Origin of the sequence: Methylobacterium goesingense (genome assembly GCF_022179225.1) — a bacterium.
GTDB classification, from domain to species: Bacteria; Pseudomonadota; Alphaproteobacteria; order Rhizobiales; family Beijerinckiaceae; genus Methylobacterium; species Methylobacterium goesingense.
Genome location: NZ_BPQL01000080.1, coordinates 1 through 53,858 on the forward strand (window position 1 = coordinate 1; position 53,858 = coordinate 53,858).

The window sequence follows — 53,858 nt, forward strand, 5'->3', positions numbered from 1 at the left end:
CGGGCAGCGGGCTCTCGGGCGCGGCGACCGCACCCGAGAGCCCGCTGCCCGCCGAGATCAAGACCAGCATCGCCGAACTCTCCACCTTCATCTTCAAGCGGATGATCGACACGCTGATCGAGCCGAGCGCCGAGAAGCTCACGGCCCTCATCAGCATCAACCAGAACATCGCCGCCGGCCTGCGCCAGTAGGCCGGGCGCGGCGCCGTTCCGGCTCGCCGAACGAGCCCCCCCGGGATAAGCCCGCCGCTCTCGCGCGTGGCGGGTGTCTCCGTGATTGCTCAGGGCATTGAAGCCGCGGGCGCGCTCAGCCGCTCGGTCAGGCTCTGCTCGTACTGGATGAGGTCCCGGCAGCACTTGAGCGCCCGGTAGCGCTCCCCGTCCGCGAGCAGGTCGTGGATGTCGCGCAGGTAGGGTGCCATGCTGGGCGCGGCTTCCATCAGGGCGTTGGCCTGACGCACGAACAGGTCCTCCGCCTCCACGGTCGGCTCCGCGAGGTAGAGCACCGTCAGGGTGAGGTAGAGCCGCTTGCAGGCCGTATCGGCTTCACTCTCAGAGATGATGTCGCTGCCGCGCAGGAAGTTCGTCATCGTCTCGATGACGAAGCTCGACCGGCGCGGCCCGTTGCGGATCGCGGCGCCTCCGATGAGCAGGCGTTCCCCCGGCTTGAGTTCGATCTTCAGGGGCATTGCGGATCTCGAAACGCGGTACGGCACTCCGTCTTCGCCGAACAGAGTTAACGGATCGTGAAGCACCCCGGCCGCAGGCGGCTAAGGCCTTGATACCATTCACGGGGCAGCGGGATCTCGCGGCGTCACGGCCCAGCCACGGCGGTCGCGTTGGCCGCAGCCCGCTCGCGGGGCAGGACCGGGACCTGTCCCCGGGGTCGGTGCCGTCCCGCGCGTCAGGCGGTGCGGTCGACGGGATGGGCTGACGGCCGGGCGCGGGCCTCGGCAGCCTCCGCGTAGGCGCGGGTCTTGAGTACGACCGGATCGGGCAGCTGCATCACGACATCGCCCGACCCGGGATCTACCTCCTGGTAGACGACCGCTTCGGTGTCGCGATCGATCCGGATGCGGGGCTCGAGCGCGACGACGACGGGGCTGCGGGAATCATCGGCGCGTTCGGATGTCGGTGCGGTCCCAGTGCGGGGATCGTTCGCCCTCTCACGATCCCGGATATCGACCTGCACGGCCGGCGTCAGGGGTGCGGGTGCCGAGACGGGCCGTACCGGCGGGATGGGGGCGGGCGTCGCGCCGGTGGCGCGGACGGGCGGCGCAGGGCCTAGGCTGGGAATGTACATCGCACGCTCGCGTGGTCGACGGTTGAATTTGTGACCAGACAAGACATGGGACGTGAATCGGATCTTAAGGTTTGGGGCAGGCGCGGCCCATTCTGCGCAACGTTCGGAACGAACCATCAAAAGAAAGGATCGTTTTTTAACGATTGCGCTTCGTCGAAATCTCCACCCCCTGGGAAAGACCGGCGATGCACGTCAGATGTCGATGGCCGGCGCGCCGCGTCCGACCCCGTGAGGATCGAAGGCCACGCTCTTGATGACGGCAAAGACCGGCGTGCCGGGCACGAGGCCGAGTTCCTCGGCGGCGGCGCGGGTCAGGCGGGCGGCCAGCACCGCGCCGTTGCAGTCGACCTCCACCAGCATCGTACCTTCGGCGAGGGGAGCGAGGCCGCGCACCCGCCCGGCGAGGCGGTTGCGGGCGCTCAGGCCCACCGGCGCTTCGAGGGCGAGGAGCACGTCCCGCGCCGGCACGTGGACCCGCACGGCAGTGCCGGGGGCCAGCGCGATGCGGGGCACCAGGAGTTGCCCGGCTCGGCCGGAAAGCCGGGTCAGGTCCGCGGACGGGGCTTCGGCCTCCACCACCATGTCGAGGAGCGCGCCGGCCTCCGCTGCATGGAACGCTCCGAGATCGCCCCGGCGCAGGATCGCCTCGGCGGGTCCGGCGGCGGCGACCCGGCCCTCCTCCAGCACCACGATGGTGTCGGCGAGGCGCGCCACCTCGGAGACCGCGTGACTGACATACACGATGGGGATGCCGGCCGCGTCGCGCAGGCGCTCGATCAGAGGCAGGATCTCGGCCTTGCGCTCGGCATCGAGGGCGGCGAGGGGCTCGTCCATGAGAAGCAGGCGGGGTCGCGACAGCAGCGCCCGGCCGATCGCCACCCGCTGACCCTCGCCGCCCGAGAGGCCGGCGGGGCGCCGGTCGAGGAGATGGCCGATGCCCAGGAGCGCGATCACCGCCTCCGGCTCCAGCCCGGCGGCGTCCCCGCGTCCCCGGGCGAACCAGCGCCCATAGGCGAGGTTCTGTCGCACCGAGAGGTGGGGCATCAGCCGCGCTTCCTGGAACACCGTGCCGATGCGGCGGCGATGGGCGGGCACGTGCAGGCCGCGCTCCGTGTCGAGCAGGGTCTCGTCGCCGAGGGCGATCCGCCCCCGGTCCGGCCGCGCGAGCCCCGCCATGCAGGCGATGACCGTGGACTTGCCGGAGCCCGAGCGCCCGAACAGGGCGGTGAGGCCGCCGGGGGCAGCGAAGCGCACGTCGAGATGGAACGCGCCGCGCACAAGGGCGAGGTCGACGGTGATCGCCATGCCTCAGCCCGCGCCGAGCCGGCGCCCGAGGCGCCGGGCGAGGAGTTCCGAGACGAGCAACGCGGCCATCGAGAGCGCCACCGAGACCAGGGTGAGGCGCAGGGCGCCTGCCTCGCCGCCCGGCACCTGGGTCAGGGTGTAGATCGCGGAGGGGAGGGTCTGGGTCTCGCCGGGGATGTTCGACACGAAGGTGATGGTCGCGCCGAACTCACCCATCGCCTTGGCGAAGGCCAGGACGGCGCCCGCGAGCACACCCGGCAACGCCAGCGGCAGGGTCACAGTGAGAAAGACCGCGAGCGGTCCGGCGCCCAGCGTGGCGGCGGCCTGCTCCAGGCGGGCATCCACCGCCTCCAGGGAGAGGCGCATCGCCCGCACCATCAGGGGGAAGCCCATCACCGCACAGGCGAGTGCAGCGCCGGTCCAGCGGAAGGATAACACGATGCCGAGTTCGGCCAGTGCCGCACCGAAGGTTCCGCGCCGGCCGAAGGCGAGGAGCAGAAGGTAACCCGTCACCACCGGCGGAAGGATAAGCGGCAGATGCACGAGCCCGTCCAGGAGCGAGCGGCCGGGAAAGCGCTTTCGCGCCAGGAGCCAGGCGACTGCGAGACCCGGGACGAGGCTCGCCAGCGTCGCCACACCGGCCACGCGCAGGCTGAGGACGATGGCCGTCCACTCGTCCGGGGTCAGGCCGAGGGGGCTCATGCCCGCGAAGGTCAGGTCCGGTTCTCGGCGCCGATCACCGTGAAACCCTGGCGCTCGAAGAACACCCGGGCGGTGGGGCTGCGCAGATAGGCCAGCAGCGCTGCCGCGTCGGGGTTGGTCGAGTCCCGGGTCAGCGCAACCGGGTAGATCACCGGCGGATGGCTGTCGGCCGGGAAGGTGGCGAGCACGCGGACGCTCGGGTCGGAGACCGCGTCGGTGGCGTAGACGATGCCGAGCGGCACCTCGCCCCGCGCCACCAGGAGGAGCGCGGCGCGCACGTTCTCGGCCTGCGCAACCCGGCCCTTCACGCCCTCCCAGGCGCCGAGATGCTCGAGGGCCGCCTTGCCGTACTTGCCGGCCGGCACCGCCTCGACGTTGCCCATGGCGATGCGCCCGTCGCCCAGGGCCTTGGAGAGGTCGAGGCTGGGCTTGAGATCGACGGCCAGGGACGAATCCTTGGGGGCGATCAGCACGAGGGCGTTGCGCAAGAGGTTCGAGCGGGTGCCGGGCTTCAAGCCGTCCTTGCCCGCCACGTAATCCATCCAGGCGAGGTCGGCGGAGACGAACAGGTCGGCCGGCGCACCGGCCTCGATCTGCTTGGCCAGCGCGCTGGAAGCCGCGTAGGAGATCCGGGCGGTCTTGCCCGTCTCCTTCGTCCAAGCGGCGCTCGCCTCGTCGAGGGCGTTCTTCAGGCTGGCGGCCGCGAACACCACCACGGGCGATTCGGCCTGCGCCGGCGCGATGCCCCGGGCGAGCCCGAGGCCGGCCACCACGCCCAGAACCGCGCCGAGCAACATCCGTCTCGTCTGATTCATCGCCCTGCTCTTACATTTTCTGCCGGAGCGCCCGCCATAGCACGGATCGGCGCCGATGCGATCAGGCCCCGCGCTCTTCGTCGTCGAGGGGCGGACGCTCGGAGCGGTGCAGGCGGCTGAGAAGGACGAGCATCGGCCCCGGCATCGGTCCCGTCAGGGTGTCGGCATCCGAAAAGATCCCGCGCTCGCGCGCGAGGCGCCGGCGGGCCTTGGACTTTCCTGCGAGGACGACCGGCGTTCGACCGCCGGTTCTTCTGATTTTCATACGCACAACGCACGCTCCGACATCGAAATGAGGCGGGAGAAGCCACCACAAACGCGGCTCCCGCCATTCCGTTCCGGTCAAGCTAGAGCGCAGCGTGGCGGCGGGAGGTCGCGGATGCGTGGTGGCGGCAGGGTCGCGCGGATGATAGAGCCCCGACCATGCTCGAAGGCCTGCCTCCCCACCGCCCGACCCATGTGCTGCGCCTCCTCACAGACGAGGGCTCGGCACGCGCGATGACCGACCTCCTCGGCGAGATGTTCGACCCGACCCAGACGGCGGTGGCCGCCTTCGAGGCGGAGGACGGCCGGACCTGGCGGCTCGAAGCCTATTTCGCGGACGCGCCCGATGAGGACATGATCCGCGACCTGATCCGCCCCGTGGTCGGCGCGCAGGCGGACGTCGCCACCTTCGAGACCATCGACCAGCAGGATTGGGTGCGCGCCTCGCTGGAGGGATTGAAGCCGGTGCGGGCGGGCCGTTTCCTCGTCCACGGCAGCCACGACCGCGACACGGTCCGGGCCAACGACCTCGCCATCGAGATCGAGGCCGCGCTCGCCTTCGGCACCGGCCATCACGGCACCACGCTCGGCTGCCTCCGGGCCTTCGCGAACATCCTCAAGCAGGGGCGTCCGGCCCACGTGCTCGACGTCGGCACCGGCACCGGCATCCTCGCCTTCGCGGCGGCCAAATACCTGCACACCTCGGTCGTCGCCGGCGACCTCGACCCGGAGGCGGTGACCACCGCCATCGGCAATGCCCGCCTCAACGGCCTCGGCCCGGTGCTCCGGCTCTACCAGGGGCCGGGCGTGCGCCACTCCCTGGCCGACCGGCCGCGCCGCTTCGACGTGGTCTTCGCCAACATTCTGGCGCGGCCCCTGAAGGGGCTGGCCCCGTCGCTGACGGCGGTCGTCGCCGATCACGGCGTGCTGATCCTCTCCGGCCTCATCGAGCGCGACGTTCCGGGCGTGCTCTCCACCTACCGGCATCGCGGCTTCCACCTCGCCCGGCACGGGCTGATCGAGGGCTGGGCCACGCTGGTGCTGAAGCGCGGCGGCGCGGCGGCGCGCCCGCGCCGGGCGCGGTTGCGGCCCTTCTGAGCCCGGCGTAACGCTTGAGCGCCATGACCCGCGCCCGCTTCCAGACCTTCGACGATCCGAGCCACCGCCAGGGGGCCGCCCGCATCCGGGCCCTGCGCGACGCCCTGGCACAGGCCGGGCTCGACGGTTTCGTGGTGCCCCGCGCCGACGAGCACCAGTCCGAGTACGTGCCGCCCCAGGCCGAGCGCCTCGCCTGGCTCACGGGCTTCACCGGCTCGGCCGGCACCGCCGTGATCCTGGCCGAGAAGGCCGCCCTCGTGGTCGACGGGCGCTACACTCTTCAGGCTCCGGCCCAGGTCGACACTGCCGTCATCACCCCGGTGCCGCTCGCCGAGACCAGCGTGGCGGCCTGGATCGGCGCCCACATCAAGCCCGGGCAGGTCCTGGCCTACGATCCCTGGCTGCACACCCCCGACAGCGTGGCGCGCCTGGAGCGCGCGGTGGCCAAGGCCGGCGCGCGCCTGCAGGCGGTGGATCGCAACCCCGTCGACGCGGTCTGGACCGACCGGCCGGAGCCGCCGGCGGGGGCCGTCGTCGCCCATCCGCCGGACCTGGCCGGCGAGTCCACCGGGGACAAGCTCGGCCGCATCCGGGCGGCGTTGGCCGAGGCGGACGATGCAGCCCTGGTGATCTCCGATCCGCACAACCTCGCCTGGGCGTTCAACCTGCGCGGCGGCGACGTGGCCCATACGCCCCTGGCGCTCGGCTACGCGCTGGTGCCGCGCACGGGCCGCACCGCCCTCTACCTGACCTCACCGAACCTGAGCCCGGAGTTGCGCGAAGCCCTGGCGCCCCTGGCCGATCTGCATCCGCGCGCCGCCTTCGCGGACGGCCTCGCGGCCCAGGCGGCGAACGCCGCGCGCCTGCGCCTCGACGCCGCCACGGCCGCCTTCGCCCTCAAGCAGCACGTCGAGGCGGCCGGCGGCGTCGCCGATCTCGGCCCCGATCCGATCACCGCCATGAAGGCGGTCAAGAACCCGGCCGAGATCGCCGGCACCCGTGCCGCCCATTTTCGCGATGGCGTCGCGGTCACTCGCTTCCTCGCCTGGCTCGATGCCCAGGGCGAGACGCTGACCGAGATCGCCGCCGTGGAGGCCCTGGAGGATTTTCGCGCCGAGGGCGGCCTGCTGCGCGACGTCTCCTTCCCGACGATCTCGGGCAGCGGCGCCAACGGCGCCATCGTCCACTACCGGGTCAGCCGGGAGACCGACCGGCAGATCCGGCCCGGCGAGCTGTTCCTCGTGGATTCCGGGGCGCAATACGCCGACGGTACCACCGACATCACCCGCACGGTGGCGATCGGCACGCCCTCCGAGGCGATGCGCGATCATTTCACCCGCGTGCTCCGGGGGCATATCGGCATCGCCCGAGCGGTGTTCCCCAAGGGGACCACGGGGGCTCAGATCGATGCTTTCGCCCGCCTGCCGCTCTGGGAGGCCGGGCTCGACTTCGACCACGGCACCGGCCACGGCGTCGGGTCCTTCCTGTCGGTGCACGAGGGGCCGCAGCGCATCGCCAAGACCGGGACGGTCGCCCTCGAGCCGGGCATGATCCTCTCGAACGAGCCGGGCTACTACAAGCCCGGCGCCTACGGCATCCGGCTGGAGAACCTCGTCGTCGTCGAGCCCCGCGAAGTGCCCGGCGGCGAGCGCCCGATGCTCGGGTTCGAGACCCTGACCCTCGCTCCCTTCGACCGCCGCCTGATCCGGCCCGACCTCCTGAGCCCGGAGGAGATGGCCTGGATCGACGCCTACCATGCCCGCGTCCGGGAGGCCCTGGGGCCGGACCTCGACCCGGCGACGCGGGCCTGGCTCGAAGCGGCGACCCGGCCGATGGTGGCGACGGTCTGACCCGGCCCGGCCGGAGCGCCGGGTGTTCCTCGCGACCATCCTGGGGCATCCGGAGAAGCGCAAAGGCGGGGAGGCGAGATCTCGCGGCTTCGGGGCTTTGCGCTCCCTCGGAACGGACGTAACCTGCGCGCTTCCAGCACCGAACGGGACTCGATGATCCGGCTACTCGCCCTGGCGCTCGCGCTCTTCGGCCTCTCTCTCCCCACAGCCTCCGCGCAGGGCTTCAAGGTGCCGGCCGACCTCGTCAAGGCGAGCCTCGTCGGGGAGCCCTCCGCGATCCGGCCCGGCGAGCCCTTCACGGTCGCCATCCGCATGGTGATGCGACCGCACTGGCACGTCTACTGGCGCAATCCCGGCGATTCCGGCCTCGCCCCGGAGGTCGCCTGGACGCTGCCGGCCGGGTTCTCGGCGGGGGCGATCCAGTGGCCGGTCCCGAGCCGCATCCCCGTCGCGCACCTGATGAATTTCGGCTACGAGGGCGAAGCCGTTCTGCTCGCGGAGATGACCCCGCCGGCCACGCTGGCACCCGGTAAGGCGGTGACGCTCCAGGCCAAGCTGACCTACCTCGTCTGCGAGCGCGAATGCGTGCCGGGCTCGGCCGACCTGCGCTTGACGCTGCCGGTGGCGCAGGGCGGCAGCAGCACGGGGGTCGTACCCGGATCGATGATGCTGTTCGAGGCGGCCCGCGCGGCCCTGCCGGTGCCCGCCCCCTGGCCGGTGCGCTACGGCGCCGAGAACGGGCGCCTGCAGGTGCATCTCGCCGTGCCCCCGGGGCTCGCGGCGTCCTCCGTCGCCTACTTCCCCTATGCGGAGACCGCCATCGAGAACGCCGCGGCCCAGGAGGCGCGCAGCGACGCGGACGGCCTGCACATCGATCTCGCCCGCGGCGACAGCACCGAGGCGGCGCCCGCGACCCTGCCGGGGGTGCTCACCTTCGAGGAGGCGACGCCGGACGGCCCCGTGCGCCGCGCCTACGCCATCGGAGAGGCCCCGGGCGCGGCCGTCGCCGCCACCGCTTCCGCCGCCCCGTCGGCCCCGGTAGTGGTTCAGGCCCCGGACGAGAGCCTGACCCTGTGGAGCGCGGCCGGCCTCGCCTTCCTGGGCGGCCTTCTCCTCAACCTGATGCCCTGCGTTTTCCCGGTCCTGTCGATCAAGGTGCTCAGCCTCGTGTCGCATTCCGGCGAACCGGCGGGGCGCGTCCGGCTGCACGGGCTTGCCTATACGGCCGGCGTGCTCGCGTCCTTCCTGGCGCTCGCGAGCCTGCTCATCGCCCTGAAGGGCGCGGGCGCCGGAATTGGCTGGGGCTTCCAGCTGCAATCGCCCCTGGTGGTGGCGGGCCTCGCCTACCTCCTGTTCGCCATGGGCCTCAGCCTGTCGGGCGTCGTGCATCTCGGCGCCGGTATCGCGGGCCTCGGCGACGGCCTGACCCGGCGGGCGGGCCTGGAGGGCTCGTTCTTCACCGGGGTGCTCGCCACCGTGGTGGCCACCCCCTGCACCGCCCCCTTCATGGGTTCTGCGGTGGGCTTCGCCCTGACGCAGGAGGCCGGCGTGAGCCTCGCCGTCTTCGCGAGCCTCGGCCTCGGCCTCGCCCTGCCCTTCCTCGCGCTGACGATCTGGCCGGCGGCCCTGCGGCGGCTGCCCCGGCCCGGGGCCTGGATGGACACCCTGAAGGGGGCCCTCGCCTTCCCGATCTACGCCACCGTGGCCTGGCTGGTCTGGGTGCTGTCGCAGCAGGTCGGCTCGGCCGGGCTGCTCGCCGCCCTGGTGGGCCTCGTGCTGGTCGGCCTCGCCGCCTGGGCCTGGGAGCGCGGGCACGGCGCCGGCCCGTCCGGCACCTGGATCGCGCGCGGCACCGCCGTGGCGGCGCTGGCCGCCCTCGCGGTCCTCACCCTCGGCCTCGACCGGGACCGGGCCGGGGCCGCGCAGGCCGATGCCGGCGCCTTCACCCAGGCGCGCCTCGACGGGCTCCTGGCGCAGGGCAAGCCGGTCTTCGTGAACATGACCGCGGCGTGGTGCATCACCTGTCAGGTCAACGAGCGCGCGGCCCTGCGCTCCGAGACGGTCCAGGACGGCCTGAAGGCCCGGGGCATCACCTATCTCAAGGGCGACTGGACCAACCAGAACCCCGAGATCACCCGCCTGCTGGAGCGCCATGGCCGCAGCGGCGTGCCGCTCTACCTCCTCTATGCCGGTTCCGGCGAGCCCGCGGTCCTGCCCCAGATCCTGACCCCCAGCCTGGTGATGGAGGCCCTGCAGGCGGTACCCCTGGCGGCCACGGACCGAAGCGCCGCCCTGACCCCGGAGCGATAGCCGATGCCCCAGACCCGCCGCCGCCTCCTCGCTGCGAGCCTCGCGGCGATCCTGGCCTTCCCCGCCCTGGCCGCCGGCCCGCAGGTGGGCAAGCCCGCGCCCGCCTTCAGCGCCCAGGATTCCGACGGCCGCACGGTCCGGCTCTCGGATTATGCCGGCAAGACGGTCGTCCTCGAATGGACCAACCACGACTGCCCCTTCGTGATGAAGCATTACGGCGCCCACGCCATGCAGGCGTTGCAGAAGAAATGGACCGGCCAGGGCGTGGTCTGGCTCAGCGTGATCTCTTCGGCGCCGGGCGAGCAGGGCGCCGTCGACGGAGCGGAGGCCAACCGCCTGACGAAGACCCGGGACGCCGCGCCCAGCGCCGTACTCCTCGATCCCACCGGGACCATCGGCCGGGCCTACGACGCGAAGACGACCCCGCACATGTTTGTCATCACCCCGGACGGCACCCTCGCTTACCAGGGCGGCATCGACGACAAGCCCTCGGCCGATCCCGCCGACCTCAAGACGGCCCGAAACCACGTCGAGGCGGCCCTGACCGAGCTCGCCGCCGGGAAGCCCGTCACGGTGCGGACGGCCAAGCCCTATGGCTGCACGGTCAAGTACGCCTCGTAATCCTTGCGCTTGACGCGGAAATCGCGCTGCCGCAGCACGGCGGGATGAGCACCGATGCCGCGCCGCGCTGGACCGTCTTCCGCAACGGGGACTTCCGCCTCTTCGGATCGGCCCGGTTCCTCACCGGCCTCGCCTTCCAGATGCAGGCGGTGGCGGTGGGGTGGTTCGTCTACGATATCACCCGCTCGGCCCTCGCCCTTGGCCTCGTGGGCCTGGCGAGCTTCCTGCCCGCCATGCTCTCGGCCCTGGTGACGGGCCACGTCGCCGACACCTACGACCGGCGCCTCGTCGCAGCCCTGGCCTACGCGACCCTGGCACTGGCCGATCTCGGCCTGCTGGTGGCCGCCTACCTCGGCACCACGACCCTGTGGCCGATCTATCTGCTCGTGGTCGTGATCGGCACCGGCCGCGCCTTCGCCAACCCGGCCCTGCAGGCCCTGCTGCCGACCCTGGTGCCCCGGACCCTGTTCGGGCCGGCCATCGCCTGGAACGCCTCGCTCTGGCAAAGTGCCTCGATCCTCGGCCCGGCCACCGGTGGCTTCCTCTACGCCCTCGGGCCGGCGGTGGTCTTCGGCGCGGCCGCCGCGAGCTTCGCGCTCGCCAGCGCCCTCATCCTGGCGATCCGCTTTCGCCCCGCCCCCGTCACCGAGCGCCCGCCCGTGACCTGGGAGACCCTCTCGGCCGGGCTGACCTACATCCGCACGCATCCCGTGGTGCTGGGCGCGATCAGCCTCGATCTCGTGGCGGTGCTGCTGGGCGGCGCCACCGCGCTCCTGCCGATCTTCGCGGCCGAGGTGCTGCATGTCGGCCCCCTCGGCCTCGGCGTCCTGCGCAGCATGCCGGCGGCCGGGGCTGTGCTCACCGCGATCGCGCTGGCCTACTGGCCGCTGCAACGCCATGCCGGCCTGCGCATGCTCCAGGCCGTGGGCCTCTTCGGCCTCGCCACGGTGGGCTTCGGTCTCTCGACCTCCCTGCCCCTGTCCATGGCCTGCCTGTTCGTCACGGGTGCGGCCGACATGATCAGCGTGTTCGTGCGCCAGACCTTCGTCCAGGGCGAGACGCCGGATGCGATGCGCGGCCGGGTCTCGGCGGTGAACTCGGTCTTCATCGGCGCTTCGAACGAGCTCGGCGAGTTCGAATCCGGCACCCTCGCGGCCCTGATCGGCGCCGTCCCGGCGGTGGTGGCCGGCGGCCTCGCCACCCTGCTGGTCGCGGCCCTGTGGGGCCGGGTGTTTCCCGCGCTGCGGGCACGGGACCGGCTCGTGCCGGCGGAGTGAGGCGCGGGATAATCCCTCTCGCGGCAGGTGCGTGGTCCGCGAGGGATAAAACGTTCCGCAGCAAGGACTTGGTCAGGTTCGCAACGTCCCGTCTCCGACGCATTGCTCCGACAAGGCCAAGCTTTTGTGCATGACAGCCGCCTGCACGCAGAGGTAGAAATACCGCGGGAGGATGCGATGGCCGACATCAAGGTGGTTGCGGGGAACTGCGGCAAGGGCCGGGGCACGTATCAGGCCGGGGTTCTGACCAGCCCGGACGGTGTCGAGCGCTCGGTCGAGAGCATTCTGACCGTGGAGGCCCACGGAGACGTTGCGGGCGCCCGGAACTGGGGCGGGCAGGTTCTCGAAGGCCTGAAGGGAAGCCTTGCCCTTGCCTCGAACATCGACCTGAGCGGAACGGCGCTGCTCGCCGCGACCGCCCTGACGTCGGTCTCGGCCGAGGAATCGCAACCTCAGACGCTGCTGGAGATCACGTTCCAGGCGGGAGATCTGTTGATCGCCCTGGCCGACCCGCGGCTCCCGGCGCTGATCAGCAACGATCGGGAGGTGCTGCGACGGGGGTTCGCGCGGGCCGCACAACGCGTGTCCCAGCCGGTCGACGGGACGGGACACGCGGATTCGTCCCTGACGACGACAGCGAGCGATGCGGCCCAGGCGGCCGTCGGCGCCGTTCAGGCCGTGACCGGTGCCGCCGGCGCATCGCTGAGTTCGGCTTTCAGCTTCGTTCGCCGAACCACTGGCTACGAGCGCGGCTGAGGCTGCCGCCGCGCTCGGCGGTTTCTACTTCCCCGACAGCAGCGGCGACCAGGTCGGGTCCGAAGCGTAGGACGGGGTCGGCACCGGCTGCTCCACCTTGCCGGTGATGTCGACCATGTAGAGCTTGCCGCCGCCCTGGCCGCCCGGATCGCGGAAGAACAGCACGTACTGGCCGTTCGGCGCGAAGGTCGGCCCCTCGTTGTGGAAGCCTTCCGTGAGGACGCGCTCGCCCGAGCCGTCCGGCTTCATCACGCAGATGGCAAAGCCGCCCTTGCGCTGGCGGGTGAAGGCGATGAGGTCGCCGCGCGGCGACCAGGCCGGCTGCGAGGCCGAGCCCTCGCCGAAGGAGATGCGGGTCGGCGTCGAGCCCGACGCGCTCATGACGTAGATCTGCTGCGAGCCGCCGCGATCCGATTCGAACACGATCTGGCTGCCGTCCGGCGAGAAGGTCGGCGAGGTGTCGATGGCGTTGCCGTTGGTGATCGGCGTCTGCGCCTTCGAGGCCAGATCCATGATGACGATGTCGGCGTTGCCGCCCTGCTGCACGCTCATCACGAGGCGGCGGCCATCGGGCGAGAAGCGCGGGCTGGTGCTCATCGAGTCGGACTTGCCCAGCGCCTGGCGCCCGCCGGTCTCGAGGTTGATGACCTGGATGCGCGGCTGCTGGCCGGTGGTCTGGGTCATGAAGGCGATGTCCTGGGTCGCCGGCGAGTAGCGCGGCGCGACCACGGCGTTCTCGCCGTTCGTGAGCGCACGCACGTTGGCGCCGTCCTGGTCCATCACCATCAGGCGCTTGCGCCGGTTCTCCTTGGAGCCGGACTCGTCCACGAAGGCGATGCGGCTGTCGAACCAGGGGCCGAGGCCGGTGATCTTGGTGTAGACCGCGTCCGAGATGAGGTGGCCGGTGCGGCGCGCATTGGCCGGATCGGTGCCGTATTGCTGGCCCGTCATCTGCTGGCCCGAGGTCACGTCCCAGAGGCGGAACTCGACCTTGAGCTTGCCCGAGGCGTCGCGCGCGACGCGGCCGGTGATCAGGGCCTGCACGCCGGCCGCCTTCCACTTGTCGAAGCCCGGCACCGCATCGAAGCCCGGCGCCTCGGGGAACTTCGCCTTCTCCACGGGGGTGAAGTAGCCCGAGCGGCGCAGGTTGTTCGTGACCACGCTGGAGACGAGGAGCCCGAGGCTCGGATCGCCGGAGAAATCCGTGACCGCGATCGGCATCGGCTGGAACGACCCGCCGCCGATGCGCAGGTTCAGCTGCGCCGTGGCCGGGGTGAGGCCGAGCAGGACGAGGGCCAGGAGCGCGAGGAGCGACGTCAGGCCCTTCGAGGTCCGGCCCTTGGAAGTCAGGCCCTTGGAAGTCCGGCCCTTGGAAAGACTGGGGTGCATGATCGATTCCGTGGTCGTGGGCATGCGGGTCGTGGGCATGCGAGGATCGAGGGTGGATTCGGAAGAAGGGGAGCCCCGCGCCGTGCGCGGTCGACGCCGCGTGGGGATACACGCACCGTCCCGACGGGACCGCAGCCTTCAGACCCGCGAGAACTCGAACTCCGCGTTGATGGCTTTCCAGTCGTTGTAGTACGGCGCGTACTGGGCCGGGATCTTGTAGGGCGCGCAGCGGCGCACCGCGCGCTGGGCCGCCTCGGCGATGGAACGGTCGACCGCGTTGGCGCCACCGCGCATGATGCGCGGCTCGGTGGTCAGCGTCCCGTCCGGGTTCAGGCGGATGTCGAGCATCGGCAGAACCACCCCTTGCGTCGCACCCGGGGGAGCGACGTAGCAGCGCTCGATCTGCTGCTGGAGCATGCCCACAAGGGCGTCGCGCAGGGACGGCGACAGGCGCTGGGCAGTGCCGGTGGCCGCACCCAGGGAGGCGGTGCGCTGGACCTCGCGCCCGGTGGCGCCGGTGGATTGTGACGGCGCCTTCGAGGCGAGCAGCGAGCGGATGTCGCCCGCGCTGAACTTGTCGGCAATCTCGGCCTGCTTCTTGGCCTTGGCCTCCGCGTCGGCCTTCGCCTTGGCATCGGCCATCGCCTTGGCCTTCGCCTTGGCGGCCGCGTCAGCCTTGGCCTTGGCGGCAGCCTCGGCCCGGGCCTTCGCCTCGGCATCCGCTTCGGCCTTGGCCTCGGCGACGGCTTTCGCCTTGGCTTCGGCCTCCTTCTCCGCCTTGGCCTCCGCGTCGGCCTTGGCCTTGGCTTCGGCCTTCGCCTTGCGAGCCGCCTCCGCCCGGGCCTCCGCCTTGGCCGCTTCAGCCTTGGCCGCTTCAGCTTTGGCGGCGGCCTCGGCCTTAGCCTCCGCCTCGGCTTCCTGCTTCTCGATGAGTTCGGCGAGTTGCTCGCGCTTGACCGCCTCGGCCTTCGCCTTGGCGGCAGCGGCCGCCTTGGCTTCAGCGGCGGCAGCCTTGGCTTCCGCGGCAGCAGCGGCCTTGGCCTCGGCCGCAGCGGCGGCCTTGGCTTCCGCGGCTGCGGCTGCCTTTTGGGCCTTCTCGGCCGCCTCGGCCTTGGCTTTCTCCGCCGCTTCCGCTTTGGCGGCCTCGGCCTTGGCTTCCTGGGGGTCGGGCTCGCTGGAGCGCAGGGGCATCTCTTCGGCGCTCGCCACCTTCATGTCGGCGGGGCGCTTCGGGGGCGCCGGAGCGTCGACCTTGGCGTTCTCGGGCTCGCGCTCCTCGAACTTCTCAGCGACGCGGTCGGCGCGCGGCTTGGCGTTGGGCTGCGGCGCGTCGGCGTTGCGCTCGCCCTTCGTCAACTCCGAATATTGCTGCTCGGTCATCACCTCGACGGGCACGCCCTCCTGCGCGTCGGGCAGGGCCGGCGCCGCCACCGACAGCAGCGCGACGGTCAGCAGGCCCACATGCGTCGCCGCCGAGACCCAGACACCCGGTTCACTGCGCTTGAAGGGAATTCGCACCACCGGCGCCCGCTACTTCTGGTCGGGCTCGGTGACCAGGGCGACCTTCTTGAAGCCGCCACCGGTCACGATCGCCATCACCTGCGCGACCCGGCCGTAATCGACCCGCTTGTCGCCGCGCACGAAGACGCGCTCCTCGAACCCGGATTTCGAGGCCTCGGTGAGCTTGGGCACGATGCCGTCGTCGGACAGTTCGCTCTCGCCGAGGAAGACCTGGCCCGACTGGCGGATCGACAGGGTCACGGGCTTGGTGTCGGAATTGAGCGGGCTCGCCTTGGATTGCGGCAGGTCGAGAGGCACGCCCACCGTCATCATCGGCGCCGCGACCATGAAGACGATCAGCAGCACGAGCACGACGTCGATGAACGGCGTCATGTTGATCTCGTTGATGGCCGCGTGCCGGCGTCCCCGCCGACGCCGTCCGCCACCACCCTGCGCTGCTCCGTGGGCCATGCCCATGATCGTTCCTCGGGTGTGGGAATGGGGTCAGGCGACGAGCGAGAGGCGCTCGTCGATCTGCCGCGAGAGGATGGCGGAGAACTCGTCGGCGAAGCCCTCGAGGCGCGACTGGTTCTTGGCCACCGTCGATTGCAGCTTGTTGTAGGCGAGCACGGCGGGAATGGCGGCGAACAACCCGATGGCGGTGGCGAACAGTGCCTCGGCGATGCCCGGGGCCACCACGGCCAGCGATGTATTCTTGGAGGCCGCGATCGAGGTGAAGGCGGTCATGATGCCCCAGACCGTGCCGAACAGGCCGATGTAGGGACCGGCCGAACCGATGGAGGCGAGAAAGAGCAGACGCGATTCGAGGCGCTCGACCTCGCGCTGGATCGTCACGTCCAGCACCTTGTCGATGCGCTGGGACAGGCTCTGGATCTGGCGGCCGGAGCCCTCGAAGGAGCGCTTCCACTCGCGCATCGCGGCCACGAACAGGGCGCCCTGCCCCACCGGCTGCCGGTCGTTGAATGAGCGGTAGAGCTCCTCCAGCGAGCGGCCGGACCAGAACGCCTCCTCGAAGGCGTCCATCTCGGCCTTGGTGCGGCGGAACAGCAGGGTCTTGTCGACGATGATCGACCAGCACCAGATCGAGGCGCCGATCAGCCCGAGCATCACGACCTTGACGACGAAGTGGGCCTGCAGGAACAGCCCGAGCAGCGTCATGTCGGGGGCCGGCATCGCCTGCATGGCATCGGCTGGGTTCATCACAGCATCCTTGCAAAAACCCAGGGCGGGGCCGCTGCCGGACCAGGGGTCCGGCCGTCGCGTTTCAACCGGAACCTTGAGGTATTTCAAAGCTCAGTGGCTTGCGAATCTGTCGAAAGTAAGGGCCGGGCCGTCCCGAGGTTGCGGTGCGACATGCCTTTGCGTGAGACAGTTTAAGCACCCGTCAGGGTTAAGGATTGGTTGAGGGAGCGGGCCCGGATGCACGACCGAAAGCGGCGCGAAGGCCGTCGGGCAGGCGGATCGCGCGGCCGTCGCGCACGCAGGCCACCACCACCTCGGCCTTGACCAGGCGCTCGCCCCCGCGTCGGACCTCCTGCGCGAGGTGCATGGAGGCCCCCTTCATCTCGGCGGTCCAGGTGAGCACGTCGAGGAGGTCGTCCATCCGGGCCGGCTTGGCGTAGTCGATCACCATCCGGCGCACGACGAAATGCAGTCCGGCGGCGTCCCGGTGCAGATCCGACTGGTCGCCCGCCAGGGTCCGCAGCAATTCCGTGCGCCCGCGCTCCATGAAGCGCAGGTAGCTCGCGTGATAGACGAAGCCAGAAAAGTCGGTGTCCTCGTAATAGACCCGGACCGGCATGGTGTGGATGCCGGACGATGCGGTTTCGCTCACGGCGAGTCTCCCTGTGGGGCGGATGGCGGCGGCGCGCGACGATCTTCCGACGCGGGGCCGAAGCGGGCCCGGCCCGATCCACGACGCCGCTTAGGTGGAGGCCGCCCCCGAAACCTCAACCAGCACGATTTCCGGCGTGACGCCGAGGCGGACCGGGGCGATGCTCACCCCGAGGCCGCCGAAGACGACTGCGATGCCGCGTTACCTTGAGCGAGATCGGGCCGTTGCCCACGGCTTAGGCGCCGGCTCCGAGCAGGAGGACGCTCCCGAGCCCCTGCGCCAGGCGTCGCCGCGTGATCCGGCCCGTTCGGCCGGCGGCGGGGTCGGGCGGCTCGCTCATGCCTCCGGATCGTCCTGGCCGCCGAACAGGCCGAACTGGCCGCCCCCCTCGCGGCGCGGTTCGGGAAAGCCCATGTGCCGGAAGGCGTGCGGGGTCAGCATGCGCCCGCGCGGGGTGCGCTGGACGAAGCCCTTCTGGATCAGGAACGGCTCGATGATGTCCTCGATGGCGTCGCGGGGCTCCGAGAGCGCCGCCGCGATGGTCTCGATCCCCACGGGGCCGCCGTTGAAGGATTTGGCGATCATCGTGAGGTACTTGCGGTCCATCACGTCGAGGCCGGCGGGGTCGACGTCGAGGAGTTGCAGGGCCCGGTCGGCGATGGCGCGGGTCACGGTGGGGGCATCGGCCACGATGGCGAAGTCGCGCACCCGGCGCAGCAGGCGTCCGGCGATGCGGGGCGTGCCCCGTGCCCGCTTGGCGATCTCGTTGGCGCCCTCCGGCGACATGCCGAGGCCAAGCACCCGAGCGCCCCGGCTGACGATGAGTTCGAGCTCGTCGACGTCGTAGAATTCCAGGCGGATCGGGATGCCGAAGCGGTCGCGCAAGGGGGTGGTGAGGAGCCCGGCGCGGGTGGTGGCGCCGACGAGGGTGAATTTCGGCAGCTCGATCTTCACCGAGCGGGCGGCCGGCCCTTCGCCGATGATGAGGTCAAGCTGGTAATCCTCCATCGCCGGATAGAGGATCTCCTCCACTGCCGGGTTGAGGCGGTGGATCTCGTCGATGAAGAGCACGTCGCGCTCTTCCAGGTTCGTGAGTTGGGCCGCGAGGTCGCCGGCCTTGGCGATGACCGGGCCGGAGGTGGAGCGGAAGTTCACCCCGAGCTCCCGCGCCACGATCTGCGCCAGGGTGGTTTTGCCGAGGCCGGGCGGGCCGACGAACAGCACGTGGTCGAGGGCCGAGCCGGTCTTCTTGGCCGACTCGATGAAGATGCTCATGTTGGCGCGCGCCGCCCGCTGACCGATGAACTCGGACAGGTTGAGGGGGCGGATCGACTGCTCCAGATCGTCCTCGCGCTTCTCCGGGGTGAGGAGCGATTCGGGCAGCGGATGCAGGGTCGGCGATTTCGGCGCCGTCGCCTTGGAGGCGGGTCTCGGAGGTTTGCTCACACGGATTCTCGGTGGGGGCCGGGGCCCGCGTCCATCATCTGTTCTCGCGGCCGATGTCGCATAACGGCGCCGTTCGCGCTACTTTCCGATCGCGGTACGGGGTCCATGCGGGCGGCCGGCCGCTGAAGCGCGGGGACCTCGCCGTGGGCGGTGCATCGCACGAATTCGACTGGATGGCTCTCGACGATTTCGAGGAGTTGCTGGCCGACAAGCCCCGCAACGAGCGCTGGGAACTGATCGGCGGACGCGTCGTCCGGATGATGGTCGGGGCGCGCTAGGAGCACGCGCGAATCGTGCAGAACATCGCCCGTCGCCTTGGCAATCAGTTCGATGCCGCCAACTCATCGTGCCAGGCGTTCAACGAAACGTTTTTCATGAAAAGCCGATCCCTCGACGCGGCGATGCTGCCCGACGTGATCGTGGTCTGCGGCGATATCGAGCCGGGAGCGACGTCGGTCGATACTCCGAGCGTCCTATTCGAGGTTCTCTCACCGGGAACGGAGGCTCGGGATCGGATCAAGAAATGGCAGGTCTACCAGCGTCTTCCGTCCCTTCAGCACTACGTGCTGGTGGCGCGGGACAGGGCCCATCTGGAAGTCTACGATCGCGTGGCGGGTCAATGGGGCGGGTTTAGGGTGCTGGAAGGCCTCGATACCCTGCTCGAACTGCCAGCGATCAGAGTCGTCCTGCCCTTGCGCGAGATCTACCAACGCGTCTTCGAGACCTGAAGCGCCGGGCCCGTAAGCCCGGCGCGGCGACTTTACTCGGCTTCCGGCGCGATCGGCTCCAGGCTGCCGATATGCTTCTGCGCGTAGAGCGGCAGGCCGATCTGCGAGATCAGCTCCAGCTGCGTCTCGAGGAAGTCGATATGGCCTTCCTCGTCCTCGGCCAGATCCTCGAACAGGCGCTTCGACACGCGGTCGTTGATCGAGTCGCAGTACTTGGCCGCTTCGAGGTAGAGCGCGCGCGCCTCGTTTTCGGCGGCGAGATCGCACTCGATGATCTCCTGGACGTTCTGGCCAATCCGCAGGGGATCGAGTTCCTGCAGGTTCGGGAAGCCGTCGAGGAACAGGATCCGATCGACGAAGCGATCGGCATGCTGCATCTCTTCGATGGATTCCTTGCGCCAGAACTTGGCGAGATCGATGTATCCCCAATCGTTGAGCATGCGGAAATGGAGCCAGTACTGGCTGACCGCCGTGAGCTCGCTGCGCAGTCCCCGATTGAGGTACTCGACGACCTTCGCATCACCCTTCATCCGCCCAATCTCCCTTGAGGCACGTTTGGCTGGAGGGGAGCTTCAGCACCCGGAATGGGCACTCAGGCGGCGATCCCCTCCTCCGCAGTCTGGACCTTGACCAAACTACAGGAGCTCGCGCAAGTCGCGGTGCACGCATGCGCGGCCTCGTCGAGGGCGTTTTGCAGGATGCCGCGGATGGTGCGGGCACAGCGCCCGCATTTCGGGCTGCACCCGAGGCAGGCCTGAACCTGGGCCGGCGTGCGAGGACAATCCGGGCCGCGATGCAGGCAAGCGCGCACCGCGCGATCGGACAGGACGTTGCAGGAACAGACGATCATGCGGGACCGTGACGCGTGCGAGGCTCGTGCCGTGGGATGAGGCCGCCAGTTGGGGTTTCCACCCGGCCACTTCGTCGAATCTGAGGCGACGGTGATGGCGAGCCCGAAAGTCGAGCCCACTCATCGGCTTGGACATCACCTTAGAACAATTGAAAACTGCTTTCCTTTCAACAAGTTAGCGTTCCTTGGGCGATCTGGCAACGGGCGCGGGGGTTTCCGGGGCACAATTCTCTCGCGCACGAATCATTCTTGGGCCCTATGACGCCCGTCATTGTTCGGCTCTGTGACGCCCGAGCACCCGGCTCAGCGGGCCAGTTCGCGCAATCCGAGGCGGATCAGCGTCTTGGCCTCCGCTCCCTCGCCGGCGCCCTTGAGGACCGTGGCGATGGCGGCGGACGCCTGCACCGGCGCGTAGCCGAGATTGACCAGGGCCGAGATCGCGTCCGTCACAGGCTGCGGCGCCGTGCGATCCTCGACCGCGCCCGAGAGGGCGATCACCGCCGGGTCGATCGGCGCGTAGGCGGGCGCCTTGTCCTTGAGTTCGGCGACGAGGCGGGCGGCCAGGCGCGGCCCGACGCCCGGCGCGCGGGCGACCGCGGTCCGGTCCCCTATGGCGATGGCGCTGGCGAGCGCGGAGGGTTCGAGGACCGAGAGCAGGCCGAGCGCGACCTTGCTGCCGACACCCTGCACGGTCTGGAGCAGGCGGAACCACTCGCGCTCGGCATCGGAGCGGAAGCCGTACAGGCGGATCATGTCCTCGCGCACATGGGTCTCGATGGCGAGGTCCGCCGCCTCGCCGATGCCGGGCAGGCGCTGGAGGGTGCGGGCCGAGCAGTGGACCACGTAGCCGACGCCCTGCACGTCGAGGATCACGAAATCCTCGCCGTAGGAATCCACCACGCCCTTGAGCTTACCGATCATCGCGCCACCGTCGTTCCCTGCCCGCGGTGCCTGCCTACAAGTCCGTGCGGGCGAGCGCCATGCGCCAGAAGGGGTCGACGTGTCAGGCGTTGCCGGGCAGGCCCCGTCCCGGCGCCTTGAGGCGGCCGAACGTTCGTGGAATCAAGGGTCCGTCTCGTCCCGATCCCACGCCCGAACCCACGGAAGACCGATCCGATGCGCCCCATCGCGCTGCCCCTCTGCCTGGCCCTGATGCTGACCGCCGGGCCCCTCGCCGCTCAAGGGTCCGCGCCGGCACCGGCCAGCCCATCGAGCGACCCGACCCAGGTCCGGCCCGGCGCCTACGTGCTGGATTCTGCGCACGGCAAGATCACCTGGTCGGTGAGCCATCTCGGCTTCTCGACCTATTACGGTCAGATCACCGACGTGAACGCCGAGGCTGTCCTCGATCCGAAGGAGCCAGCAAAGTCGCGCCTCACGGTCACCATCGGCACCGACAGCGTCAACGGCCTCAACGAGCGGCTCAACCAGCACCTGAAGACGCCCGACTTCTTCGACACCGCCAAGTTCCCCAAGGCCACCTTCACGGCCACCAGCATCGAACCGACGAGCCCGACCACCGCCCGGGTCAACGGCGACCTGACCCTCAAGGGCGTGACGAAGCCGGTGGGCTTCGATGCGACCTTCAACCAGGCCGGGATCAACCCGGTGAACAAGGCCTACACGGTCGGCTTCGACGGACGGGCAGTGATCAAGCGCTCGGATTTCGGCATCAACGCCTTCCTGCCCATCCTCGGCGACGAGGTTTCGCTACGGCTCGAGGGCGAGTTCAAGGCGGTGGAATAGGGCTCACGTCTGCGGGCGCAGGCGGCGGTAGGTCTCCGCCAGGAGCGCCGTGACGAGCACGAGCAGGGCCATCTCGATGAGGCTCGACGCGAAGATCCGGAGGGCGAGCACGGGTGCCGGCATGTCGGCCCCGGCGCGCTCCGGCTCGGTGAGCATCCGTCCGAAGAGGCCCAGCGGCATGATGAGGGCGACCAGCATCACGCCGATGCGCGCGGCCGACCCGCGCGTCATCGCCACGACCCCGCGCAGCGTGGCCTCGGGCGCACCGACCGCGAGGGCCGGGGCGAGCATGCTGGTCCAGATCTGAAGGGCGAGGATGCAAGCCCAGGCCGCAAGCCCCAGCATCACCTGCCCCTGGCCGACGCCGCCCGGCGAGAACGAACGGTCGAGCAGGCCCCCGACGAGGAGCCAGAACAGTTCCAGCGCCAGGAAGGCCTGGAACGGCCCGGCCCGCCCGGTCACGATCTCGGGCAGGCTGCCGCCGCCGCCGAGCATCCGCCGGAACATCGCCATCCAGTAGGGCGCGAGCAGGATCGTGCAGGCGAGATCCACGAGGAAGACGTCCTCCTGGAAGCGCGCGGGCTCGGTCGGATCGACGAGCACCGCGCGCAGGGCCATCTTGGCCAGCACGACGAGGCCGGCGAGGGTCGTCGCCGAACCGAGGTCCCGGCAGGCCGGCAACGCCGCCGCCAGGGCGGCGCGCATCGTCTCCGGCATGGACAGTTTCGGACGTGCCCGCTCCCGTGCCATTCCGCCCCGCTCCATCTCGCCGAAAGGTTCGGGCGGACGAACAGCACGGCGGTACGCCCGGAGTCCAGTCGAAAGCCCACCCCGCCGGCGGTGGGTGACGCGGGCCTCAGCCGCGTGCCAGGGCCGCGGCGATCCGGGAGGCCGCGAGGGCGCTCGCGCCGGGCACGGGCGCGTGCTTGATCTTGAGGGCGTGGGTGCCCCGGTGGCTGTTATGGGCCAACGCGATGGCCAGAGCGTCGGCCGCGTCCGCTACCTTGAACGCGGCCTTCGGCAGCAGAAACTTCACCATGGCCTGGACCTGCACCTTCTCGGCGTGCCCCGAGCCCGTCACCGTTTTCTTGATGAGGTTGGCCGAGTACTCGAACACCGGCATCCCGGCGAGCGCCGGCACCAGGAGCGCCACGGCACGGGCGTGGCCGAGCTTCAGGGTCGCCTGCGCGTCCTTGTTGACGAAGGTCTCCTCCACCGAGACCTCGTCGGGCCGGAACGCCTCGACGATGCGGGTGACGCCCTCGTAGAGCTCGCGCAGGCGCAGCGCCAGCGGCAGGTCCCCATCCGAGGTGACGACACCGCAATCGACATAAGCCACCTTCGTGCCCGTGGCGGTGATCACGCCCCAGCCGGTCCGGCGAAGACCAGGGTCGATGCCGAGGATGCGCACGGGAAGGGTCATGAATCGGACGGCTCCGGGCGCGGACGCCGCGCCGATCTGAGCGTTAGGGACATACCGTGAACGGGACGTTATGCCAATCCGGGTTTCGGCGGTCGTCGGATCACGGGATCGAAGCACCGGCCGGGATGCCTTCCTAAAACATAGATGTCCTGTCCGCCGATATCACGTAAGCTTTTTCTCTATTGTCGGCCCTCTTACACCATCCATTCAATTTGCCTATATTCCGAAAAAACACGTATGATTGGCCACCCCAAACCCACTAATACTAAGATAAGACCGAATTTTGCGATGAATCGAGGATAGTCCTACCGATTCGACGACCATGCGGGGCGCTGTAAACCCATCTTAAAGTATCATCCCGTATGGACACAGGACAGTTTCGGAACGGATCGCCGTCCTCGTGCTCGACGTCGCGTCATCTCCTCCTCTGATCCGCCTCCTCAGTGGTTTCGCGGTGCTCGCGACCCTGGTTCTGCCGATTGCCGTGACGGCGCTTCCGGCGTCGCAAACCCTGGCGGTGATCGTTTCCCCCGGCCAGGACGCAGCGGAAATCGTGGCCCGGTCGGGCGGCACCATCCTGCGTCAGGGTGGGTGGAGCAACGTCCTCGTGGTTCGAGCCGAATCGTCCGATCTCGTCGCCCGCCTCTATGCCTCCGGCGCTTGGCTGGTCATCGACGCGCGGTTCGCGACGGCCTGTGCGCCTTCTTCCCAATCCTGAGTTCCACGACGGACACGGCACAGTGATGACGAACCTCGACACCCTTCGGCAGACTTTCGGCCGGTTTCTCATCGCCTTTCTCTGGCTGCACCTGCCGATCATCGCGCTCGGCGCCTGGTTCGCCGACAATGCGCTCGCGGTGCCCCTGGTGATCGCCGGCCTCATGGCCGGACTCAGCACGCTGATGTGGCGGCGCTCTCCGACCGGCCCGACAACGCGGCTGGTCAGCAGCCTGTCGCTCATCGGCATGGCCGCCATCCTCCCCTCCGTGCTGGCCGGGCATCCGTGGCAGATCGACGTGCACATGTACTTCTTCGCCTGCATGGCGGTAATCGTCGCATGGTGCGACTGGACCGTCCTGGTGGCCTGTGCCGCGGCCGTCGCGGGCCACCATCTCGCCCTCAACGCCACGGTGCCGGCCCTGATCTTCCCCGGCGGCGCCAAGACCGCGGACCTCGCGCGCGTCGTGCTCCATGCCGTCATCCTGATCATCGAGACGGGCGTGCTGGCCTGGGTGGCGCGCACCATCCCGACGGCCTTGGCGGCGCAGGCCGCATCCGAAGGCGCGATCCGGGCGCAGATGGACCGCATGCGGGCGCTGGAATCCGAGGCCGCGCTGGCGCGGGCGGGGGCCGAGGCGCAGCGCCGGGAGGCCATGCAGCAGACCGCCCATTACTTCGAATCGACCGTGGGAGGCATCCTGAGCCGTGTCACGCAGGCCGCGGCGGCGATGCAGGATACGGCGCGAACCATGACGCGGACGGCGGAAGGCACGGCGGGTCAGGCCGAATCCGTGGTCGGCGCCGCCGTGATGGCTGCGCACAACGTGGACCAGGTGGCAGGAGCCGCCGAGGAGCTCGGCGCCTCGGTCCAGGAGATCGGCCGCCAGGTCGCGGAATCCGCGCGGATGGCGCAGGGCGCGGTGACGCACGCGGACGCCACCGGCCAACTGGTTCTTGCCCTGAGTACGGGCGCGGCCCGGATCGGCGATGTGGTCGGGATCATTTCCGGCATCGCCGGCCAGACCAACCTCCTGGCACTCAACGCCACCATCGAGGCCGCGCGGGCCGGCGAGGCCGGTCGAGGCTTCGCCGTGGTGGCGGCGGAGGTGAAGGAACTGGCCAACCAGACGGCCCGGGCGACGGAAGAGATCACGCAACAGATCAACGCGATCCAGGGCACGACCGGCGAAGCCGTCACCGCCATCGAGGCGATCGCCGCACAGATCCGCACCATGAGCGTGACCGCGGACGCGATCGCGGCGGCGGTGAACCAGCAGGGATCGGCGACCCAGGAGATCATCCGCAACGTGAGCGAGGCCGCCACCGGCACCGGAGCGATCACGGCCACCATCGGCGGCGTCGCCCAGTCGGCCGGGGAAACGGGCGGAGCCGCCGCCTGCGTGCTCGACTCCGCTTCCGAGCTGGCGCAGGAGGCCGATCACCTCGGAACCGAGGTGAACCGGTTCCTCGCGACCGTGAAGGCCGCCTGATCCCGGGCTCCGCTCGACCGGAGCGGAGCCCGGATCGGCAAGCCCTCGCGGCGCCCGAACGAAATCCGAATCCGTCGCCGCGAAAGATCCGACGGGTTTGGGAGGCGCGGTCTTCGATCAGTCCTGGAGTTTCTCCATCAGGGCGTCCGAGAGGGCGAAATTCACGAAGACGTTCTGGACGTCGTCCTGGTCCTCGATCACCTCGACGAGGCGGATGAGCTTCTCGCCGGTCTCGTCGTCGACCTCGATGATGTTCTGGGCCTTCCAGACCAGGGCGGTACGGCGCGGCTCGCCGAAGCGGGCCTCCAGGGCCTTCGAGACCTCGCCGTAGGCCTCCTGCGCGCAGGTGACCTCGTGGCCGGACTCGTCCGAACGCACGTCGTCGGCGCCGGCCTCGATGGCGGCCTCCAGCATGGTGTCGGCATCCGCCACCTTCGCGTCGAACGCCACCACGCCGACATGGTCGAACATGAAGGAGACGGCCCCGGTCTCGGCGAGGCTGCCGCCGGACTTGGTGAAGGCCGAGCGCACGTCGGAGGCCGTCCGATTGCGGTTGTCGGTCTGGGCCTCGACGATCAGGGCAGCGCCCCCGGGGCCGTAGCCCTCGTAGCGGATCTCGTCGTAGCTCTCCGCGTCGGCGCCCGAGGCCTTCTTGATCGCGCGCTCGATGTTGTCCTTGGGCACGTTCTCGGCGCGGGCCGCGATGATGGCGGCGCGCAGGCGGGCGTTCATCGCCGGGTCGGGCAGGCCGAGCTTGGCCGCGACCGTGATCTCTCGGGCGAGCTTGCCGAACAGCTTGGAGCGGACCGCGTCGACGCGGCCCTTGCGGTGCATGATGTTCTTGAACTGGGAATGGCCGGCCATGACGTGACCTTGAAGGTAGGAACGAGGCCGGATCGCTGGACCGCACCGGGCGGGGCGGCCACGATTCCGGACGAAAGGGGTTGGCCGGCTTATAGGCCGCGCCTTGCGCCGATGACAACGCTGCGCCGCAGCGTGGACGGTGCCGCCGGGGCGGGTCTTCGGCCTTCCCGGTGGCTATCCGGCGCGGCGGCGCTATCGTGGGACGATGATGCGCCCAACCCTCGACCGGGGACGCCCCGGGACCCGCCCCACGGATGTTCGCCCTCACGCGCCGGAGCGGCGGGACGCGCGCCCTGCCCCGCGCTGGCTCAGGCTCGGGATCGCGGGCGTGCTCGGGGCGGTCGCCGGCGCGGTGCTGTTTCCGACACGCGCCGAGGGCGCGCCGACGGAGCGGAGCGGGAGGCGGTCTTCGCGAGACTGAAGCGCGGGCCTGCCCGACCCGGGCTCCGGTCCCGATCGACCGGGATCCCTATCAGGCGGTGATGCGCGCGTGCCAGTCGCGCAGGGCGTCCAGGGTCACGATGCCGTCCGGCCAGGCATGCCCGGAGAGGTGGCGATGCGGCGCGCCGGGTTCGCCGAGGTCGGAGACGGCCGAGAACGCCCCGTCGAGGCGGTGGCTCTCGGTGTAGCGGCTGCGGGTGGCGATGACCGGCAGGCCCGCATCGAGGGCCGACCGGATGCCCGCGGCCGAGTCCTCGAAGGCGACGGCCTCGGAAGGCGCCACGCCGAGACGCTGAAGCGCGAGGTCGAACACGTCGGGGGCGGGCTTCTTGCGCGCCGCCTCGTCGCCGCAGGCGATCACATCGAAGGGGACGTCGCCGGCGGGAAAGTTGATCCGCAGCAGGGTGTCGACGTTGGGGCGGCTCGTCGTGCTGGCGACCGCGAGCTTGAGTCCGGCCGCCCGCGCCTCCGCGATCAGCCGGCCCACCCCGGGCCGCAGGGCGAGGCTGCCGCCCTCCACGAGATCGCCGTAACGGCGGGTCTTGCGGTCGTGGATCTCGCTCATAAGGGGCCCGAGAGCCTTGGCCTCCTCGGCATGCTCGGTCTCGACGTAGTGGCGCAGGCGTTCCTTGCCGCCCATCACGGTCAGGAGATCGGCGTAGCGGGCCGGGGACCAGGACCAGGGCAGGCCCAGATCCGCGAAGGCACCGTTGAAGGCTTGCCGGTGCAGGTCCTCGGTCTCGGCCAGCGTCCCGTCGACGTCGAAGATCAGCGCCCTCAGCATGAGAGGGGGCCGCCTCCGACCTCCGCCGCGCCCGCCCGGATCGCCGCGATCCGCTCCGCGTAGCCAGCCGGCCCGCCCTTGAACACGGCGTTGCCGGCCACGAAGGCGTTCGCCCCGGCGCGGGCGGCCTCCGCCACGGTCTCGGGCCCGATGCCGCCATCGACCTCGATGTCGATGTCCCGACCGGCACTCATCGCCCGGATCCGCCGGATGGTCTCCAGTGTCGAAGGGATAAAGCTCTGGCCGCCGAAGCCCGGATTGACCGTCATCACGAGGACGAGGTCGACGAGGTCGAGGAGCGGCTCGATGGCGCTCGCCGGCGTGCCGGGATTGAGTGCGATGCCGGCGCGCTTGCCGAGATCCCGGATCGCCTGGAGCGACCGGTGGATGTGCGGTCCGGCCTCCACGTGGACCGAGATCGCGTCGGCCCCCGCCTCGGCGAAAGCCGCGAGGTAGGGGTCGGCCGGCGCGATCATCAGATGCACGTCGAAGGGCTTGGCCGAGTGCGGCCGCAGGGCCTTGATCACGGCCGGGCCGAAAGTGAGGTTCGGCACGAAGTGGCCGTCCATCACGTCGAGGTGGATCCAGTCGGCCCCGGCCTCGGACACCGCGCGCACCTCCTCACCGAGCTTGGCGAAATCCGCCGAGAGGATCGAGGGCGAGATGATCGGGCCGTTCATAGTGGAATTCTCCGGAGGCTCGTGGCCGCGCTCAAGCCATGCGGCGCTTGCGCTCGACGAGTTGCATGATGATCGGGGTCAGGATGAGCTGCATGGCAAGGTCGAGCTTGCCGCCCGGGATGACGATGGAATTGGCACGGCTCATGAACGAGCCCTGGATCATGGAAATCAGGTAGGAGAAGTCGATCCCCTTCGGGTCCTTGAAGCGGATCACCACCATCGATTCGTCGGCGGTGGGAATCCAGCGGGCGATGAAGGGGTTGGAGGTGTCCACCATCGGCACCCGCTGGAAGTTGATGTCCGTCCAGGTGAATTGCGGGCAGATGGTCTGCACGTAGTCGGGCATCCGCCGCAGGATCACGTCGGTGACGGCTTCGGTGGAGTAGCCCCGGAACGAGCGGTCCCGGTGCAGCTTCTGGATCCATTCGAGGTTGATCACCGGCACCACGCCGATCTTGAGGTCGGCGTAGCGGGCCATGTCGACGTTGTCGTCGACGACGCAGCCGTGCAGGCCCTCGTAGAACAGCAGATCGGAGCCGGGCGGGAAGTCCTCCCAGGCCGTGAAGGTGCCGGGTTCGATGCCGTAATGGGCGGCGTCCACCGCGTCGTGGGCGTAGTGGCGCGTGCGTCCCCGGCCGGAATCCGCGTAGATCCGGAATACCTCCTCCAGCTCGGGCAGGAGATTGGCGCGGGGGGCGAAGTGGCTGAGGTTCGGCTCCTCGACCATCATCCGCCGCATGGTGTCCCGGTCATAGGCGTGGAACGCGTCGCCCTCGATGTAGACCGCGCTCACGTCCTCCCGGCGGAAGATCTGCTCGAAGGTGTTGCGGACCGAGGTGGTCCCGGCCCCCGAGGAGCCGGTGACCGAGATGATGGGATGACGCGCCGACATTCTGGGTGGGTGCCGTTGTGAGCGAACTAGCTGCGCATCAGGCCGCGCTGCCCGAACAGGGGCGAGCGGCCGGCGGCGGCATTGCGGCCACCGTAGTACTTTGCGACGCAGGCGACCTCGTCGATGGACCCGAAGATCAGCGGCACGCGCTCGTGGATGCCGGTGGCGCCGATGTCGAGGATGCGGCGCTCGCCGTCGATGGCGCCAGCGCCGGCCTGCTCCATCAGCATGGCGATGGGGGCGGCCTCGTAGAGGAGGCGCAGGCGCCCCTGTGCGTAGCCCTTCCGGTTGTCGCCGGGATAGAGGAACACGCCCCCGCGCAGGAGCACCCGCTGGGCATCCGCCACCAGCGAGCCGAGCCAGCGCATGTTGAAGTCCTTGTCCAGCGGGCCCTCCGAGCCGCGCAGGCAATCCTCGATATAAGCCTTGACCGGGCCGTCCCAGTTGCGGGCGTTCGAGGCGTTGATCGCGTATTCCTTGGCCGAGGCCACCACCTCCAGGCGCGGATGCGTGAGGCGGAAGGTCCGCGTCTCCCGGTCCAGGGTGTAGATCTGCGTGCCGTGGCCGAGGGTGACCACGAGGGAGGTCGCCGGGCCGTAGGTGACGAAGCCGGCGGCGATCTGCTCGGTGCCCGGCGTGGTGAAGGAGGCGATCGAATCGGCCTCGCCGGCCACTACCGGGCGGATGCCGAAGATCGACCCCACCGCCATGTTGACGCCGATGTTGGAGGAGCCGTCGAGGGGATCGATCGCCACCGCCAGCGGCGCACCGGGGTTGAGCTGCATCATGCCCTCGGCCTCCTCGGAGGCGACGACCGCCACGGGCGCACCGCGCAGGGCCTCCGTGAAGCGCTCGTGGGCCAGCACGTCGAGGGCCTTCTGGACGTCGCCGTCGCTGTTGTTTCCGCCCGTGGCGGCGAGATCGGCGCCGCCGAGCATGCCCCGGCCGATCACCTCGCTGACATCGACGGCGGCCTCCGCGCAGGCCGCGATCACGGCCGCGGCGTCGGCGAGCCGCGCATCGGCGGCGACCGTCCGCGCGAGGCAATCCGCGAAGGTGGACCCGAATTCCAGAGACACCGTCGACATGAACGTCCGTCCTTCTTCCATTCCAGGCCGGGCGATCCCGACCACGACCTGCCGACCAGCCGGGCCTCCCCACGGCAGGGGAAGCCGATCACATCGGAGCCCCTTGGCACGGGAGCGCCCTTCGACACCAGGGCCGCCGGCCTCTCCGAGGCCCGATCGCCCACACCGTATCACCGAAAGAATTCTGAAAAAACTTGCGAGCCATTCCAAAAAAACTAGAACCGAATCATGCGCAACCTGTCTCTCAAACAGCTCCAAGCCGTCGCCGCGGTCGCCCGTCTCGGCACCATGACGCGGGCCGCGCAGGAGCTCAACGTGACGTCGGCCGCCCTCTACGCGCGCATCCGCCAGCTGGAGGAAGAGGCGGGCCTGATGCTGTTCGACCGCACACCCACGGGCCTGAAACCCACGGATGCGGGCCGCGAAATGCTCTGGGCGATCAACAGCATCAACACGGTTCTGGAAACCTGCGCCGACCGCCTGGAAACCCTGAAGGGCGGCAGCGGGGGTCGCGTGGCGATGGGCGTGGTCTCGACGGCGAAGTACTTCGCGCCCGGCGTGATCGCCGGCTTCGTCGGGCTGCACCCGGCGGTGGAGATCAACCTCACGGTGGGAAACCGCGGCAACATGGTCGAGGCGCTGCGGAACTACGAGATCGACTTCGCCATCATGGGGCGCCCGCCCCGCGACTTCGCCATCGAGGCGGAAATCTTCGGCCCTCACCCGATCGTCATCATCGCGGCGCCGAGCCACCCGTACGCCGGCCGGATCGGACTGAGCCGTGCGGACCTCGCCCAGGAGTCCTTCCTGGTGCGCGAGGAGGGCTCCGGCACCCGGACGGTGTTCGAGGAGTTCATGGCCGGGATCATGATCAAGCGGGCGCGGCTCGGAATCGATTCCGGCTCGAACGAAACCATCAAGCAGGCGGTCATGGCCGGCCTCGGCATCGCGCTCATCTCGGCCCACACGGTGGCGGCCGAACTCGAGAGCGGTCGCCTCATCGTCCTCGATGTCCAGGGCCTGCCGATCCGGCGCGACTGGTACGCCGTTCGGCGCGCCGACAAGGTGCTGGGGCCGGCCGCGGCCGCGTTCTGGGACTACGTTTCCAAGGATGGCGGGCGCTGGCTGCCGCAGATGCGGCTCTCGCCGAATCCGTCCCCCGTGACGGCGGAGTTCGAGGCATGAACGACGCCGGCATCGTCATCGTGGGGGCCGGCCAGGCCGGTTTCCAGGCCGCCGCGTCCCTGCGCGAGGCGGGCCATGCCGGATCTCTCATCCTGGTGGGCGACGAGGGCCTGCCCTATCAGCGCCCGCCCCTGTCGAAGGCCTATCTCGCGGGCAAGACCGATGCGGCCGGCCTGTCCCTGCGCCCGGCCTCCTACTTCGCCGAACACCGCATCGTCCACCGCGCGGAGGTGGTGGCGACCGGGATCGACCGGGCGGCGCGGCGCGTGGCGCTGAGCGACGGTGGCGACCTCGCCTACGACCACCTCGTGCTGGCCACAGGTGCCCGCAACCGGGCCCTGCCGGTACCGGGGGCGGATCTTGCCGGCGTGCACCAACTGCGCTCGCTCGCCGATGCGGATGCCATCAAGGCCGGCCTCGCCGCGGCCCGGTCCGTCGCCATCGTGGGGGCCGGGTTCATCGGGCTCGAATTCGCCGGGATCTGCGCCGGGCGCGGCCCCGCCGTGACCGTGATCGAGGCCGCCGGCCACCCGATGGCCCGGGCCGTCTCGGCACGGACCGCCGATTTCTTCACCGCCGCGCACGAGCGGGCGGGCACGCGCTTTCTGTTCGGCGCGGGCGTGTCGGGTCTGGAGGGCGCGGACGGCCGGGTCGTCGCGGTCCGGCTCGCGGACGGGACGCGCGTCGCCGCAGACCTCGTCCTCGTCGGCATCGGCGTGGTGGCGAACCAGGAGCTGGCCGAGGCGGCCGGCCTCACGGTCGGCGACGGCATTCATACGGACGCCTTCCTCGCCACCTCCGACCCGGCCATCTCGGCCATCGGCGACTGCGCGCGGGTGCCGAGCCGGTTCGCGCAAGGGGAGCCCGTCCGTATCGAGTCGGTGCAGAACGCCGTCGACCAGGGCCGCTGCCTCGCCGCGCGCCTGACCGGTCGCCCGGCTGCCTACGCGGCGGTCCCATGGTTCTGGAGCGACCAGGGCCCGCACAAGCTCCAGATCGCCGGCCTGACCCGCCCGGACGATGCCAGCGTCGTGCGCCCGTCCGAGATCGGACTCACCGTATTCCGCTTTCGCGACGGAGCCTTGAGCGGCGTCGAAACGGTGGACCGCCCCGCCGATCACATGGCGGCCCGGCGCATCCTCGATGCCGGCCTCGACCTGACGCCCGAGGCGGCCGCCGATCCGGCCCACGACCTGAAGGCACTCGCCAAGTCCGTCCCGAGCGGGATCCGTGCTTAGCGGTCGTTCTCGGTGTTGAGGTCGCCGAGCCGTGTGCCCTCGCCCTGGCCCTGCCGGCTGAGGCGCACGCCGGATTCCCCGCCGGCCTCGCTGAAGACGACGCCGTTGGCCATCAGGGTGCTGCGGAGGACCTCGATCTGGCCCGAGGCCGGCACGCTGCCGCCGGTTTCGAAATCCCGCACGAAAGCCTCGCCGAGGCCGAGCCGGCCGGCGAGATCCGCCTCGGACCAGTTCAGCAGGGCCCGCGCCACCCGCGACTGGGCCGGGCTGATGGTGTTCGGCCCCAGGCCATCCGGCTGCAGGCCGCTCGCGGCTGCCTCGTCCGATCCCGCCACCCTGAAACTCCCTCGACTGCTTCGACGATACGGGCGGACAACGGCAGCCCGACGGGTTCGTTCAACGAAATCCGCGCTGCGCACGCCGATTGCGGGGGATCAGCCTCTGCACGGCGTAAATCCGGCCTCACGGCGTCTTGACCATATTTGTGCTGGAATCTTATCCGAAGGGGCGCAACGGACACCCCGAGGATGAGTTTCGCGCGCGTGAGCGCCGGCGGCCCTTCGGATCGGGGAGACCACGATTGCGGCGCTCGACGCGGCGCGACGCATGGTTTGCACGGACCGGACCTGAGGAGGGGAGCCAGACGATGAGAGCGATCCAGATCGCCGTGGTGGCCGGCGCCATCGCGGCCGCAGCGATGAGCACGGCAGCGAACGCGCAGATGGGCGGCAACGTCACGGGCTTCGGCCGCGACGCCCGCGAGAAGCCCGAGAAGAAGCAGTACGTTCCGGCCGCCAAGGCCCAGGAAAAGATCTTCCCCCTCGACGCGACCTGGACCGCCGTCAGCCTGAACGGCAAGCCGTTCGGCGGCAACGACCGTCCGAGCTTCATGGTCGACAAGCAGTACCGCGCTCGCGGTTACGGCGGCTGCAACACCTTCGCGGCCACCGCCTTCCCGTTGCGCGAGCAGCACCTCGCCGTGGGCCCTCTCGCCCTCACGAAGAAGCCTTGCGACAAGGGCCTCGGCGCCTCCGAGCAGGATTACTTCATCGCCCTGCGCACCGCCGCCCAGTGGGACCTCGTCGGCTCGCAGCTGGTGATCAAGAGCCAGAAGGGGGAGCTGCGCTTCGAGCGCGCGCTCTGATACGTCCTCCGCCTGATCAGAGCGGGTGACGCATCCGCAAGCCCGCGCGGCGCTTGAGCGAAGCCCAGATCTGCGCTCCCGAACGCGATCCCGCAGGGATCGCCGGAAGGGATCAATCGGATTTGGTATGATGCGTCGTGTGCGACGGCTTTAAGCCTTCGTTGACGACGATCCGGACCGGGACCGGCCGGTTTACGGCCTGTTCAAGTCCCTCGGCGCCCTGTGCCCCCATGACCTGCCGTCCCGGCGGGCGTGGGGAGCGCGATGGGCACGAGGCTGGAATGGACCACCGGCAGCAACGGCCTGCGGCGCGGCGTCCGTGAGGCGACGCGCTACACCTGCCCGCCGAGCCTGCACGCGGCCGCGATGATGATCGCCGCCGCCAGCCCCGTGGTCGCCACCATGATCGTGCTGTGCGCGGCCCTGCTCACCGCGTGATGCACAGAGGAACCCAAGGAACAAACTTCTCTACTTATCTTGATCTGCGATAGGGACATTCTCCGCAGCAAAAAATCCCTCGCGGACAGAGAAGATTTGTCTTTGACGGCGGGACTTTGTCGATTGCCTCGACAGTACCGACGCGATATCTCCCGGCTCTGCATTCGCCATGCGAAAACCGGCTCGAAAGCGAGCCGGCGCCCCCGCGAAACGCTCACGCCGACGAGGAGATCCCGATGGCCGAGACCCAGAGCCCCGCTTCGACCCGCACGCCCGGCCACGGCCACATCTTCGGCTCGATCACCGAGACGATCGGCAACACCCCCCTGGTACGCCTCAACCGCATCACCAAGGAGCGCGGCGTCGAGGCCGAGATCCTGCTCAAGCTCGAGTTCTTCAACCCGATCGCGAGCGTGAAGGACCGCATCGGCGTCAACATGATCGACGCCCTGGAGGCCTCCGGCAAGCTGAAGCCCGGCGGCACCCTGGTGGAGCCCACCTCCGGCAACACCGGCATCGCGCTCGCTTTCGTGGCGGCCGCGCGGGGCTATCGCCTCATCCTGGTGATGCCCGAGACCATGTCCCTGGAGCGCCGCAAGATGCTGGCCTTCCTCGGCGCCGAACTCGCGTTGACCCCCGGCCCGCAGGGCATGAAGGGCGCGATCGCAAAGGCCGAGGAACTCCTCACCGAGATCCCGGGCGCGATCATGCCCCAGCAATTCTCGAACCCGGCCAACCCCGAAATCCACCGCAAGACGACGGCCGAGGAGATCTGGAACGACACGCAGGGCCACCTCGATGCCTTCGTGGCCGGCGTGGGAACCGGCGGCACCATCACGGGTGTCGGCACGGTGCTGAAGCCGCGCCTTCCCGGTCTGAAGATCGTGGCGGTCGAGCCCACGGATTCTCCGGTGATCTCCGGCGGCCAGCCCGGCCCGCACAAGATCCAGGGCATCGGCGCCGGCTTCATCCCGGACAACCTCGACAAGTCGATCATCGACGAGGTCATCACCGTCTCGAACCAGGAAGCCTTCGACACGGCGCGCCTGCTCGCGCGCCTCGAAGGCATCCCGGGCGGCATCTCCACCGGCGGCAACGTCGCCGCCGCCCTGAAGCTCGCCGCTCGGCCCGACTTCCAGGGCAAGCGCATCGTCACCGTCGCCTGCTCCTTCGCCGAGCGGTACATCTCGTCGGCGCTGTTCGAAGGCCTCTGAAGTCGAAGACTTCTGATTTCGAAGACCTTCGGGCCACGCCCCGGAGGCCTTCGCGAAAACCCAGGCTTTCGAGCCCCGCCCGGAAGCCGCCATCGTGTCCACCGCCTTCTACAGCCTGCGCCGCTGGGGTCGCCGCCCGTTCATCCGGGTCGCGGCCTTCAGCGTCGGCGGGGTGGTCGCCGCCCTGGCCTCGGCAGTGTTCGCGCCGATGATCCCCCTGGAACTCGGCGCCTCGATCGGGTCCGACGCCGTCGACCAGATCCTGTCGGTGCTCGCAACCAGCATGCTGCCGGTTGCGACCTTCTCGCTCTCCACCATCGTGCAGGCCTATGGCGGCGCCACCAGCACCGTGACGCCCCGCGCGGTGACCTTGCTGATGCAGGACACCCGCGCACAGACGGCGGTGGCGAGTTTCATCGGCGCCTTCGTCTACAGCGTCGTCGGGCTGATCGCCCTGAAGACGCATTTCTACGGAAGCCAGGGCCGGGTCATCCTGTTCGGCATCACGCTCCTCGTACTCATCAGCGTGGTGGCGACGCTGGTCCGCTGGATCGACACCCTGTCCCATCTCGGGCGAGTCGGTGAGACGATCGACGCCATCGAGGCCGCCGCCAGCGACGCCGTGCGACGCCGCGTCTAGGCGCCCTATCTCGGTGGCCTGCCCTGGCAGCCGGCTCCGCCCGGCGCGATCCGGCTCACCGCCCGGGCGACGGGCTATCTCCAGCACGTGGATGCCAAAGGCCTCGACGCCCTGGCCGAACGACACGGCGTGACCCTGCATCTGGCCGCGCTACCGGGCGCCTTCGTCCATCCCGGCCGGCTCCTGGTGGAGATTGACGGGGCGGCCGACGAGTCCCTGCGCAGCCGGATTGCCGAGGCCTTCGTCATTGGCAACCGGCGCGCCTTCGACGACGACCCGCGTTTCGGGATCATCGTCCTCACGGAGGTGGCGCAGCGGGCGCTCTCCACAAGCATCAACGATCCCGGCACGGCGATCGATGTCCTTGGCACCCTGGTCCGGGTGCTCGCCCTCTGGGACGAGCGTCGCGCGGCCGCCCCCGAGGCCCGGATCCATCCGCGCCTGCGGGTGCCCGGCATCAGCGCCGCCGAACTGTTCGAGGATGCGTTCGGCCCCATCGCCCGGGACGGCGCCCCGACCCTGCTGGTGGGCTTGCGCCTCCAGAAGGCGCTCGCCGCCTTGCACGATCTGGGCGGCGCGGAGTTCCAGGCCGCAGCCCGTGTCCAGGCCGATCTCGCGTTCCTGCGGGCCGAGGCGGCCCTGTCGCTGCCGGCGGATCGCGAAGCGCTTCGCGCCGCCCATGCGCGGGTCGGGCGGGCGGAGGGGGCCTGAAGGCAACCTCGGCACGCGCGGGCGGTTGAGCCTCCAAGATCAGGAGGACAGCATGACGGATACGCCGCGCGAGACATCCCCGCCCACATCCACCGATGCCGGGACGACCGGACAGGACAAGGTCCGCGAGATCGGCCAGGCGGCCCGGAAGGCGGAAGCCGAAACCTCCGGCGACGCCCGCGAGGCGATCGACCGCGCCACCGCGCCCAACGGCCAGGCTGCGGGGGAATAGCGATGCCGAACGACCACATCCCCATCGTCGGCACGCGCAAGCCCGATTCCGACGTCGGCAAGCCGGGGGAGCCCGCCGTCGCCGGCGGCCAGCAATCGGCCGAGCAGGCCGCCATCACCCAGCAGGGCTCCGGTGGACAGACCGATGCGGCGCGCAACGCCGCGTGGGACGGGTCGCCGAAGGGGCGCAATCCCACTCCCGCCGGCGGCTCGTCCGACGGCCAGTCCGACCGCCCCCGTTCGCCCAAGGAGTGACTCTATGCCGGCCCAAGACGACAAGCAACCGAAGGACAAGCCCGCCAACACCGCGCCGGACGCGGTCAAGGACCCCAACGAGAAGACCGACGGCAAGCCGGGCGAGGGCCCGAAGGGTGGTGGGCAACCGGACGGGGAGACCGATCCGGGCGGCTCCTGAGGGTCAGCCTTCCGTCAGTGCGCCCTTCTCTCGATCGAGGAGGGCGCGCTTGCGCGCAACGCCCCAGCGATAGCCGGAGAGCGCGCCGTCCGAGCGCACCACCCGATGGCAGGGGATCGCCACCGCCAGTCGGTTGGCCCCACAGGCGAGCGCCACGGCGCGTGCGGCCGCGGGCTCGCCGATGGCCCGGGCCACCTCGACGTAGGTCGCCGTCGTGCCGACCGGGATCGCCCGGAGCGCCGTCCATACCCGCTGCTGGAACGCCGTCCCGCCGATATCGAGGGGCAGGTCGAGCCCCCGGCCCGGCGCCTCGACGAAGCCGACGATTTCGGCCATCCAGCGCGCGAAGCCCGCGTCGCCGGCCGTGAACGTAGCGCGGGGAAAGCGGTCCTGCAGATCGCGCACCAGCGCATCCGGATCGTCGCCGAGGAAGATCGCACAGACGCCCGCGTCGGTGGCGGCGACCAGGATCGCCCCGAGGGCGGACGCTCCGACCGCGAAGCGGATGCGCGTGCCGGCGCCGCCCCGGCGATAGGCGTCGGGCGACATGCCAAGGCGCTGCGGCGCCGTGGCGTAGAACCGGCTCGATGCATTGTATCCGGCCGCGTAGACAGCCTCCGTGACGCTGCCCGCTGCGCCAAGGCTGGTCGCGAGGCGTTCGGCCCGGCGCGCTTCGCCGTAGGCCTTGGGCGTGATCCCGGTGACCGCGCGGAACACCCGGTGGAAGTGGAACGGGCTCATCCCGGCGGTCCGCGCGAGGGTGTCGAGGGCCGGCATGGTCTCGGCCTCGTCGATCCGGCGGCAGGCCCGGGTGACGGCCTCGGCCTGCCGCTCGGCCCGCGACGGCGCGTCGGGGCGGCAGCGCCGGCACGGGCGGAAGCCCGCCGCCTCGGCTTCCGCGCAGCCGGCGTGAAAACTGACGTTCTCCGGCCTCGGCGACCGGGCCGCGCAGCTGGGGCGGCAATACACACCCGTGGTCCGGACCGCGTAGACGAAGCGACCATCCCAGGCCGGATCGCGCGCGGCCAGGGCCTCCCATCGCTCCGCATCCTCCCGGTCCGGACCGGGGGCGATGACGTTCGCGTTTTCTTCGATCGCGACAGGCGGCATGGCGGATACTCCTGCTCGGGTGCCCCGGTTCATGGCTCCACCTTGGCGCCCGCCGCCGCCTCCGCGCATCCCGCTTCTTGCTCCGCAATCGACTGCGGTCGGGATTCCGACAGTGCTTCCCGTTCCGGGCCGCCCGCACCCCGCGCGGCGTCATGGGCCCAGAGATGGAGGACGGCGTAGGCCCGCCACGGACGCCAGGCCTGCGAGCGCGCCTCCAATTCCCGTGCGGTGGGACGCCCGACGGGCTCCGCGAGGGCGCGCAGCAGCCCGATATCACCGGTGGGCAGGGCATCCGGCTCGCGCAGGGCCCGCATGGCGATGTACTGGGCCGTCCAGTCGCCGATGCCCCGGATGGCCGTGAGGCGCGCACGCGCCGCTGCGATCCCCTGCCCCGGCGCCAGGAGATCCGGCTCGGCGAGGGTGGCGGCCGCGAGGGCCTGGATGGCGGTTCCACGGGCGCGGGGCATGTTGAGAACGCGGGCGATATCGGCCTCGACCAGGACCTCGGCGGCCGGAAAGACATGGGTGAGGCCGGGCTCGGTGCCGGGCCGGGCGAGCGGAGTGCCGAAGGCCGAGACCAGCGTTCCGGCCAAGCGGGTCGCGGCGGCGACCGAGACCTGCTGGCCGAGGATCGCCCGTACCGCGAGTTCGAAGGCGTCCCAGGCGCCCGGCACCCGGAGGCCGGGGCGCTCCCGGATGCGGGCCGCCAGGAACGGATCGCGCCCGAGGGCGCGGCCGATCGCGAGGGGGTCGGCGTCGAGGTCGAAGAGACGGCCGAGGCGCGCGGCGAGATCCGGCATCGCCACGGGCAGGTCCAGCGTGGCCAGCAGGGCGTCGTCCGGCGCCAGCATCACCCGCAGGGTTCCGTGCACGCCCCCATGCGCCACGCTCCGGGCATAGAGGCCCGGACGGGTCAGTTCCACGCCCGGGATGGCGCGGGCCGCCAGGTAGGCGTGCAGCCCGGCCCAGTCGTAGGGTGGCGTGAAGGGAAGGCGCAGATGCGTGGTCACGGCCCGATGCCCGGCTCGGCCCCGATCATCGCACATTCGGCCGGGGCGCGGCACCCGCGGGCCCGCGTCAGGCGACCGAGGCCTTCCGGGTGTCGAGGCGACGCACGAGGTCGCGGATCTCGGCTGCCGGACGGGCCGGACTGTAGAGGAAGCCCTGGGCCGTGCCGCACTGCTTGTGGCGCAGGACCGCCTCCTGCTGGCGCGTCTCGACGCCCTCCACCGTCACATCCATCGCGAGGGCGCGGGCCATGGTGACGATCGCCTCGATCACCGCGATCTTCTCGGGGCGTACCTGCAGGTCGCGCACGAAGGAGCGGTCGACCTTGACCTTGTCGAAGGGAAAGTCGGTCAGGTAGCTCAGGCTCGAATACCCGGTTCCGAAATCGTCGAGGGCGATCCGTACGCCGAGGGCGCGCAGCCGCTTCAGGTTGGTGAGAACCTCGCTCTCGCGGTCGAGCAGCACGGATTCCGTGATCTCGATCTCAAGGCCTTCGGGAGCCAGGCCGGTTTCCGCCAGGATCGCCGCGACCTCGTCGTGGAAGTCGAGACGGCGCACGTGGATCGACGAGATGTTCACCGCGACCCGCAGGCCCGGCCAGGACCGCGCATCGAGGCAGGCCCGGCGCAGGGCCCAGCGGCCGATCTCGATGATGAAACCGGTGGATTCCGCGATGGTGATAATCTCGGTCGGCGAGATCCAGCCTTCCCCGGGCTTGTTCCAGCGCAGCAGGGCTTCGAGACCGACGACGCGCTCGCTCCTCAGGTCCACGAGGGGCTGGTAATGCAGGGCGATCTCGCCGGACCTCAGCGCCAGGCGCATGTCGGCATCGAGCTGGCGCTGGCGGAACCCGCGATCCTCCAAGGAGACGTCGAAGCTGCACCAGCAGCCCTTTCCGGCGGCCTTGGCGCTGTAGAGCGCGAGATCGGCGCGGCCGAGCAGGGCCGCCGGATCCTGGGCGTCCCGGGGGGCGTGGGCGATGCCGATGCTGACGCCGACCTCGAGGAGGGACACGCCGATCTGGTAGGGCCGGCGAATCTCGGCGATCACCTGCCGGGCCAGATGCTCGGCCGCCTCCGGACCCGCGCCCGGATACAGGATCGCGAACTCGTCGCCGCCGAGGCGGAAGTTGCGCGCACGCCCCTCCGTCAGGCGCACGAGGCGCCCGGCGACGCGCGCCAGCAGGAGGTCCCCGGCGGCGTGGCCCCGGCTGTCGTTGACGGCTTTGAAGCCGTCGAGGTCGAGGCAGAGCAGGGCCGTCGGGGTCTCCGGGTGCTCGCCGCCGTGATAGACGGCCTGGATCGCATCCTGGAAGGCGTCCCGGTTCGGCAGGCCGGTGAGGGTGTCGTGCCCGGCCAGGAACGCGATGCGGGCCTGGGCCTCGCGGCTGACCGTGATATCGGAGCCGACTCCCCGGTAGCCGAGGAAGCCGCCGTAGCGGTCGAAGGCCGGCTTGCCGTTGAGGTTCCACCAGCGCGTCCCGTGGGCGCCGGACACGCGTACGGCCTGCTCGTGGAACGGCTCGCGCATCGCCATGGCGGTGCGCAGCGCCGTTGCGTGATCCGGCTGACCCGTGTCGGCCAGGATGGCGAGTAGGGATTCGCCCTGCAGGCTGGCCGGGTCCCGCGAGAGGGTGGCGGCCATGCGGGCCGGGACCTGGCGCAGGCGTCCGTCCGGGTCGGTCTCCCAGAGCCAGTCGCTGGCGCCTTCCTCGAAGTCGTTGAGCAGCAGGCCTATGGTTTCACCCTGGTGCTGCATCACCACGCGCTGCCAGATGCGCTGGTAGGAGAGCAGCGACATGCGCCGAACGCTGAACCAGATGAAGAGCGCGTAGATCACCAGCAGGACGGACACGTAGGCGCCGAAGGGCGCGTCGCAGCCGGCCAGGCCGATGAACCCGCCGACGACAATCGGAGCCGCGAGCAGGAAGGCCACCGAGAAGAACGGCCCCACCACATAGGCATCGGAGATGAGGCCCGCCGTCACCGCCACCGCCACCATGCGGTGGCCGCCATCGGCGGGCGGGATCAGGATCGCCGGCATCGTGGCCCAGGTCAGGCCCAGGGCAAGGGCGAGCGCCTTGGAGATCCAGGAGCCGCGCTGGACGGCGGTCTCCGTCACCTCGCTGCGGAAGGTGTTCCGGTAGTACCAGGTCGTGCCGAGGGTCGCGGCGATGATGAGCGAGATCGTCGCCATCAGCCCCACGAGATAGAGGCGCGAAGCGCTATCCCAGAACATGTAGGCCAGGGCGAAGACGACGGCGAGGTGCGTCACGGCCGAGTAGTTGGCCATTTGCAGGGTCTCGTTGAGCAGTTCGGCCTGCGTCTCGAAGCGGTCGCGTTCCTCCGTCGAGAAGGCGGCCCTGTCGCGTTGGGGCACCGGGGCCGGCGCCTTCATGCGGCGCCAGGGCAGCGAGTATCGGGCGATACGCATCTCACCCCACCCGCCGGGTCGGCACCATCGGCATTCCGCCATGGGGCCTCAGGGTGACGCGGAAACGGGCCTCGGGCATCCCCGGCCGCGTCGGGGACAGCCGGAACGCGGGAAGCAGGGTCGCCAGGATGACGAGGCATTCCTGGAGCGCAAGGCCCATGCCGATGCAGACGCGCGGTCCTGCGCCGAAGGGCAGATAGGCGTAGCGGTCCCGTGCCGCGTGGACGGACGGGGCGAAACGGTCCGGATCGAACGCGTCCGGTCGGTCCCAGAGAAGGCGGTGCCGGTGCAGGGCGTAGATCGGCACGTGGACCGAGCGGCCCGCCGGAATCTCCGTGTCGCCGAGCCGGATGTCACGGGTCGTCCGGCGCACGATCAGCGGCGCAGGGGGATAGAGCCGCATGCCCTCCAGCACCACCTGGCGCGTGTAGACCAGTGCGTCGAGGCGGCCCGGATCGCCCGCGAAATCGGTGCCGACGCGGGCGATCTCGTCGAGGATGCGCCGCTCCACCGCCGGATGGTCGGCGAGCAGCCGGAACAGCCAGGTCAGCGCGAGAGCCACCGTCTCGTGGCCGGCCGCCACGAAGGTGAGCAGGTTGTCGACGAGGAGGGCCTCGGCCATCGGCGCCTCGGTGACGGGATCGCGGGCGTTCAGCAGGAGGCCGAGGAGGTCGCTGCCGCCGCCGCCCCGGGCCCGCCTTGCCGCGATCAGCGCAGCGGCCGCAGCACGCAGTTCGCGTGCCGCCAGCGCGCCCCGGCGGGCACCCGGATGGGGCAGCCAAGCGGGAGCGCCGAACATGACGTAGGCCATCTTCCAGTTGGTCTGGCCGAGGTAGTCCTCCATGGCGGCGCCGAAGCGCATCTCGTCGAGGCCCCCCTCCCCCGAGGTCATCGTGGCCAGGATGATGTCGAGGGCGGTGCGCATCATCTCGGTGGACAGGTCGAACGCGCCCGCACCCGCCGGGCGTGCCAGCCAGCGCGACCGCGTCGCCTGCGCGGCTGCGGCCATGGCGGGGACGAAGTCGCGCACGCGCTCGGGGCGGAACATCGGCGCGGCGGTCCGGCGCTGCGCGCGCCACGATCCACCATCGGCTGTGAGGAGCCCGCAGCCGAGGGCCGGGGCCAGGGCCCGGGTGACGAAGGCCTCGCGCTCCAGGCTGTTGGCCTCGTCGACCAGCAGGGTGCGGATCAGCGCCGGGTCGACCACGAAGGCGGTGCGCTGCCCGAGCAGCCGGGTCTCGACCAGGGTCCGGGTGTAGACCTCGTCGGGCCAGGCATCGACCATGCTGCGCAGCATGGTCCAGAGCACGCCCGGAGCACGCCCGGCCTCGCTCAGTAGCGTGCGCAGCGAGGCCGCGCCGTCGACGGTTACGGGAAGTTTGGAAACGGCCGTGGTCACGCGTGCCCTGCTGAATTCCATCGATCTCTTTACAAGGTACGCGAATGCTTTCGAAAACCTTACCGTCCCTTTTCTTGTCACTGGATCAGCCAAGAACTTCTTGAATTCAAATCAGACGCATTGCATCAAATGCGGCAGATTGTTTCAAAACACGCTTTACTAACGCTCGCTGCACACACCAGCCTCGCGGGCCCGGAATGGCCCCCCGTCGTGCGAGGAACTTACCTTCGCCGTTCGCATTCCCAACCCCAGCTGGTCGGCTTCCTGCCGACCCAACCCGTGTTCGGGACGTGGAGATGGACATGATCGGCCGTATTGCTCTCGCGGCATGCTTTGCCCTGCCGGCCTTCACCGCCGGAGCCGCTGGCGCGAATGAGGACGAGCAGGCGGCCCTCTGCCGGGGCGACGTCATGCGGCTGTGCCTGACCGCGGTTCCCGACCGGACCGCGATCGTCTCCTGCATGAAGGTCAACCGCGCGAGCCTCAGCGCCGGCTGCCGGAGTGTGTTCGACGGGGGAACGCGCGGCAAAGCCGCGACGCGCTCGGCCGACCTGCGCTAATGCTGAAACGCGCCGTCGGCCGGGCCTGAACCCGCGACGGCTCACTGGTGATCCGCGGCATCGGCGGATCACCAGCCGCGCGCCGGACCAGTGAAGGCGGGGCGGCGATCGAGCAGCCCCAGGCCGCAACAAGGTCTCGGCTGCCTGACTGTAGCCGGCAGCCCGATCCACGGATGATGATGTTTAGGAAGTAGCGTCGAAGCGGCGGGCTGGCTTCGAAAGGAATGGTGGGCGCGACAGGGATCGAACCTGTGACCCTTCGCGTGTGAAGCGAATGCTCTCCCGCTGAGCTACGCACCCGGACCGAGGGCCTTCTAGGGCGACAGACGCGGCGGCGTCAAGCGTTGATCCGCATGATTCCCGGCAGGTTCTTGTTTCCCGGAAAGGTCCTGATTCCCGGCAGGTTCCTGACGCGGGGTTCCGAGCCGGAGGAGGATCACCACCGGCACCAGCCCGACGGCGACGATGAGAAGGGCCGCCACGGTCCCGTCCTCGTAGGTGCCGCGCGCGGCCTCGCCGTAGAGGTGGGTCGCCAGGGTCTCGACGTTGAGGGGGCGCAGCAGCAGGGTCGCGGGCAACTCCTTGACGCAGTCGACGAAGACCAGGAGCGCGCCGCTGAGCACCGCCGGCCAGGCCAGGGGAAGCTGGACTCGCCACAGGGTCGCGCCGGGGCCACGCCCGAGCATCCGCCCGGCATCGGGCAGGCTGCGGGGCACCCGGCCGAGGCCGGCTTCGCAGGTGCCGATGCTGACGGCCAGGAAGCGCACGAGGTAGGCGGTGACGAGGGCGCCCCCTGTACCGAGCCCGATCAGGGCCGGGGCAACCCCGAAGATCTGCGTCGTACCGGCCGAGAGGGCGCTGTCGGCGAGAGCCAGGGGCCCGAGGAGGCCGATGGCCAGGATCGCGCCCGGCAGGGCGTAGCCGAGGCTCGCCACCCGGATCAGCGCCTCACCCCAGCAGCGCGGGACGAGGCGCGGGCCCGCCGCCACCACGAAGCCGATGGCGGCGGCGATCACGGTCGCGACCCCGGCATAGAGCAGGGTATTGCCGATCTCGGGAAGGATCGTCTCGGGCAGGCCGCTGCGCCGGACCCGGCGGAGCGCGGAGAGCACGAGGTAGCTCGCGGGAATCGCGAAGCCGACGGCCACGGGCACGAGCCCGAGGGCCAGGGCGGCCCCGGCGCGCAGGCCCGTCAGGCGTTGCCGGGCGAGGCGGCGCGGGCGCTGGGCGCCCCCCGAGAACCCGCGCCCGGCCCGGGCCCAGCGCTCCAGGGCCACCAGGGCGACGACGGCCACCAGCATGACGAGGGCGATCTGGGCAGCACCCGCGAGGTCCGAGCGGTTGACCCAGGTGGCGTAGACCTGGACCGTGAGGGTGCGCACCCCGAGGAATTCCGCCGCGCCGATGTCGTTCAGGGCCTCCATCAGGGCCAGACTCGCCCCCAGGGCGATGGCCGGGCGCGCCATCGGCAGGGCGACGCGCAGGAAGGTGGCGGAGGGCCGGCGCCCGAGCATCCGCGCCGCCTCGATGAGGTTGGCGGCCTGCATCAGGAACAGCGCCCGCGTCGGCAGGTAGACGTAGGGGTAGAGCACGAAGCCGAGGAGCAGGATGCAGCCGGGCAGCGAGCGGATCTCGGGCAGCACGAGATCGCGCGGCCGGGTCAGCCCCAGGAGGTCGCGCAGGGTCGTCTGCACCGGGCCGATCGGGTGCATCAGGTCGAGATACGCGAAGGCGACGATGTAGGTCGGCACCGCCATCGGCAGCAGCAGCCCGGCCTCCAACAGGCGCCGACCGGGAAATTCGTAGGCCGCCACGAGCCAGGCCGATCCTGCCCCGAGGACCACCACCAGCACGCCGACGCCCGCCAGCAGCAGGGCGGTGTCGCGCAGGGCCTGCGGCAGCACGTGGGCGACGAGGTGGGGCCACAGCGCCCCACCGGCCCCGATCCCGTCCCCCGCCGCGACCACGAGGGCGACGACCGGGCTCAGCACCAGGGCGCAGAGCGCCAGGGCGGCGGCGCTCCAGGCGAGGCCGCGCGGGCGGCCGGTGAGCGGGAGGGCGGGGACGGCCCCGGTCATGCTGGTCTCAAATGCGTTTTCCGATGACCGGGTCGTGGGCAGCCCTCAGTTGTCGAAGCCCACCGTGTCGAGGAGGAGGCTCGCCGCCTTGCGGTTGCGGGCGATTTCCACCAACGGCACGGCGTCGATCGTCAGCGGTCCCAGCTCCGTGAGCAGCGGGTCGATCGGCGCGCCGGCCTTCACCGGGTACTCGTAATCCGCCTTGGCGTAGAGCCCCTGGGCCTCGTCGGAGACGAGGTATTCGAGGAGCTTGACCGCCTCGTCGCGGTTGGGGGCGTTCTTGGCCACCACCGCGCCGGAGATGTTCACGTGGGTTCCGCCGCCCGCGAAAGTCGGCATCACCACCTTGATGCCCGCGCCCCATTTCTGCTGCTCGGGGCCGCCGCGGCCGGAGCGCATCAGGCCGACGTAATAGGAATTGCCGAGGCCGATCTCGCAAGTGTCGGCGAGGATGTCGCGGGCGACGTCACGGTCGCCGCCGGCGGGCTTGCGGGCGAGGTTGGCCTTCAGGGCCCGCAGCCAGGCCTCGGTCTTCTCCGGGCCGTGCTTGACGAGGTGGTGGGCGATGAGCGCCGTGTTGTAGGGGTGCTGGCCCGAGCGCAGGCAGAGGCCACCCTTCCACTTCGGGTCGGCCAATCCCTCGTAGGTGATGGCCTTGAGGTCGGCGAGGTCCTTGTCGGCGTAGAGCACGCGGGCCCGCATGGAGAGGGCGAACCAGCGCCCCTCGGCATCGCGCAGGGTCGCGGGCACCGCCGCCTCCAGCACACCCGAGCGTACCGGCTGGGCGAGGTCGCGGTCGACGAGCTCGATGAGGTTGCCGACGTCGACGGTCATCAGCACGTCGGCTTTCGCCCGGGCGCCCTCGGCCGCCACGCGCTCGGCGAGCCCCTTCTCGACGAAAACGGTGTTGACGGTGACGCCGCTCTTGGCGGTGAAGGCGTCGAGCAGGGGCCGGATCAGGCCGGGCTCACGGGTGGTGTAGAGGTTCACTTCGGCCGCCGACGCCGTCCCGATGAGGGCGGCCAGCGCGAGCCCCGCGAACCCGATTGCCTTGATCCCAACCGCCATGGCGCCGACACCCTTTCGTCAAAACGTGGCGGGTGTTCAGAAGCATCGGCGAGGAAAACACAAGCACGATGTTTTGGACTTAAAACAATTCGAAACTATTGCTCCGGGTCGAACTGAAGCTCGCCCCGGGCCTGTGTTTTAATCCGCCTCGCTCGCAAAAATAAAACCGTGCGCCGGGTCGAGGCTCAGGCCGACCGTATCCCCAGGCTCACGCGGGTCGTCCGCCGGCACGGGCAGGCGCAGGGGCTCGGGCACGCCCTCCGCCGACACGGTGAGGAGAGCGGCGGCCCCGAGGAAGCGGCGCGCCCGCACCACGGCCCTGAGGGACGCCCCCGGCGCGCCGAGACGGATGGCTTCCGGGCGCAGGCACAGAGTGACGGCGGCGCCCTCGGCATGGCCCGGCGCGGGGACCGGGCCGAACGGCGTCGCCAGGATGCCGGCGCGGCAGGTCCCGCCGATCTCGACGAGGTCGCCGAAGAAGCGGGCGGCGAAGCGCGTCGCGGGATGACGATACAGCTCCGGCCCGGTGCCGACCTGCACGATGCGCCCCCGCCGCATCAGGGCGATGCGGTCGGCGAAGCCCAGGGCCTCCTCGGGGTCGTGGGTGACGAGGAGCGTGGTGGCGCCGCTGGCGCGCAGGACCGCCAGGGTGTCGTCGCGGACCTGGTCGCGGGTGCGCCGGTCGAGATTCGAGAACGGCTCGTCGAGGAGGAGGACGCGCGGCCCCGGGGCCAGGGCGCGGGCCAGCGCCACGCGCTGGCTCTCGCCGCCCGAGAGCGTGCCGGGATAACTCCTGGCCCGGTCGGCGAGGCCGACCTGTTCCAGCCGCGCCTGCGCGATGGCGCGGGCCTCGGCGGCGGATCTGCCCTGGAGGCTTTTGCCATGGAGGCCGAAGCGCACGTTCTCCGCCACCGTGAGATGGGGGAACAGGGCGTAGTCCTGGAACATCAACCCAACGCCGCGCGCCTCGGGGGCGACGCCGCGGCCGTCCTCGCTCACCAGGGTGCCGTCGAGGCGGATCGTGCCGGTCTCCGGCTGCTCCAGCCCGGCGATGGCCCGCAGGAGCGTGCTCTTGCCACAGCCGGAATCACCCAGCAGCGCGAGGATCTCGCCGGGCCGGACCTGGAGCGAGACATCCGCGAGCGCCCGCACTGCGCCGAAGCGCAGCCCGATCCCGCGCAGGTCGAGGCGCGGCGGTACGTCGGCTGAGGGCTCGGCGGGATGGGTCATCGGATCCGGGGCGGTGCGGGGTTGCGCTGCTTAGAAGCCAATGCGCCCCAGAGGCAATCTGCGAGCACCATCGCGTTGACGTCCAGTTGCACCTATATTCCGGTTATGTTCCGTCAAAGCCCCGACCGATGCCCTGCGTCGCCGAGATCCTGATCCCGCTGGCGCTGGATAGCGCCTACAGCTACGCCGTGCCGGCCGGGCTCGACCTTTCGGTCGGCGAGGTGGTGCAGATCCCCCTCGGGCCGCGCGAGACCGTGGGGGTGGTCTGGGGCGTGCGCCAGAGCCCCGGCGGCTCGAACCTGCGCCCGGTCACCGGCCGGATCGACGTGCCGGCCCTGCCCGATGCGCTCCGCGAACTCGTGGACTGGCTTGCCCGCTACACCCTGGCGCCGAAGGGCTCGGCTTTGGCCATGGCTCTGCGCCTGCCCGACGAGGCGGCCCTCACGGAGACGATCCGGGTCGGCGTCCGCGCCTCCGGCAAGGCCCCGGCCCGGCCGACGGCCGCGCGCACCAAGGTCTTGGCCGTGGCGGCCGACGGGGCGATGCGGGGCAAGAGTGCCCTGGCCAAGGAAGCGGGCGTTTCCTTGAGCGTCGTGGACGGCCTCATCGACGACGGCGCCCTCGAGGCGGTGGCCCTGGCGCCGGAGCCCGTCGCCCAGCCGCCGGACCCGGACCACGCCCGCGTGCCCCTGTCGGAGGCGCAGGAGGCGGCGGTGCGGGAACTCGTCGCGCTGATGAACCCCGCCCCCGACGCGCCGCCGCCCACGGACGCCATCGGCGACCCTCTGCCGGCAGCCGCCGCCGACGGCAAGGTGCCGCCGCCGGGGGCCGAGGCGAAGGCGCCCACGGTGCTGCTGGAGGGCGTCACCGGCTCGGGCAAGACGGAGGTGTATTTCGAGGCGGTGGCCGATTGCGTCCGCCGCGGCCACCAGGCGCTGATCCTGATGCCAGAGATCGCGCTGACCGCGCAGTTCCTCGACCGGTTCGCCGAGCGCTTCGGCGCGCGCCCGGCGGCTTGGCACTCGGGCGTGGGCGGCAAGCGCCGCGAGCGCATCCGCGCCGGGGTGACGGCGGGTGAGATCGCCGTGGTGGTGGGCGCGCGCTCGGCCCTATTCCTGCCCTTCGCGGATCTCGGCCTCATCGTCGTCGACGAGGAGCACGAGGCCGCCTACAAGCAGGAGGACGGGGTGCATTACCACGCCCGCGACATGGCGGTGGTACGCGGGCGGATCGAGAACTGCCCGGTGGTGCTGGCCTCCGCGACGCCCTCCATCGAGACCCGGGTCAATGCCGAGCGCGGGCGCTACCGGCGCATCGCCCTGCCGGAGCGCTTCGGGGGGCGGCGCCTGCCCGACATCGCCGCCATCGACATGCGCGCGGACAAGCCTGAGCGCGGGCGCTTCATCGCCCCGGCCCTGGTGGCGGCCGTGCGGGAGACCGTGACTTCGGGCGACCAGGCGCTCCTCTTCCTCAACCGGCGGGGCTATGCACCGCTCACCCTGTGCCGGGCCTGCGGCCACCGCTACCAGTGCCGCAACTGCTCGACCTGGCTGGTGGAGCACCGCTTCCGCCGGGCGCTCGTCTGCCACCAGTGCGGCTACGCGGAACGGCGCCCGGAATCCTGCTCGGAATGCGGCACCTTCGACAACCTCACACCCTGCGGCCCCGGAGTGGAGCGCATCGCCGAGGAGGTGGCCGAGCTCTTCCCGGACAAGCGCGTCATCGTGCTGTCGAGCGACTTCCCCGGCGGAGCCGAGCGCCTGCGGGCCGAACTCCAGACCGTAGCGGAGGGCGGCTGCGACATCGTCATCGGCACGCAGCTCGTCGCCAAGGGCCACAACTTCCCGCACCTCACCCTGGTGGGCGTTCTCGACGCCGATATCGGCTTGACCTCCGGGGATCCCCGCGCGGCCGAGCGCACCTTCCAGCTGCTGCAACAGGTGACCGGCCGGGCCGGGCGCGGCGAGAAGCCGGGGCGCGCCCTGCTCCAGACCTACCAGCCTGATCATCCGGTGATCGCCGCGCTGCTCTCGGGCGATTCGGAGCGCTTCTACGAGGAGGAGATCGGCGCCCGGGAGGCCGCGGGCCTGCCGCCCTTCGGGCGCTTGGCCGCCCTCATCGTCTCGGCGAACGAGCGCGAGGTCGCAGAGGCCCACGGGCAGGCGCTGGCCCGGGCCGCCGAGCCGCCCGACGGCGTGATGGTGCTCGGCCCGGCCGAGGCGCCCCTGGCGCTGATCCGCGGCCGCTACCGGTTCCGACTGCTGGTGAAGACCGAGCGGTCCATCGACCTGCAGACCTACCTGCGGGCGTGGCTGGCGCGCGGCCCGAAGATTCGCGGCAACGTGAAGGTCGCCATCGACGTGGACCCGCAGAGTTTCCTATAACGCTGGCACGACGTTCGCTCGGGTCGCGTTCGACCCCCTGAGGAGTGCCCCACGTGCTGACCTACACCAAGAAGCCGGATTCGAGCGTCGCCGAGATTGTGGTCGACGGCCAGATCACCGATGCCGAGATGAACACCGTCATCACCGCCATGCAGGCCGACCTCGACAAGGGCGGCAAGCTCAAGCTCCTGGAGGACGTGCGCGATTTCAAGGGCATGGAGCCGGCCGCCTTCTTCAAGGACCCACGCTTCGGCCTCGCCATGATGAAGGGCGTCAGCCACGTCGCCCTGGTGACGGACGCGTCCTGGCTGCGGATGATCGCCGACACCTTCGGCAAGGTCTCGCCCGCCCAGATCAAGACCTTCGACCGCGCGCATATCGACGAAGCGCGCAAGTGGCTCGCAGCCGCCTGAGCCAAAGCGGCCGCCTGACCGAAGACGGAACCCCGTCGGGGTTCCGGACTTCGGCGCTACTCCGCCTGGGCGGTCCGCGTCGTCTGGCGCCGGGCCGTCCAGCGCCCCGAGCACAGGGACGACACCTTCCAGGTGCCGCCGCCGGTCTGGGCCTGGAGACGACCCGAGACCGCGCCGGAGGCGGTACCGTTCGAGACGTTGAGACCCACCGTGCCGTCCGGCCCGACGCGTCCGTTCAGGGTGGCGCCGGCCGACGCGGAGGTGAGGCGCACCTGCCCCTCCTGCACCGAGACCGCGTAGGTGTAGCGGCTGTCGCAGACCATCCCGCTCTCGGTGACGAGTTCCACCGACCAAGCCCCGTTGAAGTTTCCACCGTCACGGGCGGCGGCCGGGATCATCGCGGGCGAGGATAGGCCGGCTCCGAGCGCCAGAACCACCGCAACTTTGGACATGCATCATCCTTCGGCAAACAGCGTCCGTCGCAGCCGCGCCCGCAGGGCGGCGCAACGGCTTCTCAAGCAGACGATCGAGTGAGAGTGCGACGAGCATACCCGCCGAAGCGGCAGGATTGTGACAGGCACCCACAATCGAACGTCGAAACTTATTGCCGAAGGCGTCTGAACGGGCCATGACCAGGCCGAAGCTTGGCGTTACCGATCGTAATACGCTTGCAATGCTTGGCGGTCGCGGGTGATGGGCAGTGCCAGCAGCGCCAGAACCCTCGCTTTGTCGGGCGTGAGATCGTCGGCGAAGACCGCGCCGGCAGCCCGCAGCGTGCCACCGCCGCCCTTGAAACCGTAGACCGGGAGCGCCCGGCCGTGCGGAACCTGGCTCGCCACCACGATCGTGACGCCGGCCGCAATCGCCTCCACCACCGCGTCGTAGAGGGCTTCGTTGACGTTGCCGAAGCCATAGGCGGCGATCACCACGCCCTCGGCGCCGTCCGCGACCGCGTGGCGGAGCTGGCGACCGTCGCTGCCGGCCGCCATCGCCACGAGGTCGACCCGGGCAAGCCGGTCGGGCAGCGGCAGGGTCTGGCGGCGCAGGGACTTCCGGGCGAAGACCACCCGGTCCTCGTCGATATGGCCGAGGAAGCCGGCCTCGCCGGAATTGAAGGTCTCGACGTTGTTGGTGTGAGACTTCCGCACCTCGCGGGCGGCGTTGATGTTGTGGTTGAGCGTTACCGTGACGCCCAACCCCCGCAGGTCTTCGCGCGCGCCCTGGGCCAGGATCTGCCGGACCGCGTTGAGCAGGTTGCGCGCGCCGTCCGCATCCGCCTCGGAGGCGTTGCGCTGGGCGCCCACTACCACCACCGGCTTGTCGCTCGCGAGCGTCAAGTCCAGGAAATAGGCGGTCTGGTCCAGGGTGTCGGTGCCGTGCAGGACGATGGCGCCCGCGATCTCCGGCCGCGCGAGCAGGCCCGCCACCGCGCGGCTGAGATCAGGCCACAGGGCCGGGCCCAGATAGGCGCTCGGCACGTTGGCGAATTCCAGCACCTCGATCCGCGCAAGGTCGGACAGGCGCGGCACCGCGGCGACGAGGTCGGCCCCCGTCAGGGCGGGAACCGGCGCGCCCGTGATGGGATCGTGCTTCATCGCGATGGTGCCGCCGGTGGCGACGATGGCGATGGTCGGTCGATCGGACATGCCGCGGAGGCCGCTCAATCGGTCAGCGCGCGCGCCTCTTCCGGCAGCATGATCGGGATGCCGTCCCGGATCGGATAGGCGAGGCGGGCGGAGCGGCTCACCAGTTCCTGCCGGGCGGCGTCGTACTCGAGGGTGTCCTTCGTCAGCGGACAGACGAGAAGCTCGAGGAGCTTGGGGTCGACGCGGGTGGCCTCGACGGGGCTCGGGGTGTCATCGGCCATGGGGGTGTCCTTCCGTATCGAAAAACTACTGCCGTATCGAAAAACTACTGCAGCGTCGGCTCGGAACCCGACCCGCGCACCAACTCCATTTCGGTCACCGCGATCAAGACCTCGGCCCGCGTCTTGAGATCGGGAGCCTCCAGCATGGCCTGCTTCTCGCGGGCACCGAACGGGCTCATCATGCACAGCGCATTCACCAGCGCCTCGTTGGGAGCCTCCTCGATGCCGGCCCAGTCGACCTTGAGGTCGTTGACCTCGACGAAGTCGCGCAGAGCCTTCAGCACCCCTTCGCGGTCCACCGCCTCCTCGCCGGCCCGCGCCTCGAAATCCGTGGCGAAGTCGTCGTAGGAAACCTGGCAGCGGCGGTAGCGGGTGGTGGTGGCGAGCTCGCTCTCAACCCGGAACCGCGCGATGCCGGTCAGGGAAATGAGGTAGCGCCCGTCCCCGGTCTCGGCGAACTGGGTGATCCGGCCGGCGCAGCCGACGCGGAAGAGTTTCGGCGTCATCGGCGACGAGCCCGCCTCCACGTCCGGCTGGATCATGCCGATGATCCGGTCACTCCGCAGGGCGTCGTCGATCATGGCGAGGTAGCGCGGCTCGAAGATGTTCAACGGCATCTGTCCGCGCGGCAGGAGCAGCGCACCGGGCAGCGGGAACACCGGAATCACTCCGGGGCAATCGGCCGGTCCCTTGTAGCCCGCATGCGTGCTCATCGTGTTCCCCTGCGGTTCGTTCGCGGCCTCACGCAAAGACCAGGGTGGAGAGGCGTCGCCGCCCACGGATCGAGGCCTTGTCCATCAGGCCCCAGGCCTCGAAGAAGGTGAGGAGCTGCTTGCGCGCAGCGCCCTCGTTCCAGGTCCGATCCCGGCGCTCGATCTCGATCAGCTGGTCCACCG

At 70.3% G+C, this 53,858-nt stretch carries 57 protein-coding genes, 1 tRNA gene and 1 pseudogene (1 of these 59 running past the window's edge); 23 read left to right on the forward strand and 36 right to left on the reverse strand.

Annotated elements, in window-relative coordinates:
• Nucleotides 1-191: flagellar biosynthesis regulator FlaF (locus MFF30_RS14855; RefSeq protein WP_238280168.1), on the forward strand; the 191-nt coding region annotated here is incomplete at its 5' end.
• Between the two features lie 89 nt (nt 192-280).
• Here MFF30_RS14855 and MFF30_RS14860 read toward each other — a convergent pair.
• The 6 genes from MFF30_RS14860 to MFF30_RS14885 all read right to left on the reverse strand — a co-directional run bounded on the left by MFF30_RS14860 (nt 281) and on the right by MFF30_RS14885 (nt 4,389).
• Nucleotides 281-688, reverse strand: a complete 408-nt coding sequence (locus tag MFF30_RS14860) for a flagellar biosynthesis repressor FlbT (protein ID WP_238280169.1) — start codon at nt 686-688, stop codon at nt 281-283.
• 215 nt (nt 689-903) lie between these two features.
• Nucleotides 904-1,191, reverse strand: a complete 288-nt coding sequence (locus MFF30_RS14865; RefSeq protein WP_238280170.1) for a hypothetical protein — start codon at nt 1,189-1,191, stop codon at nt 904-906.
• 303 nt (nt 1,192-1,494) lie between these two features.
• On the reverse strand, nt 1,495-2,607 hold the full coding sequence (gene modC / locus MFF30_RS14870; RefSeq protein ID WP_238280171.1) for a molybdenum ABC transporter ATP-binding protein: 1,113 nt from the start codon (nt 2,605-2,607) through the stop codon (nt 1,495-1,497).
• A gap of 3 nt (nt 2,608-2,610) precedes the next feature.
• On the reverse strand, nt 2,611-3,309 hold the full coding sequence (gene modB, locus MFF30_RS14875) for a molybdate ABC transporter permease subunit (RefSeq protein ID WP_238280172.1): 699 nt from the start codon (nt 3,307-3,309) through the stop codon (nt 2,611-2,613).
• A gap of 11 nt (nt 3,310-3,320) precedes the next feature.
• Entirely contained in the window at nt 3,321-4,124 is an 804-nt protein-coding gene (gene modA, locus MFF30_RS14880; RefSeq protein WP_373320909.1) for a molybdate ABC transporter substrate-binding protein, read from the reverse strand.
• A 61-nt stretch (nt 4,125-4,185) separates the two neighbouring features.
• Nucleotides 4,186-4,389 carry a hypothetical protein gene (locus tag MFF30_RS14885; protein WP_238280173.1) on the reverse strand — a complete coding sequence of 68 codons (204 nt, stop codon included), beginning with the start codon at nt 4,387-4,389 and terminating at the stop codon, nt 4,186-4,188.
• Nucleotides 4,390-4,547: 158 nt separating this feature from the next.
• Between MFF30_RS14885 and MFF30_RS14890 the strand changes: the two genes are divergently transcribed.
• From MFF30_RS14890 to MFF30_RS14915, 6 genes are all read left to right on the forward strand, one after another.
• On the forward strand, nt 4,548-5,486 hold the full coding sequence (locus MFF30_RS14890) for a 50S ribosomal protein L11 methyltransferase (RefSeq protein WP_238280174.1): 939 nt from the start codon (nt 4,548-4,550) through the stop codon (nt 5,484-5,486).
• A 23-nt stretch (nt 5,487-5,509) separates the two neighbouring features.
• On the forward strand, nt 5,510-7,336 hold the full coding sequence (locus MFF30_RS14895) for an aminopeptidase P family protein (protein WP_238280230.1): 1,827 nt from the start codon (nt 5,510-5,512) through the stop codon (nt 7,334-7,336).
• Nucleotides 7,337-7,489: 153 nt separating this feature from the next.
• A complete protein-coding gene (locus MFF30_RS14900; RefSeq protein WP_238280175.1) occupies nt 7,490-9,646 on the forward strand; it encodes a protein-disulfide reductase DsbD family protein in 2,157 nt (718 codons plus the stop codon).
• 3 nt (nt 9,647-9,649) lie between these two features.
• Nucleotides 9,650-10,267, forward strand: a complete 618-nt coding sequence (locus MFF30_RS14905) for a redoxin domain-containing protein (protein ID WP_238280176.1) — start codon at nt 9,650-9,652, stop codon at nt 10,265-10,267.
• Between the two features lie 44 nt (nt 10,268-10,311).
• On the forward strand, nt 10,312-11,544 hold the full coding sequence (locus MFF30_RS14910) for an MFS transporter (protein ID WP_238280177.1): 1,233 nt from the start codon (nt 10,312-10,314) through the stop codon (nt 11,542-11,544).
• Nucleotides 11,545-11,721: 177 nt separating this feature from the next.
• Entirely contained in the window at nt 11,722-12,300 is a 579-nt protein-coding gene (locus MFF30_RS14915) for a hypothetical protein (protein WP_238280178.1), read from the forward strand.
• Nucleotides 12,301-12,324: 24 nt separating this feature from the next.
• Here the strand turns inward: MFF30_RS14915 and tolB are convergent, their stop codons facing one another.
• From tolB to ruvB, 6 genes are all read right to left on the reverse strand, one after another.
• On the reverse strand, nt 12,325-13,689 hold the full coding sequence (tolB, locus tag MFF30_RS14920; protein WP_373320912.1) for a Tol-Pal system beta propeller repeat protein TolB: 1,365 nt from the start codon (nt 13,687-13,689) through the stop codon (nt 12,325-12,327).
• A gap of 138 nt (nt 13,690-13,827) precedes the next feature.
• A complete protein-coding gene (gene tolA, locus MFF30_RS14925) occupies nt 13,828-15,207 on the reverse strand; it encodes a cell envelope integrity protein TolA (RefSeq protein WP_238280180.1) in 1,380 nt (459 codons plus the stop codon).
• Nucleotides 15,208-15,219: 12 nt separating this feature from the next.
• Nucleotides 15,220-15,666, reverse strand: a complete 447-nt coding sequence (locus MFF30_RS14930) for an ExbD/TolR family protein (protein WP_238280181.1) — start codon at nt 15,664-15,666, stop codon at nt 15,220-15,222.
• A gap of 27 nt (nt 15,667-15,693) precedes the next feature.
• Nucleotides 15,694-16,410 carry a protein TolQ gene (tolQ, locus tag MFF30_RS14935; RefSeq protein WP_056465906.1) on the reverse strand — a complete coding sequence of 239 codons (717 nt, stop codon included), beginning with the start codon at nt 16,408-16,410 and terminating at the stop codon, nt 15,694-15,696.
• Between the two features lie 190 nt (nt 16,411-16,600).
• A complete protein-coding gene (gene ybgC, locus MFF30_RS14940) occupies nt 16,601-17,011 on the reverse strand; it encodes a tol-pal system-associated acyl-CoA thioesterase (protein ID WP_238280231.1) in 411 nt (136 codons plus the stop codon).
• 369 nt (nt 17,012-17,380) lie between these two features.
• A complete protein-coding gene (ruvB, locus tag MFF30_RS14945) occupies nt 17,381-18,436 on the reverse strand; it encodes a Holliday junction branch migration DNA helicase RuvB (protein ID WP_283205904.1) in 1,056 nt (351 codons plus the stop codon).
• Nucleotides 18,437-18,780: 344 nt separating this feature from the next.
• Between ruvB and MFF30_RS14950 the strand changes: the two genes are divergently transcribed.
• A complete protein-coding gene (locus MFF30_RS14950; RefSeq protein WP_306424582.1) occupies nt 18,781-19,218 on the forward strand; it encodes a Uma2 family endonuclease in 438 nt (145 codons plus the stop codon).
• Nucleotides 19,219-19,250: 32 nt separating this feature from the next.
• On the opposite strand, the gene bfr is transcribed toward MFF30_RS14950, so the two are convergent.
• The 3 genes from bfr to ruvA form a co-directional block, all read right to left on the reverse strand.
• Complete coding sequence (gene bfr, locus MFF30_RS14955; RefSeq protein ID WP_238280184.1) at nt 19,251-19,748, reverse strand: bacterioferritin; 498 nt, start codon at nt 19,746-19,748, stop codon at nt 19,251-19,253.
• Nucleotides 19,749-19,810: 62 nt separating this feature from the next.
• Nucleotides 19,811-20,068, reverse strand: coding sequence for a (2Fe-2S)-binding protein (locus MFF30_RS14960; RefSeq protein ID WP_082507666.1), 258 nt, complete (start codon nt 20,066-20,068; stop codon nt 19,811-19,813).
• A gap of 303 nt (nt 20,069-20,371) precedes the next feature.
• Entirely contained in the window at nt 20,372-20,989 is a 618-nt protein-coding gene (ruvA, locus tag MFF30_RS14965; protein ID WP_238280185.1) for a Holliday junction branch migration protein RuvA, read from the reverse strand.
• Between the two features lie 195 nt (nt 20,990-21,184).
• On the opposite strand from ruvA, the gene MFF30_RS14970 reads away from it, so the two are divergent.
• Nucleotides 21,185-21,814: a YceI family protein gene (locus tag MFF30_RS14970; RefSeq protein ID WP_373320910.1), complete on the forward strand. Its 630-nt coding sequence runs from the start codon at nt 21,185-21,187 to the stop codon at nt 21,812-21,814.
• Between the two features lie 3 nt (nt 21,815-21,817).
• Here MFF30_RS14970 and MFF30_RS14975 read toward each other — a convergent pair whose 3' ends face one another.
• Together MFF30_RS14975 and ruvC are read right to left on the reverse strand one after the other, a co-directional pair.
• The gene (locus tag MFF30_RS14975) at nt 21,818-22,531 is read right to left on the reverse strand and encodes a hypothetical protein (RefSeq protein WP_238280186.1); all 714 of its coding nucleotides are present in this window, start codon (nt 22,529-22,531) and stop codon (nt 21,818-21,820) included.
• 139 nt (nt 22,532-22,670) lie between these two features.
• Entirely contained in the window at nt 22,671-23,237 is a 567-nt protein-coding gene (ruvC, locus tag MFF30_RS14980; protein WP_238280187.1) for a crossover junction endodeoxyribonuclease RuvC, read from the reverse strand.
• 400 nt (nt 23,238-23,637) lie between these two features.
• Here ruvC and MFF30_RS14985 point away from each other — a divergent pair, with 400 nt between their 5' ends.
• Nucleotides 23,638-23,955: a hypothetical protein gene (locus MFF30_RS14985; protein WP_238280188.1), complete on the forward strand. Its 318-nt coding sequence runs from the start codon at nt 23,638-23,640 to the stop codon at nt 23,953-23,955.
• Nucleotides 23,956-23,980: 25 nt separating this feature from the next.
• Nucleotides 23,981-25,447 carry a methyl-accepting chemotaxis protein gene (locus MFF30_RS25985; protein WP_283205903.1) on the forward strand — a complete coding sequence of 489 codons (1,467 nt, stop codon included), beginning with the start codon at nt 23,981-23,983 and terminating at the stop codon, nt 25,445-25,447.
• A 117-nt stretch (nt 25,448-25,564) separates the two neighbouring features.
• On the opposite strand, the gene MFF30_RS15000 is transcribed toward MFF30_RS25985, so the two are convergent.
• The 5 genes from MFF30_RS15000 to MFF30_RS15020 form a co-directional block, all read right to left on the reverse strand.
• Nucleotides 25,565-26,311: a YebC/PmpR family DNA-binding transcriptional regulator gene (locus tag MFF30_RS15000; RefSeq protein ID WP_238280189.1), complete on the reverse strand. Its 747-nt coding sequence runs from the start codon at nt 26,309-26,311 to the stop codon at nt 25,565-25,567.
• A gap of 472 nt (nt 26,312-26,783) precedes the next feature.
• Complete coding sequence (locus MFF30_RS15005) at nt 26,784-27,536, reverse strand: HAD-IA family hydrolase (protein ID WP_238280190.1); 753 nt, start codon at nt 27,534-27,536, stop codon at nt 26,784-26,786.
• Nucleotides 27,530-28,216 (reverse strand): ribulose-phosphate 3-epimerase, encoded by a 687-nt coding sequence (gene rpe / locus MFF30_RS15010; protein WP_238280191.1) that lies wholly within the window; start codon nt 28,214-28,216, stop codon nt 27,530-27,532. Before rpe ends, MFF30_RS15005 begins: the two co-directional genes overlap by 7 nt.
• Nucleotides 28,217-28,247: 31 nt before the next feature.
• A complete protein-coding gene (locus MFF30_RS15015) occupies nt 28,248-29,108 on the reverse strand; it encodes a phosphoribulokinase (protein ID WP_238280192.1) in 861 nt (286 codons plus the stop codon).
• Between the two features lie 26 nt (nt 29,109-29,134).
• The gene (locus MFF30_RS15020) at nt 29,135-30,196 is read right to left on the reverse strand and encodes a class 1 fructose-bisphosphatase (protein WP_238280193.1); all 1,062 of its coding nucleotides are present in this window, start codon (nt 30,194-30,196) and stop codon (nt 29,135-29,137) included.
• 228 nt (nt 30,197-30,424) lie between these two features.
• On the opposite strand from MFF30_RS15020, the gene MFF30_RS15025 reads away from it, so the two are divergent.
• Both MFF30_RS15025 and MFF30_RS15030 read left to right on the forward strand, forming a co-directional pair.
• The gene (locus tag MFF30_RS15025; RefSeq protein WP_238280194.1) at nt 30,425-31,381 is read left to right on the forward strand and encodes a LysR family transcriptional regulator; all 957 of its coding nucleotides are present in this window, start codon (nt 30,425-30,427) and stop codon (nt 31,379-31,381) included.
• Nucleotides 31,378-32,619, forward strand: a complete 1,242-nt coding sequence (locus MFF30_RS15030; protein ID WP_238280195.1) for an NAD(P)/FAD-dependent oxidoreductase — start codon at nt 31,378-31,380, stop codon at nt 32,617-32,619. Before MFF30_RS15025 ends, MFF30_RS15030 begins: the two co-directional genes overlap by 4 nt.
• Here the strand turns inward: MFF30_RS15030 and MFF30_RS15035 are convergent.
• The gene (locus tag MFF30_RS15035; protein ID WP_238280196.1) at nt 32,616-32,954 is read right to left on the reverse strand and encodes a helix-turn-helix domain-containing protein; all 339 of its coding nucleotides are present in this window, start codon (nt 32,952-32,954) and stop codon (nt 32,616-32,618) included. The genes MFF30_RS15030 and MFF30_RS15035 overlap by 4 nt on opposite strands.
• A 311-nt stretch (nt 32,955-33,265) precedes the next feature.
• Between MFF30_RS15035 and MFF30_RS15040 the strand changes: the two genes are divergently transcribed.
• From MFF30_RS15040 to MFF30_RS15070, 7 genes and pseudogenes are all read left to right on the forward strand, one after another.
• Nucleotides 33,266-33,763: an META domain-containing protein gene (locus tag MFF30_RS15040; protein ID WP_238280197.1), complete on the forward strand. Its 498-nt coding sequence runs from the start codon at nt 33,266-33,268 to the stop codon at nt 33,761-33,763.
• A 264-nt stretch (nt 33,764-34,027) separates the two neighbouring features.
• Entirely contained in the window at nt 34,028-34,201 is a 174-nt protein-coding gene (locus MFF30_RS15045; RefSeq protein ID WP_238280198.1) for a hypothetical protein, read from the forward strand.
• 236 nt (nt 34,202-34,437) lie between these two features.
• Nucleotides 34,438-35,415: a cysteine synthase A gene (gene cysK, locus MFF30_RS15050; RefSeq protein WP_238280199.1), complete on the forward strand. Its 978-nt coding sequence runs from the start codon at nt 34,438-34,440 to the stop codon at nt 35,413-35,415.
• 94 nt (nt 35,416-35,509) lie between these two features.
• A pseudogene (locus MFF30_RS15055) lies at nt 35,510-36,766 on the forward strand (DUF2254 domain-containing protein).
• Between the two features lie 52 nt (nt 36,767-36,818).
• Nucleotides 36,819-36,998 carry a hypothetical protein gene (locus tag MFF30_RS15060; protein WP_238280200.1) on the forward strand — a complete coding sequence of 60 codons (180 nt, stop codon included), beginning with the start codon at nt 36,819-36,821 and terminating at the stop codon, nt 36,996-36,998.
• A 2-nt stretch (nt 36,999-37,000) separates the two neighbouring features.
• A complete protein-coding gene (locus MFF30_RS15065; RefSeq protein WP_238280201.1) occupies nt 37,001-37,252 on the forward strand; it encodes a hypothetical protein in 252 nt (83 codons plus the stop codon).
• 4 nt (nt 37,253-37,256) lie between these two features.
• Nucleotides 37,257-37,412 carry a hypothetical protein gene (locus MFF30_RS15070; RefSeq protein ID WP_238280202.1) on the forward strand — a complete coding sequence of 52 codons (156 nt, stop codon included), beginning with the start codon at nt 37,257-37,259 and terminating at the stop codon, nt 37,410-37,412.
• 3 nt (nt 37,413-37,415) lie between these two features.
• Here MFF30_RS15070 and ada read toward each other — a convergent pair whose 3' ends face one another.
• The 4 genes from ada to MFF30_RS15090 all read right to left on the reverse strand — a co-directional run bounded on the left by ada (nt 37,416) and on the right by MFF30_RS15090 (nt 43,362).
• Nucleotides 37,416-38,522 carry a bifunctional DNA-binding transcriptional regulator/O6-methylguanine-DNA methyltransferase Ada gene (ada, locus tag MFF30_RS15075; RefSeq protein ID WP_238280203.1) on the reverse strand — a complete coding sequence of 369 codons (1,107 nt, stop codon included), beginning with the start codon at nt 38,520-38,522 and terminating at the stop codon, nt 37,416-37,418.
• Nucleotides 38,523-38,551: 29 nt separating this feature from the next.
• Nucleotides 38,552-39,532, reverse strand: a complete 981-nt coding sequence (locus MFF30_RS15080) for a DNA-3-methyladenine glycosylase family protein (RefSeq protein ID WP_238280204.1) — start codon at nt 39,530-39,532, stop codon at nt 38,552-38,554.
• Between the two features lie 67 nt (nt 39,533-39,599).
• A complete protein-coding gene (locus MFF30_RS15085; protein ID WP_238280205.1) occupies nt 39,600-41,963 on the reverse strand; it encodes a putative bifunctional diguanylate cyclase/phosphodiesterase in 2,364 nt (787 codons plus the stop codon).
• A 1-nt stretch (nt 41,964) separates the two neighbouring features.
• The gene (locus MFF30_RS15090; RefSeq protein ID WP_238280206.1) at nt 41,965-43,362 is read right to left on the reverse strand and encodes a cytochrome P450; all 1,398 of its coding nucleotides are present in this window, start codon (nt 43,360-43,362) and stop codon (nt 41,965-41,967) included.
• A 296-nt stretch (nt 43,363-43,658) separates the two neighbouring features.
• On the opposite strand from MFF30_RS15090, the gene MFF30_RS15095 reads away from it, so the two are divergent.
• Nucleotides 43,659-43,922: a hypothetical protein gene (locus MFF30_RS15095; RefSeq protein ID WP_238280207.1), complete on the forward strand. Its 264-nt coding sequence runs from the start codon at nt 43,659-43,661 to the stop codon at nt 43,920-43,922.
• 225 nt (nt 43,923-44,147) lie between these two features.
• Here the strand turns inward: MFF30_RS15095 and MFF30_RS15100 are convergent.
• The 4 genes from MFF30_RS15100 to MFF30_RS15115 all read right to left on the reverse strand — a co-directional run bounded on the left by MFF30_RS15100 (nt 44,148) and on the right by MFF30_RS15115 (nt 48,298).
• Nucleotides 44,148-44,222 (reverse strand) — tRNA-Val (locus MFF30_RS15100).
• Nucleotides 44,223-44,236: 14 nt separating this feature from the next.
• On the reverse strand, nt 44,237-46,000 hold the full coding sequence (locus tag MFF30_RS15105; RefSeq protein WP_238280208.1) for an ABC transporter permease: 1,764 nt from the start codon (nt 45,998-46,000) through the stop codon (nt 44,237-44,239).
• A gap of 45 nt (nt 46,001-46,045) precedes the next feature.
• Entirely contained in the window at nt 46,046-47,068 is a 1,023-nt protein-coding gene (locus MFF30_RS15110; protein WP_238280209.1) for an extracellular solute-binding protein, read from the reverse strand.
• A 138-nt stretch (nt 47,069-47,206) separates the two neighbouring features.
• Nucleotides 47,207-48,298 carry an ABC transporter ATP-binding protein gene (locus MFF30_RS15115; protein WP_238280210.1) on the reverse strand — a complete coding sequence of 364 codons (1,092 nt, stop codon included), beginning with the start codon at nt 48,296-48,298 and terminating at the stop codon, nt 47,207-47,209.
• Between the two features lie 128 nt (nt 48,299-48,426).
• Between MFF30_RS15115 and MFF30_RS15120 the strand changes: the two genes are divergently transcribed.
• On the forward strand, nt 48,427-50,682 hold the full coding sequence (locus MFF30_RS15120; RefSeq protein ID WP_238280211.1) for a primosomal protein N': 2,256 nt from the start codon (nt 48,427-48,429) through the stop codon (nt 50,680-50,682).
• Nucleotides 50,683-50,735: 53 nt separating this feature from the next.
• Nucleotides 50,736-51,095 (forward strand): SpoIIAA family protein, encoded by a 360-nt coding sequence (locus MFF30_RS15125; protein WP_238280212.1) that lies wholly within the window; start codon nt 50,736-50,738, stop codon nt 51,093-51,095.
• A gap of 56 nt (nt 51,096-51,151) precedes the next feature.
• Here MFF30_RS15125 and MFF30_RS15130 read toward each other — a convergent pair whose 3' ends face one another.
• The 5 genes from MFF30_RS15130 to trxA all read right to left on the reverse strand — a co-directional run.
• On the reverse strand, nt 51,152-51,547 hold the full coding sequence (locus tag MFF30_RS15130) for a hypothetical protein (RefSeq protein WP_238280213.1): 396 nt from the start codon (nt 51,545-51,547) through the stop codon (nt 51,152-51,154).
• Nucleotides 51,548-51,745: 198 nt separating this feature from the next.
• Nucleotides 51,746-52,741 (reverse strand): asparaginase, encoded by a 996-nt coding sequence (locus tag MFF30_RS15135; RefSeq protein ID WP_238280214.1) that lies wholly within the window; start codon nt 52,739-52,741, stop codon nt 51,746-51,748.
• 14 nt (nt 52,742-52,755) lie between these two features.
• Nucleotides 52,756-52,962 carry a Trm112 family protein gene (locus MFF30_RS15140; protein WP_238280215.1) on the reverse strand — a complete coding sequence of 69 codons (207 nt, stop codon included), beginning with the start codon at nt 52,960-52,962 and terminating at the stop codon, nt 52,756-52,758.
• 44 nt (nt 52,963-53,006) lie between these two features.
• Nucleotides 53,007-53,675 (reverse strand): LON peptidase substrate-binding domain-containing protein, encoded by a 669-nt coding sequence (locus MFF30_RS15145; protein WP_238280216.1) that lies wholly within the window; start codon nt 53,673-53,675, stop codon nt 53,007-53,009.
• Nucleotides 53,676-53,703: 28 nt separating this feature from the next.
• Nucleotides 53,704-53,858: the final stretch of a thioredoxin gene (gene trxA / locus MFF30_RS15150; RefSeq protein WP_238280217.1), read on the reverse strand. The gene runs 739 nt beyond the window's last position; only the last 155 of its 894 coding nucleotides appear in the window; its start codon lies off the right edge, out of view — the gene reads right to left on this strand; its stop codon occupies nt 53,704-53,706.

Excerpts from the sequence above, each read along its gene's own strand:
- MFF30_RS14900 (WP_238280175.1), top strand. The coding sequence starts at position 7,490 with ATGATCCGGCTACTCGCCCTGGCGCTCGCGCTCTTCGGCCTCTCTCTC.
- MFF30_RS15005 (WP_238280190.1), bottom strand. The coding sequence starts at position 27,536 with ATGCTGAGGGCGCTGATCTTCGACGTCGACGGGACGCTGGCCGAGACC.
- bfr (WP_238280184.1), bottom strand. The coding sequence starts at position 19,748 with ATGAAGGGTGATGCGAAGGTCGTCGAGTACCTCAATCGGGGACTGCGC.
- MFF30_RS15085 (WP_238280205.1), bottom strand. The coding sequence starts at position 41,963 with ATGCGTATCGCCCGATACTCGCTGCCCTGGCGCCGCATGAAGGCGCCG.
- MFF30_RS15115 (WP_238280210.1), bottom strand. The coding sequence starts at position 48,298 with ATGACCCATCCCGCCGAGCCCTCAGCCGACGTACCGCCGCGCCTCGAC.
- MFF30_RS14895 (WP_238280230.1), top strand. The coding sequence starts at position 5,510 with ATGACCCGCGCCCGCTTCCAGACCTTCGACGATCCGAGCCACCGCCAG.
- MFF30_RS14970 (WP_373320910.1), top strand. The coding sequence starts at position 21,185 with ATGCGCCCCATCGCGCTGCCCCTCTGCCTGGCCCTGATGCTGACCGCC.
- MFF30_RS15015 (WP_238280192.1), bottom strand. The coding sequence starts at position 29,108 with ATGTCGGCGCGTCATCCCATCATCTCGGTCACCGGCTCCTCGGGGGCC.
- MFF30_RS14930 (WP_238280181.1), bottom strand. The coding sequence starts at position 15,666 with ATGGGCATGGCCCACGGAGCAGCGCAGGGTGGTGGCGGACGGCGTCGG.
- ybgC (WP_238280231.1), bottom strand. The coding sequence starts at position 17,011 with ATGCCGGTCCGGGTCTATTACGAGGACACCGACTTTTCTGGCTTCGTC.
- MFF30_RS14960 (WP_082507666.1), bottom strand. The coding sequence starts at position 20,068 with ATGATCGTCTGTTCCTGCAACGTCCTGTCCGATCGCGCGGTGCGCGCT.
- tolB (WP_373320912.1), bottom strand. The coding sequence starts at position 13,689 with ATGCACCCCAGTCTTTCCAAGGGCCGGACTTCCAAGGGCCTGACTTCC.
- MFF30_RS14860 (WP_238280169.1), bottom strand. The coding sequence starts at position 688 with ATGCCCCTGAAGATCGAACTCAAGCCGGGGGAACGCCTGCTCATCGGA.
- MFF30_RS14905 (WP_238280176.1), top strand. The coding sequence starts at position 9,650 with ATGCCCCAGACCCGCCGCCGCCTCCTCGCTGCGAGCCTCGCGGCGATC.
- modB (WP_238280172.1), bottom strand. The coding sequence starts at position 3,309 with ATGAGCCCCCTCGGCCTGACCCCGGACGAGTGGACGGCCATCGTCCTC.
- MFF30_RS14890 (WP_238280174.1), top strand. The coding sequence starts at position 4,548 with ATGCTCGAAGGCCTGCCTCCCCACCGCCCGACCCATGTGCTGCGCCTC.
- MFF30_RS15130 (WP_238280213.1), bottom strand. The coding sequence starts at position 51,547 with ATGTCCAAAGTTGCGGTGGTTCTGGCGCTCGGAGCCGGCCTATCCTCG.
- tolQ (WP_056465906.1), bottom strand. The coding sequence starts at position 16,410 with ATGAACCCAGCCGATGCCATGCAGGCGATGCCGGCCCCCGACATGACG.
- modC (WP_238280171.1), bottom strand. The coding sequence starts at position 2,607 with ATGGCGATCACCGTCGACCTCGCCCTTGTGCGCGGCGCGTTCCATCTC.
- MFF30_RS15040 (WP_238280197.1), top strand. The coding sequence starts at position 33,266 with ATGAGAGCGATCCAGATCGCCGTGGTGGCCGGCGCCATCGCGGCCGCA.
- MFF30_RS15070 (WP_238280202.1), top strand. The coding sequence starts at position 37,257 with ATGCCGGCCCAAGACGACAAGCAACCGAAGGACAAGCCCGCCAACACC.
- MFF30_RS14885 (WP_238280173.1), bottom strand. The coding sequence starts at position 4,389 with ATGAAAATCAGAAGAACCGGCGGTCGAACGCCGGTCGTCCTCGCAGGA.
- MFF30_RS14975 (WP_238280186.1), bottom strand. The coding sequence starts at position 22,531 with ATGCCGGAGACGATGCGCGCCGCCCTGGCGGCGGCGTTGCCGGCCTGC.
- MFF30_RS15140 (WP_238280215.1), bottom strand. The coding sequence starts at position 52,962 with ATGGCCGATGACACCCCGAGCCCCGTCGAGGCCACCCGCGTCGACCCC.
- cysK (WP_238280199.1), top strand. The coding sequence starts at position 34,438 with ATGGCCGAGACCCAGAGCCCCGCTTCGACCCGCACGCCCGGCCACGGC.
- MFF30_RS15025 (WP_238280194.1), top strand. The coding sequence starts at position 30,425 with ATGCGCAACCTGTCTCTCAAACAGCTCCAAGCCGTCGCCGCGGTCGCC.
- MFF30_RS15120 (WP_238280211.1), top strand. The coding sequence starts at position 48,427 with ATGCCCTGCGTCGCCGAGATCCTGATCCCGCTGGCGCTGGATAGCGCC.
- MFF30_RS25985 (WP_283205903.1), top strand. The coding sequence starts at position 23,981 with ATGACGAACCTCGACACCCTTCGGCAGACTTTCGGCCGGTTTCTCATC.
- MFF30_RS15030 (WP_238280195.1), top strand. The coding sequence starts at position 31,378 with ATGAACGACGCCGGCATCGTCATCGTGGGGGCCGGCCAGGCCGGTTTC.
- ruvA (WP_238280185.1), bottom strand. The coding sequence starts at position 20,989 with ATGATCGGTAAGCTCAAGGGCGTGGTGGATTCCTACGGCGAGGATTTC.
- modA (WP_373320909.1), bottom strand. The coding sequence starts at position 4,124 with ATGAATCAGACGAGACGGATGTTGCTCGGCGCGGTTCTGGGCGTGGTG.
- MFF30_RS15145 (WP_238280216.1), bottom strand. The coding sequence starts at position 53,675 with ATGAGCACGCATGCGGGCTACAAGGGACCGGCCGATTGCCCCGGAGTG.
- MFF30_RS15135 (WP_238280214.1), bottom strand. The coding sequence starts at position 52,741 with ATGTCCGATCGACCGACCATCGCCATCGTCGCCACCGGCGGCACCATC.
- MFF30_RS15110 (WP_238280209.1), bottom strand. The coding sequence starts at position 47,068 with ATGGCGGTTGGGATCAAGGCAATCGGGTTCGCGGGGCTCGCGCTGGCC.
- MFF30_RS15095 (WP_238280207.1), top strand. The coding sequence starts at position 43,659 with ATGGACATGATCGGCCGTATTGCTCTCGCGGCATGCTTTGCCCTGCCG.
- MFF30_RS15060 (WP_238280200.1), top strand. The coding sequence starts at position 36,819 with ATGACGGATACGCCGCGCGAGACATCCCCGCCCACATCCACCGATGCC.
- MFF30_RS15020 (WP_238280193.1), bottom strand. The coding sequence starts at position 30,196 with ATGTCGACGGTGTCTCTGGAATTCGGGTCCACCTTCGCGGATTGCCTC.
- MFF30_RS15105 (WP_238280208.1), bottom strand. The coding sequence starts at position 46,000 with ATGACCGGGGCCGTCCCCGCCCTCCCGCTCACCGGCCGCCCGCGCGGC.
- MFF30_RS15000 (WP_238280189.1), bottom strand. The coding sequence starts at position 26,311 with ATGGCCGGCCATTCCCAGTTCAAGAACATCATGCACCGCAAGGGCCGC.
- rpe (WP_238280191.1), bottom strand. The coding sequence starts at position 28,216 with ATGAACGGCCCGATCATCTCGCCCTCGATCCTCTCGGCGGATTTCGCC.
- MFF30_RS14915 (WP_238280178.1), top strand. The coding sequence starts at position 11,722 with ATGGCCGACATCAAGGTGGTTGCGGGGAACTGCGGCAAGGGCCGGGGC.
- MFF30_RS15045 (WP_238280198.1), top strand. The coding sequence starts at position 34,028 with ATGGGCACGAGGCTGGAATGGACCACCGGCAGCAACGGCCTGCGGCGC.
- ada (WP_238280203.1), bottom strand. The coding sequence starts at position 38,522 with ATGCCGCCTGTCGCGATCGAAGAAAACGCGAACGTCATCGCCCCCGGT.
- MFF30_RS15065 (WP_238280201.1), top strand. The coding sequence starts at position 37,001 with ATGCCGAACGACCACATCCCCATCGTCGGCACGCGCAAGCCCGATTCC.
- ruvC (WP_238280187.1), bottom strand. The coding sequence starts at position 23,237 with ATGACCCTTCCCGTGCGCATCCTCGGCATCGACCCTGGTCTTCGCCGG.
- MFF30_RS14910 (WP_238280177.1), top strand. The coding sequence starts at position 10,312 with ATGAGCACCGATGCCGCGCCGCGCTGGACCGTCTTCCGCAACGGGGAC.